We start from the raw sequence: 57,671 nt of genomic DNA, 5'->3' as shown, positions 1-57,671 counted from the left end.
TGATTCGGAACATGCAGGAACAGGGCATGTACTTTGCATCGCTGGCGCATATCGATGCCTACGAACAGCAAAATGGCAGTACGCCGGAAATCCAGCGTTTGCGCGCCGATGCATTGCGTGAAACCAGGCAAAGCGCTGCTGCGGATGCCGCTTACCGTAAATTATTGAACTCGTCCGAAGCCAGCGCCGCCTGGCACGGCCTGGGTCTGATGGCGGCACAAAGTGGCGACTACAAAGGAGCCGCCACATCGTTGCGGGAAGCGGCAAAACGCGAGCCGACCAATCCCGTGACGTTGAGCGATCTCGGCTATGCGATGTTACGTAACGGCGATATTGCTGCTGCCCGCGTGCCATTGGCGCAAGCTGCGGAACTGGCGCCGGACAACCGCAAGATGATAGGCAATCTGGCGTTGTTCCTGCTGGTTTCAGGCGATGCCGGCAAGGCGCGCGCCGTGATGGACAAGGCGAACCTGTCGGCGGAGGGCCGTGCCGCCGTGTATCGATTGGCCGCGGAAATCGGCCAACAACAAGCTGTAGTGGTTGCGCCCCAGGATTCTGCCGGCGCTGCAAAGACCATCGTGAAAGGTTCCGCCGCCACAGCCGGTAAAAATGCAGATTCGCTGCTGTCGCCTGCTACGCCCTTCCAGTCGATGCTGGACCGGTTCGGTAACGGTGGCTGAATGTCATGCAATTAAATTTTTGCTCAAGAGGTATGCAATGAAAGCGCAAGGAATTTTCGGTCTATGCATTCTGTTCGGCGGCTCCGTATTACTGGCGGCAGCCGGGATCCCGGATGCGTGCGCACAGGCCATGTCGCCACTCAAGGGAAAGCTGCTGCAAGAACCGGCAGCCGCCACGACAAATGCATCTGTAGCGACGCCTGCAACCGTCGCCGCACCTTCCGCTTCACGGACGACTACCGCCGCGCCTGTAGCGATGCCGGAACCGCCTGTCCCGGCGGAGCGGGAGGCAAGAATACGTGTCGGTGACGTCACGCATACCTTATTACAGGCGCAAGCCGACGGCCGTGTCGCCGGTCCTCGGTTGCCGATGTTGGGCGCGACGGCCGACGCCAGCTGGCAGCGTTATCTGGATAGCTTCAAACGTCCGTTGCCGGAATTTTATGAAAATAAGGTATCGAAGAACATCTCAAACTAATCATTTTGAATGCGGATAAAGATATCAAAGCGGCGCCAACTAGCATGAACTTACTTTCGAACACCCATGGCGAACAACCTTCAGCCGCGCGCCAGCAACGGTGTGAGGCTGGCTGCCAACGCGGTTCGATTGCGATCATGGCTGCGATTTGCTTGTCCATCATGGTCATCTTGTTGTCGTCAATTGATATCGGATACCTGTTCTACATGAAGCGCGATTTGCAGAAAGTGGCGGATCTTGCGGCGCTGGCTGGCGCACAGCAGCTTGTCAGTACGCCGTTAACGGGCAATCCTACAGCTTGTGTGGCGACCGACGCGCCGGTGTTGGCCGCTATCGGCAACGCACAAACTAACGGCTTTTCAACTGCCGCACCCAATAAGATGGCAAATGTAATTGCCGTAACTTGTGGTCTCTGGGATCCAGTCGCCAATCTGGCTTTGGCGCCCAATTATTTTTCTGCTCCTCCGGCGGGAACGCAGCTGAATGCAGTGAAGGTGGTTGTGACGCAGACCGTGCCGGCATTTTTTGGTTTGGGAGGGCGCACCCTCAATGCCCAGGCGATCGCTTCAGGTAGTAGTCCTACTGCCGCGTTCTCTCTTGGAACAGGATTGCTTACCCTCTGCAGTGGTAGCGGTTCGTTGTCGGCGCTTTTGGTCAATAGCCTTCTAGGCAGCAATGTTTGCCTGAATGCAGTCTCCTATAGCGGATTGCTTGGAGCGCAAGTGTCGTTGTTGCAAGTTCTAACTAATCTGAACGCGAATATCGGTAGCATCAGTGCGGTAGCGGACACCCAAATAACGTTGGCGCAACTGATCAATGCATCTATCAAGGGGCTGTCACCGGTACAGGTGGCGAACATAAATACCGACCTGGTCAACTTGACCACAGGGGCGTTGGGCGGCACCTTGTTGAAAATTGGCGATATTTTGGACCTGAGCGCTGCCAATGGAGTTGCCGCGTTGGATACGCAAATCAATATCCTGGATTTGTTAAATGTTGGCGCTTTGCAGGTCGCGAATAAAAATAATTTTCTGAGTTCCAATATAAATATCAACCTCGGGGTGTTGGGGCAAGTAGTCCTGCAATTGAGTTTAATTGACGCACCGAAGATGGCGGTGGGAGGGCCAGGTGCAACAGCAACTTCAGCCCAGTTGCGGCTGGCAATTAATGTTCAGGCATTGACGTTATTCCCGGGATATTCTGCCGTTCAGCTTCCGGTCTACGTTTATCTTGCCGCGGGTTCAGCCAGACTCAACAGTTTGCAATGTAATGCACCGCAAAGCGCTAATTTCGATATAAAGACAAGTACGGCGGGAATTTGCGTGGCAAAGGGACAAACCTTGTCTAGTTCGCCATCGTCCTGCCCCAGTGACATGGCGACGAACCCATCGAGTCGGTTTGATGCGATTGCCGGAGTACTTAATCTCGGTATCAACGTTTCGCCGATTACTACCTATCCATCCGTTACCTTGTATCCTCCTCCATCTACTTCTAATAGCATAACTGTGGGCTCTTCATTGCAAGATATTTTAGGTGGGGTCATTCAGCCGCAGAAATTCTGGGTTGGTCTGGACGCGGATCCTTTGGGACTGCTAAGTGGGTTACTGACTACTTTATTGGGGACTCTGGGTACACTATTAAACCCGCTTTTGTCTGGCGTTGGCGCATTGCTTGACCAATTGACGTCGCTGCTAGGGGTGAACCTCGGACTAAGTACTCTCAATCTGTATTCAATTAGTTGCGGCAACGTGAAACTGGTCTATTGAGCCATGTGATGAGATTACTGTGATAACAAAAAACGGCGTACGCGAAATCGTCCAACCCGTGCGGTTTTGAGCGACGGAGATTGAAAAGAAATGGCCATGCAAAACAAACCTTTGCAAGAAAGTCTCGACATATACGTATGGGAAGGCAGTTCGGATATTGCCGACCGGATTTCGCAATGTCTGGCGAGTTTCGATATTGAAGTGATTCGTGCCGACGGCTTGCCGGTGACGCGTGATCAGGTATCGTCGCGGCCCTCGCTGGCGGTGATTTCGGTGACGGTGATCGAGCATGCCGAATTTTCTGTCGACGCCTGGCAGAAATCGCATGGCATGCCGGTGATCTGGGTGGCCGAAGTCGGACGCACTGCCAATCCGCGCGTGTATCCGGTCGAATATTCGCACATCCTGATGCTCGATTTTACCTGCGCCGAACTGCGCAAGCTGGTGTTCCGCCTGGCCTCAGAGCTGCATGCCAGCGCCAGCGCGGATCGCGCGCCGCAGCCGCTGATTGCGCAATCGGAATCCATGCAGATGCTGGTGGCCGAGGCTGAAGCCTTCGCCGATTGCGAATCCAGTGTGCTGATCGTCGGCGAGACCGGCGTCGGCAAGGAACGCATCGCGCAGCTTTTGCATCAGCGGCACGGCCGTTATCGCCGCGGGCCGTTTGTCGCCGTCAACTGCGGCGCCATTCCGGACGGCTTGTTCGAGTCGCTGTTTTTCGGGCACGCCAAAGGCGCGTTCACCGGTGCCTTGCTGGCGCACAAAGGTTATTTCGAACAGGCCGACGGCGGCACCTTGTTCCTCGACGAGATCGGCGATCTGCCTTTGTACCAGCAGGTCAAGCTATTACGCGTGCTGGAGCAAAGCACGGTCACCAGGCTCGGTTCGCAAACGGAGGTCAAGCTGGATTTCCGCCTGGTGGCGGCGACCAACCGGAATTTGCGCGAGCAGGTCCAGCAAGACATGTTTCGCGCCGACTTGTATTATCGGCTGGCAGTAATCGAGCTGCGGGTTCCTAATCTGGAAGAGCGCGGCAGAATCGACAAGATCGCGATTTTCAACACGCTGCTGGCGCAGACCTACGACCAGATCCCGCAGCCGCCGGACTGGCTGCTGGAGCAGGTGGCTGCGGCGACGTTTGCGGGTAACGTGCGCGAGCTGCGCAATGTGGCCGAGCGGGTCGGCATCATCTATCGCCAATTAGGCGTCTGGGACCGTGTCCGCATCGATCGCGTGTTCGACAAGCTGGGCACCATGGAACGGGTGAACGACGGCAGCGACCTGACCGCGGTCCGGAAAAAATGGGATCTGGCCGAACGCGCCAGGATTCTTTCCATGCTGGATGCCAACGGCTGGCGGCGCCAGGATACCGCGCACGCATTGGGCATCAGCCGTAAGGTGTTGTGGGAAAAAATGCGTAAATTCCAGATTGCGGACACCGAAGCCGTCGGCGAGGCCGAATGATCGCCTATGATGGAGTAATGAAATGACAACGGCAATGGTTTAAATAAAAACAGTGCCCAGCAACAACAGGATTGCAGATAAAATCGAAGGCGTGCTGTAATTCACACCGACAAAACTAATGTTAGCGAAGGATTCAGGGGATGAAAGTAAATGCATGCAAAGCAGTCCGCGGTTTAGGACTAGGAATGCTCATTGCAGGTTTGTCGGTCAACGCACTGGCGCAAACGTCTACAGCAAGCCCTGCGCCGACAACTGCTTCAACTACCCCGACAGCTGCAGCCGCTAAGCCTGCGAATGGCGGCAGCAACAGCGCCAACAGCACCATCAGCGAGCTGCAGCAATTGATGCAGAGCCAGGGTGTGAGCGAATTGCGTACTACCTACAATGGCAACTACGGCGCCAGCCAGTTGTTCAAACCGGACAGCCGCACTTATTATGTCGCATTGTTCCAGCAAAAGAATTTCTGGCGCGTCGTAAAAACCATGTCGGAAACGCAGGCCGAGCAGGTCTACAAGAATTTCGTCCGCCAGACCGAGAAGCTGGCTGAGGTAGATATCCGCCGCATCAAGCTGGAAGCGGATAAACAATACACCGAGCAGCTGATCGCGGCCCAGGAAACCAGGCTGAACGCCTTGCAAAACGATCTGGTGGTTCAGCAACAGCAAGAGCAGAACGTCTCGGTCCAACAGGATCAGGCGCGTCAGCAAGCACAGCTGCTGAGCAGCAAGCAGCAAGCGGCAAGCAGCGAGTTGCAGGGCTTGCAGAACCGTATTCGTACACTGGAAGCACAGCAAACCGTACTGGATAGCAGCAATTTTGGCGGCGCCAAGACTATCAAGAAATAACGCTGGCACGCCGGCGATATCGCGCCAGGCAATTGGTTTTGGCGCTTGGCCAGCAAACGGATCGGGATGCGTACTTTGGACGCATCCCGATTTTTTTTGCGAACATCGATTTCAGCTAAAGCCAAGCGATCAAATAATTAACGACCAGCGGTAGCAATTCAATCGGCCGACACGCGGATGTCTTTAACCGCCTGAAGCTAGCGATTCGCACTTCATCATATTAAGCTGATGGCGCTTTGGGGCATTCAGAACGGGTAAATCCGCAAGGAAGAAATTGCCAGGGCAATCCGGGACAACGAGGGAGGTGCGGCGCAGTATTGCTGAAGGAAATTGCTGCTACTTATTCTTCGCTGCAAATGAAAAACGCCCCTGTGCAGGAGCGTATTCATTTTGGTGCCGAGAGCCGGAATCGAACCGGCACGCTGTCTCCAGCGCGGGATTTTGAGTCCCGTGCGTCTACCTATTCCGCCATCTCGGCAACGCGTCCGCTATTATGACTGATTTCTGCGGAGCGATCAATAGCCTTTCTGTATGAATCTATTTTCCCTGAATATATTGGCGACTGTCATCGCCATCTTGCCAGATGGGGCTAATAGATCGGACTATTAGATTGGATTAATGGCGGAGATTAATTACTGATCCGCCGATACAGGCGGAAACGTTCATCGCGATCCGAGGGCCGGCGGCCGGTCCACAGCAGTTGCCAGTTGCCTTTGAATTCGCGCCAGATCGCATCGTCGGATTTGACCGAGATGTTGTCTTGATACAGCAGGAAATCGCAGTGCGGCTGGCCATATTCGCCAAACGGGATGCCGCCGAAATAAGCAAACGATGCGCGCTGCGCCGGGCCGACGTTGGTATCCACGCACTGCTTGACCGCAGGCAGGTGCTGATCGATTTGTGCGGCTACGCCCGCATAGCTCTTGCTGTAATTGATCCACGGCAGCCATAAGGTGGTCAGCAACAGCCAGCAGAGAATCACGCCGCCCGAGGACAGCACCACGGCGCGCCACAAGACCGCCGGCCGGCGCGACAGGCGCCAGTTCACCAGCAAAATCCAGAATATCGAGCCGAGCAGGGCGATCACCAGCGCGATCAGATTGAACTCGGGTTTAAAGCCTGGCGCCAGTTTGTAGACATTCTTGGCAATCTGCGCCGGCCAGCCGCTTTCCTTGGCGATCCAGGCCAGCCAGATGAATGCGGCGCAAGCGGTCAGGGTCATCACCGAGAACCAGTCTACCGCGTTGATGGCGCCTCGCTTCATGGTCGGCAAGCCGAATGCGGCCAGAATCACGAGTGGCGGCAACAGGGGCAGCAAAATGGCTTCGTCCGGATGCGGATTCAGCAACAGTATGATCGTCAGGCTGATGAAAAATGCCAGCGGCAGCGCGATATGCAAGGTCGAACGTTGCTGGCGCCAGGCATATACCGCCCAGCCGGCGAACGGCCATGCCGGCCATGCAAACCAGATACCGTATTTAAAGTAATACGATAATGCGTTCCAGCTCGGCCAGCCCAATTGTTGCAGATTGAATCTTTCCCAGACAACGAAACGATTCAAGCTGTCGGGTAACAGCGCAAAGGTAGTTGCAAACCATATTGCCGGAATTACCAGCGTCAAGGGTAAGGTCACCAGCAGCAAATCCCTGGCGATGGCTCTTTCTCGCATCAACGCTAGTGTCAGCAAGCCGCACAGCAACGCCAGCGGCAGCAGCCAGCCGCGGGTCAGGATCAGCAGCCCGAAGCTGAGGCCGAGCACTGCCGCGCTACGCAGGCCGCGTGCTTCAAACAGGCGGACCGCGATATAGAGGGAAAAAGCCACCAGTGAAACTTGCAGGCTTTTAGCGGTAGGTTCGTGGCTTGGCAATAGCAGGCCGAGACTGCCGAGATAAATCAGGAATGCGCCGTCGGCCAGGGTGCGGCCAAAATCCCTGGGTTCCGGCTGGCCGCCGAAGGCTAGCCTCAGCGGTTGTGCTTCGCTACGCCGCCCCAGTAAATAGGTGGCGTACCAGACTGACAGCGAGCCGACCAGGAAAAACCCGACCGCCGGCAAGCGGCCTGCGAGCGGATCGCCCAGCAGCCAGCCGAATAACTTGATGCAAATTGCGCCTATCCAATAAGTCAGCGGGCTTTCGCCGGACATGGGCAGGCCGACGATGTTCGGCGCCAGCCAGTCGGCGATACCGCCGTGGGCCATGGTCCAGGCGATACCGAAGCTGGATGCATCTTCATTTTTCCAAGGATCGCGCCCGATCAGGCCGGGCAAAATATAGAGCAATCCCAGCGCCCACAGGCCCCAGCGTGGCAGTGCGCTGGTGGCGGAGGCGGGAAGGCGGACGGGCTTCATCACAATGGCGTCTGATCAATGTTGAGTTGCTGGGTATTGTGCCGGATAGCGGGGTACTTCGCTATTGCTGAGCGTAATTTTTGTTCTTGATATTCTCAAGGAAACCAGTAGTTCTTTACGATTTATCAAAGAGCTAGCTGCGATGCGTTGCCGGATCTTGGATTTCACCCATGCTGCCAACCCCGATAAAAAAAAGGCAGCCGCAGCTGCCTTTTTAAACATGCGACCGAATTAAGTATTTGCGATCGAAGTCTTGGAACCGACACTGCCGAATTTCTTACGGAACTTGTCAACGCGACCAGCGGTGTCGACGATTTTGTGTTGACCGGTGTAGAACGGATGCGATTCCGACGAAACTTCAATCTTCACCAAAGGATATTCTTTACCTTCGTGGGTGATGTTTTCGCGAGTCTGGATAGTCGAACGGGTCACGAACTTGAAATCGTTCGAAACGTCGTGGAACAGAACTTCGCGGTAATTTGGGTGAATGCCGTCTTTCATAATTGCCTCTATTGAGTGGTAGCCAATCAATCACTTCGTCGGTCGTCTTGCTTCTTGACCCGATTGTCGATCACTTGCCGGGGGTGGAAAACCGCGAATTATACAATAAAACCGGATAAATCCCGATAAATCCGGTTGTGAGTCGGAAAAAACGAATGAAATCAGTGCCTTGGGGATATTTTAGGGCGGCTTTGCCATATTGCTAGTTTAATATTTGCCTGGGCGAGCAGCGGATTCACCCAGGCTGCATCTGGCTTTATGCTGGCACTGTTCTTTGATTGCCGCTTCTGCGGTACAAATATAATGTTGCAATTAAGCCACATACCGCCGCGGCAGTCATCCACATGCCGGGTGCGCCCTTATCGCCGGTGTATTCAATCAGGCCGGTCGCGATGGCTGGCGTAAAGCCGCCAAAAATCGCAGTTGCCAGGCTGTAAGCGAGGGAAAAACCCACAGTGCGCACTTCGACCGGCATGACTTCAGTCAAGGCCACCACCATGGCGCCGTTATAACTGGCATACAGGAATGACAGCCAGAGTTCGACCATCAACATCTTTTGGAAGGTCGGGTCAGCCACCAGCCACGACAAGGCGGGATAGGCGGTCAGGATGGTGAGTATGGTAAATGTCAGCAGCAGCGGCTTGCGGCCGATGCGGTCCGACAGGGCGCCCATCACCGGCAGCCAGATGAAGTTCGATACGCCGACGCAGAAGGTAACCACCAGTGCGTCGATGGTGCTGAGTTTCAATACGCTCTTGCCGAAAGTCGGCGTGTAGACGGTGATCAGGTAGAACGAGACGGTAGTCATCGATACCAGCATCATGCCGGCTGCCACCAGGCCCCAGTTAGCTACCATGGAGCGCAGGATTTCGCGCACCGCCGGCTTGTGCTTGCGCGCCATGAACTCCTCGGTTTCCTGCAGGGAGCGGCGGATCATGAACAGCACCGGCACAATCATGCAGCCGATAAAGAACGGCACGCGCCAGCCCCAGTCCGCGATTTGCGCAGGCTGCAGCCACACTTGCAAGCCGAAACCGAGCGCCGCGGCGACGATGATCGCCACTTGCTGGCTGGCCGACTGCCAACTGACATAGAAACCCTTGTTGCCGGTCGTGGCCATTTCCGACAGATAGACCGAGACGCCGCCCAGTTCAACCCCTGCCGAAAATCCTTGCAGCAAGCGGCCGATCAATACCAGCAGCGGCGCGGCATAGCCGATGGTGGCATAACCGGGTACGAAAGCGATCAGCATGGTGCCGACTGCCATCAGCGCCAGGGTAGTGATCAGGCCCTGGCGGCGGCCGACGCGGTCGACATAGGCGCCGAGGATGATGGCGCCCAGGGGACGCATCAGAAAGCCCGCGCCGAAAGTCATGAAAGTCAGCATCAGCGAAGCAAATTCATCGCCGGCCGGGAAAAACGTTTTTGAAATGTAGGTCGCGTAAAAGCCGAACAGGAAGAAATCGAACATCTCCATGAAGTTACCGCTGGTAACCCGTAGCACGGTGCTGAATTTCGATGGGCTGGATTGAGTCGTCGCCATGGCGTGTTGTCGCGAAAAATTGAGGTTCGAAAGGATAGCATTTAACAGGTGAATCTGCTCAGCCTACACCTTGTCATTCGACCTCCCGTCCTCGCTGCAAATCACGATCTTCCGCAGCCGGGTTTGCGCCGCTGCAGATATCTGCAAAAAAGTCTGACGTGCTTGCGCAGGTCAGACTTTTTTTGTTTTCGGTTGAGATGGATTTCAACCGACACGAGCGATGCCGAAGCCGATCAGCCGCCGCGCCGCATCATGTCAAAGAATTCAGCGTTATTCTTGGTCGATTTCATCTTGTCGAGGATGAACTCCATCGCTTCGATCTCATCCATGCTATACAGCAGCTTGCGCAGCACCCAGATTTTTTGCAGCTGGTCAGGCTTGATCAGCAATTCTTCGCGGCGGGTGCCGGACTTGTTCAGGTTGATGGCCGGATAAACGCGCTTCTCGGCGAGGCGGCGTTCCAGATGCACTTCCATGTTGCCGGTACCCTTGAATTCTTCGTAGATCACGTCATCCATGCGGCTGCCGGTTTCGATCAGGGCGGTAGCAATGATGGTCAGCGAACCGCCTTCTTCGATGTTACGGGCGGCGCCGAAGAAACGTTTCGGACGTTGCAGCGCGTTGGCGTCGACACCACCGGTCAGCACCTTGCCGGAAGCAGGGATCACGGTGTTGTAGGCACGTGCCAGGCGGGTGATCGAATCAAGCAGGATCACCACGTCTTTTTTCATTTCCACCAGGCGCTTGGCTTTTTCCAGCACCATTTCGGCGACTTGCACGTGACGCGTGGCCGGTTCGTCGAAAGTGGATGCAACCACTTCGCCGCGCACCGAGCGCTGCATCTCCGTCACTTCTTCCGGACGTTCGTCGATCAGCAGGACGATCATCACGGTGTCGGGATGGTTGGTCGTGATGGCATGCGCAATGTGTTGCAGCATGACCGATTTACCCGATTTCGGCGATGCCACCAGCAGGCCGCGCTGGCCTTTGCCGATAGGCGCGATCATGTCGATGATACGGCCGGTGATGTTTTCTTCGCCGCGCATGTCGCGTTCCAGCGGCAGCGGTTTGTTCGGGTGCAGAGGCGTCAGGTTTTCAAACAGGATGCGGTGTTTCGACGCTTCCGGCGATTCGCCGTTGACCTTGTCGACCTTGACCAGTGCGAAATAGCGTTCGCCGTCTTTCGGCGTACGCACTTCGCCTTCGATCGAATCGCCGGTATGCAGGTTGAAGCGGCGGATTTGCGAAGGCGAAATATAAATGTCGTCGGTGGACGCCATGTAGCTGGCGTCGGGCGAGCGCAGAAAGCCAAAGCCGTCAGGCAGGACTTCCAGGGCGCCATCGCCAAAAATCTGTTCTCCTGATTTCGCGCGCTTTTTCAGGATCGCGAACATCAGTTCTTGTTTGCGCAAACGCGCTGCGTTATCGATGTCCAGGCCGATTGCCATTTCTAGCAGGGCGGAGACGTGTAACGCCTTTAATTCAGATAAATGCATAGGTATGAGTGTCCCGGGATGGGAAGTATTGGGTGGGGGAGGGAACTGCGTGGTGTCGTTAGTAAAACACAAGCGGCGATGCGGGCGCACCGCCGCGGTTGCTATTATAGGTTCGAATCAATGAATGCGGTCAGCTGGCCTTTGGCCAGCGCGCCGACTTTTTGTGCCGCAGGTACGCCGTTCTTGAACAGGATCAAGGTCGGAATGCCGCGAATGCCATGCTTGGCAGGCACTGCCTGGTTGGCATCAACGTCCAGCTTGACGATCTGCAGCTTGTCGCCGTATTCCTTGGCAACTTCTTCCAGGATGGGGGCAATCATCTTGCAAGGACCGCACCACTCAGCCCAGAAATCGACCAGGACCGGTTTGTCTGATTTAAGTACATCTGCGTCAAAGGATGCGTCGGAAGTATGTTTAATGTGTTCGCTCATGGTTTCCTCAATGTGAGGGAAAAAGAATCAATGTGTGCCAAGACTACTTACCATTCCAGCTTGGTGGTTGCCATCGGCGTTCCCTATTCTATTGAATAAGTGGGGATGCCGTGCGCGAATTCAAGTTTTTGTGGGTGTGGTAAGAGGTGTTGCGGCGGGATATTCACTAAATCATAACCGATTTTAATAAAAAGTGTGGGTGATGTATTTATTTTGAGCTTATTTTTTCAGGGCCTCGCATAAAATGAAGCTAATTGTTGCAAAAATGCGAGGGCGTAAGTTCCCGTAGCAGAGCGGCCGGTCCCGTCCTTCCAGTGAGCCACATGCCTCCAGAATCCATAAAACTTGTGCCTTCTGCCAATTTCTGGCCGGCTGCGGCACGTGCATTGCTGGCCGCCTGCCACCAGGACAGCGGCGCAGGCGGCCAGCGCGATTTCGCCCGCTGGCGCGTGGTGCTGCCGACTTTCGCTCATGCGCAGCCGTTGAAAGCGGCAATCGCTGCAGAATTAGGCGGGACTTTCGTGCCGCCGCAATTCTTTACCCTGTCCGGCTGGCTGATGACGTTAGCGCCGTTGCCGAACGTGCTGCCCGCCAGCGAACGGCTGATGCGCTTGTATGCTGAATTGCGCCAGCACGGCTGGCTGAAGAAATTATTTACAGCGCGTCGCAATACCGATTTGCTGCCGCTGGCACAAACGCTGTTAGCGCTATCAGACGAATTGACCCAGGCTTTACTGCCCGGGCTGCACGCCGATGCTGCCAGCGATCCGGAACAGCGCTGGCAGAGCGCGCTGGAACAATTGTCGCCGGATGCGCGCAAATTATTGTCGGATGAAACGCAGCTGGTGTGGTCGATCTGGAAAAGCCAGCTGGATGCCGACGATGCGATAGCGGCACGTTTCGCGCAAATGCTGCAAATAGCAGAAAGCGCAAGCCAGCCGCTGATCTGGATCAGTTCGGTAGCGCCGGAACCTTTGGAACAAGCTTTTCTCGACGCCTATGCCAGGCGTCAGCGGGTGGTGACGATGACGCTCGACTGGCGTGCGCCGGCGATACTGCCGACTTATGCAGCGGCCTGGCCGGAGCTGGTGGAGGCGGTGGCAGCCGTAACCGGCGAAGAGCGGGCCGATATCGCTGTCAGCGATCATGCGCAGCCGGCCGAGCTGCTGTTGTGCGCGGCCGGAAGTGTCGAAGACGAAGCGGTGCAGGGCGCGCAAATGGTGATCGACTGGCTGCAGTCGGGCAAAACCAATCTGGCGATTGTGGCGCAGGACCGGGTAGTGGCAAGGCGGATTCGCGCCTTGCTGGAACGTGCGCAGATTCATGTGGCCGATGAAACCGGCTGGAAGTTGTCGACCACGCGCGCAGCCTCCGCCATTGCCGCCTGGTTCGATGTCGTCGCTGCACGCGGCGAAACCACCGCCTTGCTGGATTTGCTGAAGTCGCCGTTTGTATTGAACGAAGCGCCCAGGGATTTACTGCATGAGGCGCAGGACAGCATCGCCAACAAGTCGGCGCTGGTGATGAAAATAGAATTGCTGCTGCGGCGCGCCAACGTGCTCGGCGAGTGGCGCACGGTGATCAGTGCGCTGAATGCGGCGCCGGCCGAGCAAAAGGCGGTAGCCTTGCTGGCGCAGCAGGCGGCGTTGTTCAGCGGCCGCAAGAATTTGCGCGACTGGATTGCCGCCACCGCTTCGGCACTGGAGTGTTTAGGCATCGCATCGGCGCTCAGTGCGGATGCGGCCGGCCAGCAGATCTTGCAGTTGTTGCAGAATATTGCGCCGCCGGCCAATGATTTTGCTGCGCTATTCTCCTTTCCGGAATGGCGCGCACTGGTCAATCTGCAGCTCGACGATACCAGTTTCATCAGCGCCATCAATGACCGCCGGGTAGTGATGCTGCCGTTGAACGGCGCCCGCTTGCGCACCTTCGATGCGGTGCTGATGGTGGGAGCAGATGCCGACCACCTGCCATCGCAACCGCAAGAGACGTTGTTCTTCGCCAATACCGTCAGGCGTGAACTGGGTCTGGCGACACGCGAGAGCCGGCAGCGCCAGCAACTGCGCGACGTGGTCGAATTGCTGGCGATGAATCCGCAGGTAGTGCTTTCCTGGCAGGCGCATAAGGATGGCGAACCGAATCCGGTCAGCCCCTGGATCGAGCGCCTGCAACTCACCTTGGCGCGCCATGGCGCGCCTGCGCTGGCTGCAAGACGGGCGAAGATTGCGGCGCAGAGCTTGCAGGCTACGCCGCCAGTCATGCCGGCGCCGGCGGCGCCGCAGCTGACGCCAAGCCGCCTGTCAGCCAGTGCCTACAACAGCTTTATCCAGTGCCCATATCAATTTTTTGCGCGCCGCATGTTGGGCCTGGCATCGCTGGATGAGCTGTCCGATCTGCCGGAAAAGCGCGACTACGGCGGCTGGCTGCATGAAATCCTGGAGACTTACCACGAAAGCCTGCGCGATCAGCCATGTCCTGCAGAGCAGCGCGAAGCGTTGCTGGCGGATATTTCAAAAAAATTATTCGACAACGTCATCGCCAAAAATGCCGCAGCCCTTGGTTACTACTCACGCTGGCAAAAGGTGATTTCGGCTTATGTCGTCTGGGCCAATGAGCAAGAAGCGAAGGGTTGGCGTTTCGTATTCGGCGAGCAGGCGTATGAAAAGCCGATGCAGCTGGCGGATCGCGATCTGACTCTGCATGGCCGGATTGACCGGATCGACGAGAACGATGCCGGTGAACGCGCGGTGCTTGATTACAAGACCAACAACCTGCTCGTGCTGAATAAGAAACTGAAAGACCATGAAGATCATCAACTGGCGTTCTACGGTTTGCTCTCGGACCGACCGGTTGCGGCGGCGCACTACGTCGCGCTGGAAACTACCAAAGACAAGGTCGGCGATGTGAGCGCACCCGATTACGACGAAGCGCAACGCGCCTTGGCTGCGCAGATTTCGGTCAACGTACAGGCGATTGCACACGGCGTCGGTCTGCCTGCCAACGGTGTCGCCTCGGTTTGCCAGTATTGTGATGTACGCGGCCTGTGCCGCAAGGGAGCGTGGGAATGAACGAAGCTGCGCACAGCGCGCTGCCGAGCGCCTATCGGATGAATGGCGAAGTGGTCGACGCCCAGAGTTTTACCAATGCCGCTTGCGATCCTCAGCACTCGGTGGTGGTGGAAGCGTGTGCCGGCAGCGGTAAAACCTGGTTGCTGGTGGCGCGCATGTTGCGTCTGTTGCTGGCCGGCGCCGCACCGTCCGAACTGCTGGCGATCACCTTTACCCGCAAGGCCGCGCAGGAAATGCGCGAACGTTTACTGGAGCTGCTGCACGATCTGGCCCTGCAGCCGGATGCCAAAGTGCGCAACTTGCTGTTGGAACGCGGCATCGCGCCACAAGCCATGGCCCAAGTATTGCCTGCTGCGCGCAATCTGTATGAGCGCGTGCTGGCCAGTCCGCAAAGTTTATCTATCGATACTTTCCATAGCTGGTTCGCGCGCCTGTTGAAAATTGCGCCGCTGGCTTCGGGTGTGCCGCATGGCTACGCCTTGATAGAGAAAACCGGCGAATTGCAGGCCGACGCCTATCTGCGTTTCATGCAATCGCTGAACGACGAAGAGAATAGCCAGGTCAAGCAGGATTTGCTGATGCTGTATCAGCTGGCCGGTGATTTCAGCACAAGAAAATTATTGAACGCTTTCATCGATAAGCGCGCCGAGTGGTGGGCGGTGATACAGCAGGGCGTGGATGCGCCGCTGGAATGGCTGCGCGAAATGTGCGGCGAAGATGCGGAAGCCGACGCCCGCCTGTCCTTGTGGGACGACGAGAAATTATTAACACAAGTGAAGCAGATTGCCTGGCTGCTGGGACAGGGGTCGGCGACCAACCAGAAACGCGCGACCGCGATCGAGATGGCGCTGACGGCGGGTGCGGCAGTCGTCAATTTCGACGCCCTCTGCCATCAGTTTTTTGACGACGCAGGCAAGCCGCGTAGTAACGGCAAAACCAAGGATTTGCTGAAAGCATTGGAAAACAGCCTGGGCGGCAATGCCCTCGATGCCTTCGACGCGCAATTTATTACGACCGGGGAAGCGCTCAAAGCGCTGCGCAAGCGCAGTTACGAACGCACAGTACTCAGTTTGAACCAGCATCTGTTCAGCGTCGGCAATGCCTATCTGGAATGCTATCAGGCGCTCAAGGCAGAGCAGCGTGTGTTCGATTTCGCCGATCTGGAGTGGCAGGCCTATCGCTTGCTGACCAATCCGGACAGCGCGGCCTATCTGCAAAGCCGGCTCGACAGCCGTTACAAGCATATTCTGCTGGACGAGTTTCAAGACACCAATCCGCTTCAATGGAGCATTGTGCGCGCCTGGCTGAGCGCCTATGGTGAAGATGCCGGCCAGCCGAGCGTGTTTGTGGTCGGCGATCCCAAACAATCGATCTATCGTTTTCGCCGCGCCGAGCCGCGCGTGTTCGAAGCCGCGCGCACATTATTGCAAGAACAAGGCGCCACGGTGTTGCAGGCCAATCAGACCAGGCGCAACGCCAGCGCGATTGTGGATGTGTTGAACGCCAGCTTCTACGCCAATCCCCTGTTTTCTGCGCAAACCACGCTGGGCGAAGTCGGCGGCGAGGTGTGGCGTTTGCCCTTGATCCGGCAAGCCGGCGATGAGGTGGAGGAAGCGCCGCAGGGCCTGCGTAATCCGCTGACGACCGCACGCGAAGAATCGGAAGATGCGCGCCGCCGCGACGAGGGCCGGCAGCTGGCGCAGGCTTTATGGCGCGCCAGGCAAGAACTGGTAGTGCGTCAAGAACAGGGCAGCCGCACAATTCAGTGGTCGGATGTGATGTTGCTGGTTAAAAAACGCAGTCATCTCGGCGCCTACGAGAGCGCGCTGCGCGAAGCCGGCATACCGTTCATGTCCGACAAGCGCGGCGGCCTGCTGGAGTCGCTGGAAATTTCCGATCTGATTGCCTTGCTGACTTTCCTGATCACGCCCGACGATGCGCGGGCGTTGGGGCATGTATTGAAATCGCCCATCTTCGGCGCCAGCGACGATGATCTGATCGGCCTGGCGCAACGCGCCGAACGCGGCTGGTGGGCGCGGCTGCGGGCTGCCGCGCTGGAGCATGACGCCGCACCGGCGCTGCGACGCGCCAGCGCTTTGCTGGAAGAGTGGTTGCAAGCAGCACCGCGTTTGCCGGTGCACGATCTGCTCGATGTGATCCTGCATCAGGGCCAATTGCTGGCCCGCTATGCGCAAGCCGCGACGCCTCTGTCGCGCAGCCAGGCCATCGGCAACATCGAAACTTTCGTCGAACTTGCCTTGAACATGGACGCGGGCCGCTATCCCAGCTTGCCGAAATTTATCGACGCCCTGCGCAGCCTGCAGAACGCCGCCGGCGGCGATGCTCCCGACGAAGCCAGTATCGACGCCGCCACCGACGCAGTGCGGATCCTGACGGTACACAGCGCCAAGGGCCTGGAAGCGCCGGTCGTGGTGCTGTTGGACGCCAACCACAGCAAGCCTGCGCGCGACGACTACGGCATCCTATGCGACTGGCCGCAAGACGCGGAAGCGCCGCAGCACTTTTCCGCGTTCGGCAGCAGCGCCGAGCGTGGCGCTGCGCGCGATCCTTTGTTTGCGGCAGAAGAAGGTTTCAAGACGCAGGAAGACTGGAACCTGTTGTACGTCGCTACCACCCGCGCCAAGCAGTTGCTGATCATTAGCGGTGTCGCCGGCAGAAGCGGCGGTGTGACGGACGACAGCTGGTATGCACGGCTCGAACAGGTACCTGAAGCCAGTTTCGATGCAGTCGCAGAGCTTGCCGCCGTGGTCGACGGCGCACAAAGATTTGAGCAGGAAATATTCGATCCTCCGCAAATGCCGCCGCCGCTGGTAGCGGCTGCCGCCGCTTTCGATAACCAGGCGATCGCTGAAGGCATCGCCTTGCACGGCTTGCTGGAAAGAGTCACCCAGCACGGCCAATGGCCGGTGGTGCTGCCGGATGCCGAGACGATTGCGCGCTGGCTACCGTGCCCGCTGCTGTTGGCCAAGCTGGTCAGGCGCCAGGCCCAGACCATTCTGGAGCAGGTCGATCTGGCGCATTTCTTTAATCCGGCCTTGCACCTGCATGCGCGCAATGAAATGGAAATCATCGCCGATGACGTCGTGCTGCGTTTCGACCGGGTGGTGATCTTTGACGAGGAGGTGTGGATCCTGGACTACAAACGCAATCTGCTCGACAGCGAACTTGCGGCGTATACGACTCAGTTGCGCACTTATCGGCAAGCGGCGCAGGCAGTGTTTACGGACAAGCGCTTGCGCACGGCGTTGCTGACAGTAGACGGGCGCTTGTCGGAAATCGACTAGCAACTGGTAACCGGCTATGCGTTAAAAAGCCCTTATTTCCTGAATGAAAATAAGGGCTTTTCGAGCATGGCTACAGCTGGCCTGGAATCAACGGTGATGCGGCGCCGCGTATTTCTTTTCCAGCCGGCCAACCAGCATCGCCAGGCACATGGTCATGGCGAAATAGACTACGGAAATCGTGATGTACGGCTCCCAATAACGCGAATAGGCGCCCGCTACGGTCCTTGCTGCGTAAGCCAGCTCTGCCAGGCCGATGGCCGACACCAGCGATGAATCCTTGAGCAGGGTGATCGCTTCATTGCCGAGCGGCGGCAGCATGCGGCGAAACGCTTGCGGCAGCACCACATAACGCATGGTCAGTTTGTAACCCATGCCAAGGCTGGATGCGGCATAGGTCTGGCCGCGGTCAATCGACTGGATGCCGGCGCGGAAAATCTCGGAAATGTACGCACCCGCATTCAATGACAAGGCCACGACGCCGGAGATGAAGGCGCCGTAATCCTGTTTGATGGTGCGCGCCAGCTCGCCGGAGATCAGCAGGCCGTTGTCTTGATGGATCAGCACCGGCATCACTGCAAAGTGGATCAGCAGGATCTGCACGAACAGCGGGGTGCCGCGAAAGAAGGCGACATAGAAGCTGGCCAGCCCTTTCAAGCCGCGGAGCGGCCATTTCCATGGCCCGTGCTTGACATCCGCCAGACGCAGCATGCCCAGCAATAAGCCCAGGATGGTGCCGACGATGATACTGATCACGGCGACCTGCAGCGTCATGAAGAAGCCTTTGACGAATAGCGGCGCGTAGCCTTGTATGATGCTCCAGCGAAAATCCATAAGTGTTATTGAGACGAAACGGTGTGACGGGCTGAGTGGACGCGTAATCCGGCTGGTTGGCGATCCGGGCTATGCAGGAAGATACTAAAAATTAGCGCGAAATTATACCGTAGTTGCCGCAGACAGCCAAAAACAGGCGGTCTGCGGGGGATTTCCAACTATTCGCAACTGATTACTTGCTGCTGCTGCCAAAGTACTTTTCATTGATTTTGTCAAAGCTGCCGTCAGCTTTGACATCGGCCAGGCCTTGATTGATCTTGGCCAGCAGCGCGGTATTCCCCTTGCGCACCGCAATGCCATAGTACTCTTTCGGAAAGCCGGCATCGGTCACCACCCGGAAGCTGGCGGACGGATTGTTGGTAATGTAGTTTCTCACCACCGGATCGTCAGCCACCACGGCGTCGACGCCGCCGCTTTCCAGCTCTTTCAAGGCCAGCGTGGTGGAATCGAAGCGCTTGATGCTGGGATTGTTCTTGCCGACCAGGTTTTGCACCACTTCATCGCCGGTGGTGGCGCTTTGCACGCCGATTTTCATGGTCTTCAGGTCATTGAACTGCTTGACCGAGGTATTAGCTTGCGGGACGGCGATCAACTGGCTGGCTTCAAAATAGGGTGTCGAAAAATCCACGGTCTGTTTGCGCTCATCGGTAATCGTGATGGCTGAAATCAGCAGGTCGCGGTCGCCTTGAGCGAGGAAGTTGAAGATGCCTTCGAACGGCGTCGGGACGAATTTCACTTCGATGCCGATTTTCGCCGCGATCGCTTTCATCAAATCGATGTCGAAACCGACCACTTCCTTCTTTTCGTTTTCAGCGGAAAACGGCGCATAAGCCGATTCAACCCCGACCACGTACAGGCTTTGTTTGGCAGCGGCAGCCGGTGCTTCTTCCTTTTTACTGCAGGCGCCCACTGCAAGCAGGCTCATGCCCAGAGCGCATAGCGGCAGGTAACGGCGTAACATTTTTTTCATGGTGCTCTCGCAAAAATAAGTCGGATTCTCAGCTGGATTCACAGCTGAATTCATAGCCGGATTTATAGTTTCTCGTCCGCGAAATATTTCTTGTATATCCGGTCCTGGGTGCCGTCGGCCTTGATCTGTTCCAGCGCATGGTTGAGTTTGGCCAGCAGTGCGGCATTACCCTTCTTGACCGCGATGCCGTAATACTCCTTGGGGAAAGCCGGATCGTTGACGATGCGGAAATTCTTGCCTGGATTGTTCTTCACGAAATTGGTGACGACGCCGTTGTCGCCGACCACGGCATCGACGCCACCGCCTTCCAGCTCTTGAAACGCCAGCGGCATCGATTCGAAGCGCTTGACGCTAGGACTGTTTTTACCGACCAGGTTTTGTGCCGCTTCGTCAGCGGTAGTAGCGCTCTGGACACCGATCTTCAAGGATTTCAGATCGTCGAATTTGGCCACCGTGGAATTCGCCGGCAGCACGATCAGCTGCTTGGCCACAAAGTAGGGTTCCGAGAAATCCATGGTTTGGCGGCGCTGGTCGTTGATCGTGATGGTGGAAATCAGGATGTCGCGGTCGCCCTGGGCCAGCGCATTGAACAGGCCGTCGAACGGCGTATTGACGATCCTGATCTTGATGCCGGCCTTGTCGGCCACGGCTTGCATGATCTCGACATCGAAGCCGACCAGTTCTTTTTGTTCATTCTCGGAAGCGAACGGCGCGTAAGCGCCATCGGCGCCAACCACATATTCAGTGTTGCCCGCGGTCGCCGCAGAGTTGCCGTCCTGCTTGCCGCAACCTGCCAGAACGGCAAGAGAACACAGCAGCGCCAGAGTCAGGGCCGGCAGATATCGTTGTTTCATGTTTTCTCCCGTTTTTATGTTTCTTATTTGGCTGTCTCGGCAAAGTACTTGGCGTAGATCTTGTCGTAAGTGCCATCGGCCTTGATTGCCGCCAGTCCCTTGTTGACCTTGGCCAGCAGCTCGGCGTTGCCCTTCTTGACCGCGATGCCGTAGTACTCTTTAGGGAAGGCCGGATCGGCGATAAAGCGGAAGCCTTCGGATGGATTGTTCTTGATGTAGTTCTTGATCACGCCGTTGTCGGATACGACTGCTTCAACGCCGCCGCCTTCCAGCTCTTTCATTACCAGGGTCGCCGATTCCAGGCGCTTGATGTTGGGATTACTCTTGCCCAATTCCTTTTGCACGATTTCATCGCCGGTGGTGGCGCTTTGCACGCCAACCTTCATGCTTTTCAGGTCGGCAAATTTCGTGACTGTGGAATTTTTCGGCACCACGATCAATTGATTGGCTTCGAAGTAGGGCTCGGAAAAATCGACTGTCTGCTTGCGTTCGTCGGTAATCGTGATCGCCGATGCCAGCAGATCGCGGTCGCCTTGCGCCAGGAAATTGAAGATGCCTTCGAACGGCGTGTTGACGAACTTGATCTTGAAACCGCCCTTGTCGGCGATTGCATTCATTACATCGACATCAAAGCCGACGATTTCCTTTTGTTCATTCTGGTACTCGAACGGCGCAAAAGTCGCTTCGGCGCCGACCAGGTATTCAGTCGGCGCAGGCGCTGCCGCCGTTTTCGGTTCCTGCTTGCCGCAAGCCGCCAACGACAGCGCGAGTACGCACAGGCCCAGATTGAAAATGCGTTTCATTGAGTATCTCCTGTAAAGATCGGTAAAGTGTTTCGGTTCACATCGGCGACGAAAACCGGCTTTCAAGAGTGGCCGCTACGCGCAGCCTTCTCGTCCGGGTTGGTCGTTGCTGTTTAATCAATATGGTGTGGAATCAGCCGCTATTTTAGATTCATCTATGCAAATAACAATGATTTATATAGATGCGTTGCAGATAAATGCCGCTTGCAGGGCTCCGCGACACCATCCGACCAATGCATGGGCCGCAGCTGCGACTTTAATGCAGGCCCCTGAACGCTTCCGGCAGCGACAAAATCTCGCCGGTGGCGCTGCCATCGTAGCCGCTGATCTGGTCGACAATTGCGCGAAACGAGCTTGATTGCAAGATGCCGATCACTTGCTGCATCAGCGGATCGTTCAAGGCGCTGCTTGATACAGCAAAGAAATAGCGCTCCCGCACCAGCGGGATGAAATCCAGGCCGAAGCGCTGAGCCGCAGTTTGCACGCCGAAACCGACGTCGGCCATGCCGCTGGCGATAAAAGCGGCAATTGCGGAGTGGGTGAATTCGGCAGTTTCGAAACCGTCGATGGCGGCGGTTGACAGCGTTTGCCTGGACAGCATCAGTTCCAGCAGCATGCGGGTGCCGGAACCCGGCTGGCGGTTGACAAAAAGTACGCCTGGACGGCTCAGGTCGGATAAGCCGACGATGTGTTTCGGATTCCCCGGCGCCACCATCAAGCCTTGGTTGCGTACCGCCAGGTGAATCAGGCAATGTTTGTTTTTATCCAGCCACTGGCTATAGCCGGCCACCGATGCTTCTTCGAATTCGCCCAAAGGTACGTGAAAGCCGGCCAGGTCGCATTCCTGCCGCGCCAGCGCCGCCACCGCATCGGCGCTATTGCGATAACGCAGTTCCACCGGCAGCTGCTGTTCATTCAGCTGATTCAGCAATGCGGCGACGGCAAAGCCGTGGCTGGCGTTCAGGCGGATCATCGGCGGCCGGCAACTTACCGTTTTGCTCAGCTCGCCTTCCAGCTCGGAAGCCAAGGTTTCCAGCGTCGGCGACAAGCGCGCCGCGATGCGGCGATCGGCCCAGATCAGTTTTTCTGCCAGCGGCAACAGGCGGCTGCCGCGGCCGCGCCCGGTTTCTACCAGTGGATGGCCGAACATGCGTTCGGCATCGCGCAGCATGCCCCAGGCGTGACGGTAAGAGCCGCCGGTCTGTTTGGCGGCGTTGGCAATCGAGCCGGTTTCCTGGATTGCCGCGAGCAATGTCAATAAAACAGCGGTATCCAGCGGCGACTCTGCATCGCGCGAGATTTCCCAATGCGGTTTGATTTTGACTCTATACATTATGCAAAATATAGCCTATTGAGCAGGCCGCTTACTAGTGATATTTTGCATATCTATAGGAGATATACAGGAAGAACATAAGGAAGAAAAATATTTCTCAAATAAAACTATATGTAAGCAATTACCTATGGTACATATAAGCTTTTTTATTTCCAGGGGGGAATGTGGGATTTTTAGATAAAGAACGGACCATTGCCGGTCCAGGCTTCAACCGTTGGCTGGTGCCGCCGGCAGCGTTGGCAATCCACCTGTGTATTGGCATGGCTTACGGTTTTTCCGTGTTCTGGCTGCCGCTGTCGAAAGCGGTAGGGATCAAGGAATCGGTCGTCTGCGCAAAGGAGTTGAGTTTCTTTGCTGAAATATTCGCAAGTAATTGCGACTGGAAGATTTCAATGCTGGGCTGGATCTTCACCATGTTCTTCGTTTTGCTCGGAACGTCGGCGGCAATCTGGGGCGGCTGGCTGGAACACGTCGGTCCGCGCAAGGCTGGTTTTGTGGCTGCCGTGTGCTGGTGCGGCGGCTTGCTGATTTCGGCGCTCGGGGTGTATGAACACCAGATATGGCTGATCTGGCTGGGATCGGGATTGATTGGCGGGATCGGCCTCGGGCTGGGTTATATCTCGCCCGTATCGACGCTGATCAAATGGTTTCCGGACCGCCGCGGTATGGCGACCGGCATGGCGATCATGGGTTTCGGCGGCGGTGCGCTGATCGGCAGTCCGCTGGCAGACAAGCTGATGAAGCATTTCGCTAGCGACGTCTCGGTCGGCGTCTGGCAGACTTTTGTGGTGATGGCCTTGATCTACTTTGTATTCATGATGGCCGGCGCTTTCGGTTACCGGATTCCGCCTGGCGGCTGGAAACCGGCCGGATGGACCCCGCCTGCCGCCAGTGGCAACGCCATGATTACCCAGCATCACGTGCATGTCAGCAAGGTCTGGGGCATCCCACAGTTCTGGCTGGTATGGCTGGTGTTGTGCCTGAACGTCTCGGCCGGCATCGGCGTGATCGGCATGGCGTCGCCCATGTTGCAAGAAATGTTCGGCGGCCATTTGCTGGGGGTGAGCGCCAAGTTTACGGAATTGTCGGTTGAGCAAAAAAGTGCGATAGCAGCGATTGCCGCCGGTTTTACCGGTTTGATCAGCTTGTTCAACATTGGCGGCCGTTTCGCCTGGGCCACTTGCTCCGACTATATCGGACGCAAGATGACTTACGTCGTGTTCTTTGTCCTCGGCTTTGTGCTGTATGTGAGCTTGCCTTGGTCCGGTGCGGCCGGCAGCGTGGCGCTGTTCGTAGCCGCAGTGTGCCTGATCCTGTCGATGTATGGCGGCGGCTTTGCGACGGTGCCAGCCTATCTGGCCGATTTGTTCGGCACCCAGATGGTAGGCGCGATCCATGGCCGTCTGCTGACTGCCTGGGCGACTGCCGGGATTCTCGGGCCGGTGGTAGTGAACTACATGCGCGAGTATCAGCTTTCGCTTGGGATCCCGCGTGAAGCGGTCTACAACACCACGATGTATATCCTGGCCGGCATGCTGGTGGTCGGCCTGCTGTGCAACCTGATGATCAGGCCGGTCGCCGAAAAGTACTTCATGACGCCGGAAGAACTGGCACGCGAGAAACAACTGGCGCATGAGCAGGCTGCCGCCGGCGGCGAAACGGTGCTGGCGCCTGAAGTGATGGCGCGCATCGGCAACGGCGGTAACCCGGCGGTGCTGTGGGCCTCGTGGGCGGCGGTGATCATTCCTCTGGTTTGGGGGATTTCGATCACTCTGCAGAAATCTGCAGTATTGTTTAAGTAGTAGAGTAGGGTAGTGAAGCAGGGTGGGCGCCCATGCCCACCCTGCGACTGATCAGTGTGGTACAGAATTCAAGACGCACCGTTGTGCGCCGATCAAGGTGCATCGAGTTATAACAAGAACATCCATTCTGCGCACCTTTTGTAGTACCGGATACCGGTAGGAGACTGTCGTGAAGATGCAAATCGAGCAAAGCTCTCAAGTTTCGCCAGCGTCACAAATTGTACCGTCGGACCCATCTGTTGATCTGGACCAGGTCAAATCCATTATTCAAAAATACCAGGCCATGCCCGGCGCCATGCTGCCGGTCTTGCATGCGATCCAGGATGCGCTCGGCTACATACCGCCGTCGGTAGTGCCGTTGATCGCCGACCAGTTGAATCTGTCGCGCGCTGAAGTGCATGGCGTGATCAGCTTCTACCACCATTTCCGCCAGCAACCCGCAGGGCGCCATATAGTCCAGCTATGCCGTGCCGAAGCCTGCCAGGCGGTTGGCGCAGACGCGCTGGCAGCGCACGTCAAGGCGGCCCTGGGCTGCGATTTCCATGGCACCAGCAGCGACGGCGAGTTCACGCTGGAACCGGTGTATTGCCTGGGCCAATGCGCCTGCGGTCCGAATATGCAGATTGACGACGATCTGTATGCGCGCGTCAGCAACGACAAATTCAACAAGCTGGTGCGTGCCAAGCGAGGTGCGCAATGAGTACCGCCATGGGCACTGCCGGTAGCACCGGTATCACCGTTTACTTGCCGCGCGACTCTACCGCGCTCGCCCTGGGAGCGAACGAGCTCGCTGCGGCAATCGTCGCCGAAGCGGATAAGCGCGGCCAGCAAATCACCTTGGTACGCAACGGTTCGCGCGGCATGTTCTGGCTGGAGCCGCTGGTGGAAGTGGCGACCGCCGCCGGACGCATCGGTTACGGGCCGGTCGAGCCGGACGATGTGGCGGGACTGTTCGATGCCGATTTCCTGGCTGGCGGCCAGCATCGCCTGGCGCTGGGGCTGGTCGAAGAAATTCCCTATTTGAAGAAGCAAGAGCGCCTGACCTTCGCGCGGGTCGGCATCACCGATCCGCTGTCGCTGGACGATTATCTTGCGCATGAAGGCTACGCCGGTTTGCGGCGGGCCTTGACCCTGTCCAGCGCAGACGTGGTGCAGGAAGTGCTGGAGTCCGGCCTGCGCGGCCGCGGCGGCGCAGCTTTCCCGACCGGCATCAAATGGAAAACGGTGGCCAATACCCAGGCTGGGCAAAAATACATCGTCTGCAACGCCGATGAAGGCGATTCCGGTACGTTTTCGGACCGCATGGTGATGGAAGACGATCCGTTCATGCTGATCGAAGGCATGACGATTGCAGCGCTGGCGGTTGGCGCGACCCGGGGCTACATCTATGTCCGTTCGGAGTATCCGCATGCGATCGCGGCGCTGAACCAGGCCATCGTCACGGCAAACGGCCGGAATTATCTGGGCGAGAATATTCTCGGTTCGCCCCATTCCTTCCATCTGGAGGTTCGCAAAGGCGCCGGCGCTTACATCTGCGGCGAAGAAACCGCCTTGCTCGAAAGCCTGGAAGGCAAACGCGGCGTGGTGCGCGCCAAGCCGCCGCTGCCGGCCATCGAAGGTTTGTTCGGCAAGCCGACCGTGATCAACAACGTGATCTCGCTGGCTTCGGTGCCTATCATCCTGGCGCGCGGCGCGGCCTTTTATAAAAATTACGGCATGGGACGTTCGCTCGGCACCTTGCCGATGCAGCTGGCCGGCAATATCCGCTATGGCGGCCTGGTGGAGAAAGCGTTCGGCGTCACCTTGCGTGAACTGCTGTTCGACTTTGGCGGCGGCACTGCCAGCGGCAAGCCGATACGCGCAGTGCAAGTCGGCGGTCCGCTGGGACCGTATTTGCCGGAGTCGCTGTTCGATACCAAGCTCGATTACGAAGCCTTCGCCGCAGTCGGCGGCATGCTGGGACATGGCGGCATCGTGGTGTTCGACGATAGCGTCGACATGGCCAAACAAGCGCGATACGCGATGCAATTCTGTGCGATTGAATCCTGTGGAAAATGTACGCCTTGCCGCATCGGCTCCACCCGCGGCGTCGAGGTGCTCGACAAGATTGTCGCCGGCCAGGTGCATGAAATACATCTGCTACGGGATCTGTGCGACACCATGATCAACGGCTCCTTATGCGCGATGGGCAGCATGACGCCGCTGCCGGTGCTGTCGGCCCTCGATCATTTTCCCGAAGATTTTGCTCACGGCGCCGCCGGCAAGGCCGCCTGACAGTCTGCACGACTAACGCCACCCACGTTCCATTGGAACCAGGAGTATGTGATGAATCAGCTGAATGAACTTGACTACGGCACACCGGCCAAGCAATCCGAGAAATCAGTCGTACTGGAAATCGACGGCGTCAGCGTCGAGGTGGCGGCCGGCACTTCGGTCATGCGTGCTGCGGCGGAAGCCGGCATCAACGTGCCAAAATTGTGCGCTACGGATAGCCTGGAGCCGTTTGGTTCTTGCCGTTTGTGCCTGGTGGAAATCGACGGCAAGAAAGGTTACCCGGCATCTTGCACCACACCGTGCGAGTCTGGCATGAAGGTCAAGACCCAGACCCCGAAGCTGGCCGATATCCGGCGCGGCGTGATGGAGTTGTATATCTCCGACCACCCGCTCGATTGCCTGACTTGTCCCACCAACGGCAATTGCGAATTGCAGGATATGGCGGGCGTGACCGGTTTGCGCGAGGTGCGCTACGGCTACGACGGCGAGAACCACCTGAAGATGAAGAAGGATGAATCGAATCCTTACTTTACCTACGATCCGTCCAAATGCATCGTCTGCAACCGTTGCGTGCGCGCTTGCGAAGAAACCCAGGGCACATTTGCACTGACAATCGACGGCCGCGGTTTCGAATCGCGTGTGTCGGCCGGACAGATGGATAGTTTCATGGAGTCGGAATGCGTGTCTTGCGGCGCTTGCGTGCAAGCTTGCCCGACGGCGACGCTGACTGAAAAGACCGTGATCATGATGGGGCAGGCCGAGCACAGCAAGATCACTACCTGTGCGTATTGCGGCGTCGGCTGTTCGCTCAAGGCCGAGATGAAGGGCAATGAAGTGGTGCGCATGGTGCCGCACAAGAATGGCCAAGCCAACCACGGTCACGCTTGCGTCAAAGGCCGCTTTGCCTGGGGTTACGCGACCCACAAGGACCGCATCACCAAGCCGATGATACGCAGCAAGATCACCGATCCATGGCGCGAAGTGTCGTGGGACGAAGCATTGACCTATGCGGCCAGCGAGTTCCGTCGCATCCAGGCCAAGCATGGCAAGGATTCCATCGGCGGCATCACGTCCTCACGCTGCACCAATGAAGAAACCTATCTGGTGCAAAAGCTGGTGCGCGCCGCTTTCGGCAACAACAACGTCGATACCTGCGCCCGTGTCTGCCATTCGCCTACCGGTTACGGCTTGAAGCAAACGCTGGGCGAATCGGCCGGCACCCAGACTTTCGATTCGGTGATGAAGTCGGATGTGATCATGGTCATCGGCGCCAATCCGGTTGCCGCCCATCCGGTGTTTGCTTCGCAAATGAAACGCCGCCTGCGCCAGGGCGCGAAGCTGATCGTGATCGATCCTCGGACTACCGAAATGGTGAAATCGCCGCATGTGCAGGCCGATTACCATCTCAAACTGCGGCCCGGCACCAACGTCGCCTTGATCACCGCGCTGGCGCATGTGATCCTGGCGGAAGGTTTGCAGAAAGAAGATTTCGTCGCCGAACGATGCGATCAGAAATCCTATGCCGACTGGAAGGAATTCGTATTGCGGCCGGAGAATTCGCCGGAAATGATGGCCGATATCATCGGCGTTCCCGCAGATCAGCTGCGCGGCGCGGCGCGCTTGTTTGCCACCGCCGGCAATGGCGCCATCTACTACGGCCTCGGCGTGACCGAGCATGCGCAAGGTTCGACCATGGTGATCGGTATCGCCAACCTGGCGATGGCGACCGGCAATGTCGGCCGCGAAGGTGTCGGCGTCAATCCGCTGCGCGGCCAGAACAATGTCCAGGGTTCCTGCGACATGGGCTCGTTCCCGCACGAATTACCAGGCTACCGGCATGTTTCGGACAGCACCGTGCGTGGCGCGTTCGAACAAGCCTGGGGCGTCACCCTGAGCCCCGAACCGGGCCTGCGGATTCCGAACATGTTCGATGCCGCCATGGATGGCAGCTTCATGGGCCTGTATTGCGAAGGCGAGGATATCGTGCAGTCGGATCCGAACACGCAGCACGTCACCGCTGCGCTGGCAGCGATGGAATGCATCGTGGTCCAGGATCTGTTTCTCAACGAGACCGCAAAATATGCGCACGTGTTCTTGCCCGGATCGTCGTTCCTGGAAAAAGACGGCACTTTCACCAATGCCGAGCGGCGTATCTCGCGCGTACGCAAAGTGATGCCGGCCAAGGGCGGCAAGTCGGATTGGGAAGTCACGGTCGCCTTGTCGGAGGCTCTCGGCTATCCGATGAATTACCAGCATCCTTCTCAAATCATGGACGAGATCGCCGCGCTGACGCCGACTTTCCGCGGCGTCAGCTATGCCAAGCTGGAAAAGCTGGGCAGCATCCAATGGCCTTGCAATGACGCCGCGCCGGATGGCACGCCGATCATGCATGTCCATCAATTCGTGCGCGGCAAGGGCAAGTTCATCAATACCCAATATTTCGCTACCGATGAAAAGGTGACGCCGAAATTCCCTTTGATCCTGACTACCGGCCGGATCTTGTCGCAATATAATGTCGGCGCCCAGACCCGGCGTACCGAGAACGTCGAGTGGCATAGCGAGGATAGGCTGGAGATCCATCCGCACGATGCCGAAGACAGGGGTATCAAGGAAGACGATTGGGTCGGCATCGAATCGCGCGCAGGACAAACCGTGCTGCGCGCTACTGTGACTGAAAGAGTGCAGCCGGGCGTGGTGTACACCACTTTCCATTTCCCTGAATCCGGCGCTAACGTCATCACCACCGATAACTCCGACTGGGCCACCAATTGCCCGGAATATAAAGTCACGGCAGTGCAGGTCATGCCGGTCAGCCAGCCGTCCGCATGGCAGAAGCAGTTCAGCCGTTTCACCGAACAACAGTTGAAGCTGCTGCAAGGGCAGGCCGGGCATGCGGCTGAAGCTGCAGTTACCAAATAATAGCGTAGAGGAACAGCATGGTCACACCCGAATACGCCAGCAGCACTGAAGTCGAGGTCGAGAGGTGGAGTAACGGCGCCGTCAGCAAGCGCCGCGACGTGGTCGCGGAAGAAGTGCCGGTGGCGCTGGAATACAACGGTATCTCGCATGCAGTGATGATGGCGTCGCCTGCCGATCTGGAAGATTTTGCGCTGGGTTTTTCCTTGACCGAGGGAATCTTGCAGGATCGCAGCGAGTTGTTCGATTGCGAGATCGTCACTGCAGCGGACGGGATTCAGGTGCAGATGCAGATTGCCACCGAGCGTTTTGTCGCGCTCAAGGAGAAGCGGCGCAACCTGACCGGCCGTACCGGCTGCGGCTTGTGCGGCGCAGAAACCCTGCCGCAGGCGGTACGTAAGCCGGCGCCGGTAACTTCCCATGCCCAGTTCTCAGCGGCAGACATATACGCGGCAATGGCCGAGATGCAGAAGCAGCAGCATTTGCAGCAGGTAACCGGCGCTACCCACGCCGCCGCATGGCTACAGGCTGACGGCAAGCTTGCGTGTGTGCGGGAAGATGTCGGGCGTCACAATGCGCTCGATAAATTGATAGGCGCCTTGGCGCAAAAAAATCCCAAACAGGATTTTTCCAGCGGCGCTGTGCTGATCACCAGCCGCGCCAGTTATGAAATGGTGCAAAAGGCGGCGAGCACAGGATGCGGTTTTATCGTCGCGGTATCGGCGCCGACCGCGCTGGCGATTCGTCTGGCGGAGCAGGCCAATGTCACCTTGCTTGGTTTCGTGCGGCAAGCCGGCCATGTGGCGTATGCCCATCCGCAGCGATTGCTGCCATGATCCCCGCCAACACCGACCTGCAGCAGAAAGGGTAGCGCAATGAATGTAGAACACCTGGTGAAGATGGCGAATCAGATCGGGTCATTTTTCGAGAGCATGCCCGACCACCAGCAAGCCATGACAGATCTCACCAGCCACCTGACGCGCAACTGGGAGCCGCGCATGCGGCGCGAATTGCTGGCGTATATCGAAGAACGGGGCGGCGCAGGCCTCAAGCCTTTCGTGCTGGAGGCGATTCAACGGCATCCGGGCGAGCTGCAGTAATTTGCAGTAGTTTGCAGTAAGTAAGCCTCAGCGTAAGAACACCATCTGCGAAGGGCTGCCCAGCCCGGTATACCTGTCGATAAATTCCAGCTTGCCGCTATGCTTGTCGATGGCGAACTGGGTGATATTGTCGCTGCGCTGGTTCAGCGCATAGATATAACGCCCTTGCGGCTCAATCACGATGCTGCGCGGATAGTCGCCGCGGGTCCAGGTTTCCTCTACCCAACTGAGCTTGCCTTGCGCGCCGATGGCGAACTGGACAATGCTGTTGCGCAGGCGGTTCGCCACATACAGAAAGCGGCCGTCGTGGCTCAAGGCAAGGCCGGCGGCAAAACTGGTGCCCTGATAATTTTTCGGCAGGCTTGAGACGGTTTGCTGTTCTTGCAAAGTCCCTGCGGCCTGGTCGAAGTGATAGAGCGTCAGCGTTGAAGATTCTTCATTGATCAGGTAGACATATTTGCCGTTGGGATGAAACACGAAATGGCGCGGGCCGGCGCCGGCCGACGATGCCTTGATGAAGGGCGGCGTATTCGGCGTCAAGCTGCCGCTGCTCTGGTCGAAGCGCCATTGATATATGCGATCCAGCCCAAGGTCGGTGGAAAATGCAAACTTGCCGCTGGGATCGCTGGCGATCATGTGCGCATGCGGACTGTCATGGCCGCTGACGGCAAAGCTGCCGATGGCGGCTGCTTCGGGCCGCGCAGCGCCGGCGGGGCCGGTGCTTTGCCGGACCGACACGGCTGCTAGCAAACTGCCGTCTTCAGCCAGCGGAAAGGAGGCCACTGAACCACTGCCGTAATTCGCGGCGAGCAGATAATTCTGCTTTGGCGTCAGCGCCACATGCACCGGATTCTTGCCTTGCGCATCCTGTTGATTCAATAGCGTCAGCGAGCCATCCGTCCGGTTCACCGCATACGCCGCCAGCACGCCATGCTGGCTATCGTTGTAATTACCTACTTCACTTGCGACATACAGTGTTTTGCCGCCAGCATCGAGATCGAGCTGGGCTGCATTCGGCAGTGTGCTGACGACCTTCACCCGGCTCAGTGCGCCTGACTGGCTATCCACCTTAAACAGGTAGACGCCTGCACCGTTGGGGTGATACGTTCCTACATAGGCAAATAGAGCGGGGGCAGGGGGCGGCGGCGTTTCGGCTTTGAGCGGCATGCTGGTCATGGTGAGTAGGGCAAGGGATAGCGCCATCCTTCTGGAGCGGCGGAAGATAGCTGATGGAATCTGCATATTTTCTCCGGTAGCCGAGCCGGCTGCTTCGGCGTTTCTTTCCAGATTGTTGGCCGGATCGTTGCGACGAATGAATATAGGGTGATCCAAACCGATTGGCAATATGTAAATTCACAGCCGCCATGGATGTACCTTCACCGGAGGCCCGTGTCACGGAGTAAGGTACTGAATTCTCGGGGCAACCATGTTCTCGGCTAAAATGGCGCTCGCACCGAAATTCTAAAGGCCAGGATGGACTTTCAATTCATTAGCCCCAGAAAAAATGCCCTGGTTTACCTGGTCAAGATCGTGACGGGCGTGTTGATCACCTGGTACGGATTGCGCGCCCTGGGTTTGCAGGAGCCGTATTGGGCCTTGATTTCCCTGATCATTGTGACCGAGCCGGATGTCAACCTGGCCAAGGCAAACTTCCGGGCCCGTTTGATCAATACCCTGAACGGCTGCGTGGTTGCATGTCTGGCGCTGGTTGTTCTCGGTCCGGGATTCCTGTCCTTGCTGGTCGCCTTGGCAACATCGGTGCTGGTGGCCATGCTGTTGCAGAACTATCCTGCCAACTGGCGTCTGGGTCCGGCGACCGTGGTTATTTTGATGTCGGCTGCGATCGGCGGCAAAGGCCTGCATCAGGAGCTGCAATATGCTTTGCTACGGGTCGGGGAGGTTATCGCTGGCAGTACCGTGGCATTATTGCAATCATTGGCGTATTCCTATGCACTCAAGCGCCTGGCACCACCCCCAAATTGATGACCAGCCGCCAGGTTCATTGATCGAATCTATTGACGTAATTTCCTTAGCGACACTATAGTGACAAAATGATTTCAGAATTCCATCAATTATCAGAAAAAATCGGCCAACTGGCCGAGCTGACGCACGCCTTGCGTCGCGAAAATGCCGAACTACGCCTGCGCGTGACCGGTTTGCAGAGTGAAAACGAAGAGTTGAAGCAACGCATCGGGGAAGCGCACCAGCGGGTAGCCGCCTTACTCGATAAATTTCCGGCATTGCCGCAAGAACTTTCGCAAAAATCGTTGCAAGATCAGGAGCTTACATGAGCCAGTTAAATGTCAGCATCATGGGCCAGGCATATACCCTGGCTTGCAAAGAAGGCGAAGAGAGGGCGCTGCAGGAAGCCGTCACTTACCTGGATGGCAAAATGACTGCCATCCGCGATGCCGGGAAAATTCGCGGCAATGATCGCATCGCCGTCATTGCCGCGCTTGGCATCGCCGCCGAATTATTGGGAAGCAAAGCCCCCGCAGGTCCGTTGTCCGATCTCACCATGTCGGAAGTAAAGCAGAATATCACTGCGATGCATGCGGTCCTGGACGAAGCCCTGGCTGCACAGGAAGACTTGTTTTAATCGTTGTGGCTAGGGCGCGACGCCTGCCGGCCAGCCATGTATTTGGCCGCTTCGCTGACTGCCTCGCACCAAAAATTTCGCCAAAAAGGGGTTTGACATGGATATCGTTTGGAGTAGACTAACGTCTCCTGCCGTGTTCGCGATTGTCATAAAATCCTTGAACCATTTATACGCAACGGCTGCGGAATTTTGTTCGATAGGTGTGAGCGTCGCTAGTCCGATGAGCCCGAAGTTGAACTAACTGCGGCCAACTTGAATCGCTTTGGTTCAGGATGCCGACAAAGCGGCACAGGCGGGACTTGATTCTAAAGCGGTTGCACATGTGCAGCCGCTTTTTTTATTTCCGACCGCATTTTCCAGTCGAATTTTCCAATTTCATCTTCGATACCAGCTTAGGGACCAAATGAGTTATTGGCTAATGAAATCCGAGCCGGACGACGCCAGTATCGACGACGTATTGGCCATGTCCAAACAAACCATCGCCTGGTACGGCGTGCGCAATTATCAAGCGCGCAATTTCATGCGCGATGCCATGCAGGTCGGCGACGGCGTGCTGTTCTATCATTCCGGTTGCGCCGTGCCTGGCATAGCCGGCCTGGCTGAGGTGGCGAGCACGCCTTATCCGGACGACACCCAGTTTGATCCCAAGAGTAAATATTTCGATCCCAAGGCCGAGCGCGAGAATCCGCGCTGGATGCTGGTCGATGTGCGCGCCCTGAAGAAAACGCGCCTCATCGCCTTGCCGGAATTGCGGCAGCAGGAAGCGCTGGCCGAGATGCAGATCCTGCGCCGCGGCAACCGGCTTTCCATCACGCCGGTCAGCGCTGCAGAATGGCGCTACATCACGACCAAGCTCATGAAGGGGTGAGGCCGCGCGTACCATTTACGTTGTATAACGCTCGCGCAGCACATTTTTTTGTACTTTCCCCATGGTGTTGCGCGGCAGTTCCTCGGCAAAGAACACTTGCTTGGGCACCTTGAAATTGGCAATAGTCGTTTTCATCAGGGCGATTACATCTGCCGTCGTCAGCTTGGCTCCCGGCCGTTTCACGATCACTGCAGTCACCGCTTCACCGAAATCGATATGCGGAATGCCGATCACCGCGGATTCCAGCACGCCATCGATTTCATCTATCACGCTTTCGATTTCCTTCGGATAGACGTTATAACCGCCCGAAATAATCAGATCCTTGCTGCGGCCGACGATTGCCAGGTAGCCCTCGCTATCGATTTTGCCGACGTCGCCGGTCTTGAAATAGCCGTCGGCAGTGAATTCCTCCGCAGTCTTTTCCGGCATGCGCCAGTAACCACGGAATACATTCGGTCCCTTGACCTGGATGTCGCCGATTTCATCGGTAGCGCAGGCCAGGCTGGCGCCATTGCTGTCGGTCGTCATCAAGCGCAACGAGACCCCCGGCAGAGGCAGGCCGACGGTGCCGCCACGCCGCTGCCGGGCGTACGGATTGGAGGTCAGCATGGCGGTCTCGCTCATGCCGTAGCGTTCCAGTATGGTGTGGCCGGTGCGTGCGATAAATTCGGCAAAGGTATCGGCCAGCAAAGGCGCCGAGCCGGACACGAACAAGCGGATGTTGCGGCAAGTGCCGCGCTCGAATCCGCTGTGCGCCAGCAGCCGCACATAATAGGTCGGCACGCCCATGAAAACGGTGCTGCGGGGCAGTTGGCGGCAGACTTCCGCGGCGTCGAATTTCGGCAGGAAAATCATCTTGCTGCCGTTCAGCAGCGCGCCGTTGGCCGCGACCAGCAAGCCATGGATGTGAAACAGCGGCAGCGCATGCAGCAAGACGTCATCCGCTTGCCAATGCCAGTATTGCTGCAACACCAGGGCGTTCGAGCCGATATTGCCGTGCGAAAGCATGGCTCCCTTGCTGCGGCCGGTGGTGCCCGAGGTGTACAGGATCACGGCCAGGTCGTCGGCCTGCTTGTCAACCGTTTCAAATCGGTCCGGATGATGCATGGCGCGCGCCAGCAGCGATCCGGAGTTCCTGCGGCTGTGGCCACCTTCATCCAGCGTAAACAGATGTTGGGTACCGGCTTTGAATGCGATCTGTGCTATCCAACCGAAATTTTGCGGTGAGCAGACGAATACCGCGGGTTCTGCATCGCCGATGAAATAGGCGATTTCGGCGGCGCGGTAAGCTGTGTTCAGCGGCAGGTAGACGAAACCGGCGCGTAATGTCGCCAGATAAAGTATCAATGCCTCGGCTGATTTTTCCACCTGCACGGCGATCCGCGCGCCGCTCGGCAGACCCAGGCTGCTGAGCAAGTTGGCGATCCTGGCGGAGGCGCGCTCGATGTCGCCCCAGGTGTAATACTGGCCATCATGGGTTTCGATGCAGCAAGCGGTTTTGTCGGCAGGAAAGCGCGACGCAAAAAGGGCGTAAAGATTGGCTGTCATGGTCAAAGCGGAAAAGGGGGGCGGGAAGCGTTCGCCCGGCCGCCGTCAGGTGGCAAGGTGAACGCCCGCACTTTGGTTCAGGGTGTCGATTTGCCTGTCAGGGCTTTGGCTGGCGGCGCATCGCCGGCGCCGGCGTACCGGCGCGGATTCCTGTAGGCGATGATCAGCAATACGATGCCCAATACGATCATCGGCGCCGACAGCATCTGGCCGGCGGAAATCGTGATGCCGCCAAACGTCACGTTATAGTCCGGCACGCGGAAATATTCGGTGAAGAAACGGGCGCAGCCGTACAGCAGCGAGAACATGCCGGCCACCGCCATGCGCGGCCGCGGTTTGCGCGAGAACAGCCAGAGGATGATGAACAGCAAAATGCCGTCTACCAGCATCTGGTAAATCGGCGAAGGATGGCGCGGCAGGCTGTCCACATTCGGCCAGATCATGGCCCACGGCAGCGACGGATCGGATACGACCCGGCCCGGCAATTCACCGTTGATGAAGTTGCCGAGGCGGCCGGCGGCATAGCCGAGCGGCACCATGGGCGCGATGAAATCCATGATATCCATCAGTTTGCGGCCGGACTTGCGGCCCCACCACGCCATGGCAATCATGACGCCGATAAAGCCGCCGTGGAACGACATGCCGCCCTTCCAGACCGCGATGATTTCGGCCGGATGGGAAAAATAATAGGCTGGATCATAAAAGAATACCTGCCCCAGGCGGCCGCCGATCACTACCCCCAGCACGCCATAAAACAGCATGTCGTCGATATCTTCCTTTTTCCAGCCGGCGGCGGCAATATGCGGCTGCTTGATCCTGATGCGGCCGACCCAGATGAACTGGATGAACGCCAGCAGATACATCAGGCCGTACCAGCGAACATGGAGCGGTCCCAAAGAGAAGGCGATCGGATCGGGCAAGGGATGAATCAGCATATTTTCTATTTCTTTCTCAAAAAGGGTCCCACAAAGCCTGCTGCGCGGCTCAATCTCTGGCCTGTGATGCTCGCTGTACATCCGTACAGCTGCGCTTCTCGACCAGACTACTTGAACCAAGTCAGCGTAGCTGAGGCTACGGCTTTGAGCGACCCCAGAGTTGTAAAAAGGCTTGCAGCACCGGTGAAACATTATCACGGCGCCAGGCCAGGCCGGTTTCCACCAGCGGCGTCTGATCCTGCAATTCGCGATAGTCGACCCCCGGGCGTTGCAGGTTCGACACCGATTGTGGCACAAGCGCGATCCCCATGCCAGCCGATACCAGGCCGACGATGGTTTGCATCTGGATCGCTTCCTGGCCGATATGCGGGGTGACGCCGGCGGACCGGAAGCAGCCCAGGATGGTGTCGTGAAACCCCGGCGAGATGCGGCGCGGGAAAATGATCAAGGGCATATCTGCGAGGGAGCTCAATGCGATCTTGCCCTTGCTGCGCAAAACCTTGAGGCCGCTGGGCGCCGCCAGGATCAGCGGCTCCGATAAAACCGGCTGGTAATCCAGCGCCAGCTTGGCCTTGTCGGGTAAAGGCGGAATCAGCAGGCCGGCATCGATCCTGCCTTCCATCAACTGCGCCAGCTGGAGATCGCTGGTGGCTTCCTGCAAGTCGATTTGCACTTGCGGATAGGCTTCGCGGAAGGCGCGCAGCAGCGGCGGCAAGATGCTGTAATCGGCAGTGGAGACGAACGACAACGTGAGCAAACCGGATTCGCCGGAAGCCGCACGCCGCACCAGATCGGGCAGGGTGGCAGCCTGCTGCAACAGGCGTTGCGCCTCAGGCAGCAGCGCCAGCCCGGCCGGCGTCAGGGCAACGCTGCGTTTGGTGCGTGCAAACAGCGGCGTGCCAAGATTGGCTTCCAGCGCCTGGATGGCTTGCGATAACGGCGGCTGCGTCATGTGCAGCCGCAGTGCGGCGCGGCCGAAATGCTTTTCTTCGGCAACCGCCACGAAATAGCGCAGTTGTCGCAGCTCGATATTCATAAATTCATCATCAATTCGTAAACAGCCCGCATCTAATAAAAAAGCCGGAGAAGCGCCGGCTTTTGGTGTTGCGGTTCCTGCGAATGTCAGCGGCCACGGCCCTTATGATTCTCAAAGGTTTTCTTGACCCGGTCCCGCCTGGTCTTTTCGATTTCTTCGTGCGCTTTTCGCTTGTCCAGGCCGAGCATCCGCTCCAGGAATTCAAACCAGATAAAGGCAATCGCCATCAGGCCAGCGATCCACCACCAGGACATGCCGGCAAACGGACCAATCTCGAAGTATTTTAACGCTATTAACGAAACGATAATAATAATCAGTGGCATGGCTTTCCCTTTTCTTTGCGGAAAGGATAGGGCGAAAGATGCCTGTGGTCAACGGATGTTGATCTGATATGTTGAATTTCTGATGCATGTGGGTGTTTCTGGGATATGAGACAATGCGGGCGGGCAGGTAAAATGGTGTCACATTTTTTTTGACGGAGATAAGAATGAAACGTTTGTTGATCTGTGCCTTGCTTGGCGCAATGGCCTCAGGTTCCGCTCTGGCGGATGCCGGTCTGGATCTGGCGAAAGCCAAGAACTGTCTGGCTTGCCACGCGGTGGCTAACAAGGTGGTCGGTCCTGCATACAAGGACGTTGCAGTGAAATTCGCCGGTCAAAAAGGCGCTGAAGACATGCTGGTGCAGAAAGTCTTGAAGGGCAGCACAGGCACCTGGGGCGCGATCCCGATGCCGGCCAATCCGCAAGTGAGCGAAGCCGAAGCGCATACGCTGGTGAAATGGATTTTGTCGCAGAAATAATGGCGCAGGCCATGCCGCAAACAGGGCGCTCAGGTGAGCGCCTTTTTTTACGGCTGGAAGTTTGAACAAAGGCGTTCAACAAAAGCGATAAAAAAAAAGCGTCCCGGCAACCGGAACGCTCTTCGGCTGGCACTCGAAAACGAGAACAGTTGAACCGTTATTTAGTCACTGCAAGCTGGGTACGCTGGCCATTCCTGTAGGTATACAAAGTGATCGTGCCGTCCTTGATGTCGCCCTTGGCGTCAAACGAGATCATGCCGGTTACGCCCTTGTGGTGAATCTTGGCCAGTTCCGGCAGGTATTTTTTCGGATCGGCCGACTTGGCTTTTTGCATGGCGTCTGCCATGGCCATCAAGGCATCGTAGGTGTACGGCGCATAGATCACGACGTCCTTGCCGTATTTTTGCTTGTAAGCTGTCTTGAAATCGTCCAGGCCTTTTCTGGCGGACTCTTCCACGCCGCCGGCTTCGGCGCAAATCACTTGATCGTTGCCGATGCCGTCACCTGCCAGTTTTGGCAGGTCGGAAGTGCAGATGGCGTCGCCACCCATGAATTTTGCCGTGATGGCCAGTTGCTTCATCTGGCGCAGCATAGGGCCGCCGCCGGCATCCAGTCCGCCGAAGAACACGACATCAGGCTTCTTGGCCTTGAACGAGGTCAGGATCGCATTGAAGTCGGTCGCCTTGTCGTTGGTGTATTGGGTCGCCACAATGGTTATGCCGGCCGCTTTGGCTGCCTTGGTGAATTCTTCCGCCAGGCCTTGGCCATAGGCGGTACGGTCGTCGATCACGGCTGCGGTTTTGGCATGCAGCGTCTTGGCGGCATAACGGCCTAGGGCGCTGCCCAACTGGCTATCGCTAGCCACTACGCGGAAGGTGGTGTTGAAATTTTGCTGGGTATACTTTGCGCTGGTAGTCGAAGGCGAAATTTGCGGGATGCCGGCGTCGTAGTAAATTTTCGATGCAGGAATCGACGTGCCCGAATTGACGTGGCCAATGACGCCGGCAACTTTGGCGTCGACCAGTTTTTGCGCTACTGCAGTGGCTTGTTTCGGATCGGATGCATCATCTTCCGCCATCAATACGAATTTGGCTTTCTTGCCATCCAATATGATGCCTTTCGCGTTCAACTCTTCGATCGCCATCTTGGCGCCGTTTTCATTGTCCTTGCCGATGTGAGCGATGGGGCCGGTGATGGGGCCGACGTGGGCGATCTTGACCACTTGTTCCTGCGCATGAGCGCTCGCAGACAGGGCCAATGCGATGGCAGCGGCCAATGGAATCATTTTCATTTTGTGCACCAGATTTCCTCCTAAGGATTTGCGGCGAAATTAATAAATTAATAAATTAATGAATTAATGGTAAAAAATTTTTAGACAGTCGACTTCAATCGCTAGTTCGGTTTGTCCGGGGTGTTAAACGGTACAACATAAGAATAGCTTCGCAAAGCGCTTTTATATGTTTTTTTATCAATTCTGCAGAATGATATGTGTAATCCGCGGAGCGGCGAGAGCGCAAAATAAAAAAACGCCCCTAACGTTAAGCCAGGGACGCTTCCAGAAACGGCAGGTGAATGTTACTTAGTGACGGCCAGCAAGGTGCGCTTGCCATCCTTGTAGGTGTACAAGGTCAGCGTGCCGTCCTTGATATCGCCCTTGGCGTCGAAGGCGACCATGCCGGTCACGCCCTTGTGATGGATCTTCTCCAGTTCCGGCAGATATTTTTTCGGATCGGCGGAGTTGGCTTTTTGCATGGCTTCCACCATGGTCATCACCGAGTCGTACGAGTAGGGCGCATACAGTTTGACTTCAGTGTTGTATTTTTTCTGGAAGGCTGTCTTGAAATCGTCCAGGCCTTTTTTACCCGAATCTTCGACGCCGCCGGCTTCCGCGCACACCACCTGATCGTTGATCACGCCATCGCCTCCCAATTTACCCAGTTCGGCAGTACACATGCCGTCGCCGCCCATGAACTTGGCCTTGATGCCGAGTTGTTTCATCTGGCGCAGCATCGGGCCGGCAACTGCATCCATGCCGCCGAAGAAAATCACATCCGGATTCTTGGCCTTGATTGAAGTCAGGATGGCGTTGAAGTCGGTCGCCTTGTCGTTGGTGAACTGGGTTGCGACGATATTGACGCCGGCGCTTTTGGCGCCCTTGGCGAATTCCTGCGCTACCCCTTGGCCGTAAGCGGTGCGATCGTCGATCACGGCGATATTCTTGGCCTTCAGCGTGTTGGCCGCATAACGTCCCAGCGTGCCGCCCAGCTGGCCGTCGTTGGCGACGACGCGGAATACGCTGTTAAAACCTTGCTGGGTGTATTTCGGGCTGGTGGCGGCCGGCGAGATTTGCGGGATGCCGGCATCGTAGTAGATCTTGGAAGCAGGAATCGTGGTGCCTGAATTCAGGTGGCCGATGACGCCGTCGATCTTGGCATCCACCAGTTTCTGCGCTGCGGCCGTGCCCTGCTTGGGATCGGATGCATCATCTTCTGTCAGCAGTACGAATTTGATTTTCTTGCCGCCCAGGGTAACGCCCTTGGCGTTCAATTCTTCGATCGCCATCTTGGCGCCGTTTTCCATGTCTTTGCCGAGGTGGGCCGAAGGGCCGGTCACCGGACCGACATGGCCGATCTTGACGATTTGTTCCTCGGCGCAGGCCGAGCCGGCAGCGCCCAGGGCCATCGCGATTGCTGCAGCCAACGGCAACATTTTGTTCTTCATCTGCACGTGTTTTCTCCTAAGGATTAAGTAAGCAAAGATTTTCCCGCCATTTGTTCAGCGGAACATGTAAACATTACAACAGAAAAAAATCTTCGCATAGGGTTTTCCTGTGTTTTTGACAACGCCATCACGGCTAAGGTGGGGGAATGCAGCTTGGGATAAAGAGGATATTTGGCGCGAAGCGGCGCTGGCGGGGAGATAAGCGGCAGCCGCTTCTTGCGTAACTGCCGGCAAATTCTTTGATGCGTGCAAATGCGTAATATTGCGCAATAAAAAAAACGCCCCGTCAGACGGGGCGTTTTTGGATGCTGCGCGAGACGATTATTTTGTCACGGTCAGCAAAGTGCGCTTGCCATCCTTGTAGGTATACAAAGTCAGCGAACCGTCCTTGATGTCGCCCTTAGGATCGAACGAGATCACGCCCGTCACGCCCTGGTGGTGAATCTTGGCCAGTTCCGGCAGGTATTTTTTCGGATCAGACGATTTGGCTTTTTGCATGGCGTCAACCATGGTCATCAGCGCGTCGTATTCATACGGTGCGTAGATCACGACTTCCTGGTTGAATCGCTTTTGGTAAGCCACCTTGAAGGCGTCCAGCGCTGCCTTGCCGGCATCTGGCACACCGCCAGCTTCGGCGCAGACTACCTGGTCGTCTTTCAAGCCTGCACCGGCCAGCTTGGCCAGTTCAGTGGTGCACAGGCCGTCGCCGCCCATGTATTTGGCTTTGATGCCGAGCTGGTCCATCTGACGCAGCATCGGGCCGCCGACCGCATCCATGCCGCCGAAGAAGATCAGGTCAGGATTCTTGGCCTTGATGGAGGTCAGGATCGCATTGAAGTCGGTCGCCTTGTCGGTCGTGAACTGGGTAGCGACGATAGTACCGCCGGCCTTCTTGGCGCTCTTGGCGAACTCTTCCGCAACCCCTTGGCCGTACGCGGTACGGTCATCGATCACGGCAATGTTCTTGGCCTTCAGCGTATTGATGGCGTAGCGACCCAGGGTGCCGCCCAGCTGGCCGTCGTTGGCCACCACGCGGAACGCGGTGTTGAAGCCTTGCTGGGTGTACTTGGGATTGGTGGCGGATGGCGAGATTTGCGGAATGCCTGCATCGTAATAAATCTTCGATGCCGGGATGGTGGTGCCGGAATTCATGTGGCCGATAACACCCTTGACCTTGGCGTCCACCAGCTTCTGCGCAACTGCAGTCCCTTGTTTCGGATCGGAGGCGTCATCCTCGGAAGCCAATACGAAGGTAACTTTTTTACCGCCGATCATGGTGCCCTTGGCGTTCAGTTCTTCGATCGCCATCGTAGCGCCGTTTTCATTGTCCTTGCCGATGTGGGCGTTAGGACCCGTAAGCGGGCTGACTTGACCGATAGTGACGACTTCTTGAGCTGAAACAGGGCCGGCAAAGGCGAAAGCCATTGCAATTGCGCCAGCCAACGGAATCATTTTGATCTTGTTCTGCATGAATATCCTCCTGAGGATTTAAAATAAAACAATCTAATTACAGTTTCACCATCCGCTGCTTATCTATTATTTATCCAGACTTATCCGAATAAAGCAACGTTACAACATAAAAAACGCTTCGCATAGCGGTTTTTGCGAATTCTTAAAACAGCTGACGCAGCCCTTAATCCCCTTGGCATGAGCAAACATCACACCCTAGACAAAGTCGATCGTAAACTGCTGAACTTGCTGCAGCGCGACAATCAGATGCCGACCCGCACCCTGGCCGATAAAGCGCACATTTCCCAGCCAACCTGCCTGCGCCGCTTGCGTGACTTGCGCGAAGCCGGCATCATCAGCGCCGATGTCTCCCTGGTCGATCCGTTCGCACTCGGTTACGGCATGCTGGCGTTTCTTGAGATCTCGCTGAATCACCAGTCGGACGAGCACATGCAGGAATTCGAGCTGCGCATGAACAAGGAAGCCGAAGTCATGCAATGCTATTTCGTGTCCGGCGATTACGATTATTTCCTAGTCGTGCATGTGATCGATATGGATGCCTATTATCAGTTTGTGCGCCGGGTCATTTCTGGTTCCGGCAATGTCCGCCATTTCCAATCTCGCTTCCCTATGAAGCGCGCCAAGTTCGTCACACGGGTCGCCTTCGACGAGAAGCCGGCAACGGTCGAGGTGCGCATCGCCAAGTGATGCACTTGAACAGTGCGCCTTAACAACAAAAATAGCGGCGCAACTGATTCACGCAGACACATACGCAAAAACCGCGCCATGTCGCAACGGATCGCAACAGTTGAAGAAAGCAGATAAAAAAAAGACCGATGCTGGCGCCAGCATCGGTCTTTTTCATTGCCTTGCTACAGCAGGCGTAACAGCATTCATGCCTGCACAGGGCGCGGCAAAATCAATGGTTGCGGCGCCTGCCGCGGCATGCCGGTAAAGGCAAAATCTACCTCCGGCCGGCGGCCCGAGACGATCTCGGCGATGGCGCGGCCGGAACCGCAGCCCATGGTCCAGCCGAGCGTGCCATGGCCGGTATTGAGGAACAGGTTGCCGATTTTGGTTTTGCCGATATACGGCACGTTGGATGGCGTCATCGGGCGCAGGCCGGTCCAGTAAACCGGATTGTCGTAGTCGCAGCCGTCCGGGAACAGCTCGCGGGTACGGCGTGTGATCGCTTCGCAACGGGTGGTGTTGAGTTCGCGCGTGTAGCCGTTCAGTTCGCAGGTGCCGGCCACCCGCAGGCGATCGCCCAGGCGCGACACCACCAGTTTGTAGCCGTCGTCGGTCAGCGAGACGCTTGGCGCGGCTTCGGAATTGGTAATCTGATAGGTGGCGGAATAACCTTTGCCCGGATAAATCATCAGTTCGATACCCAGCGGTTTCAGCAACGGTGTCGAGAAGCTGCCCATGGCAACCACGAAAGCGTCGGCATGCAGCACTTCGTGACGGCCGTCGGCATTGATGACTTCGACGCCGGTGATCTTGGCGCCGGCGCCGCTGCCTTCGGTAATCAGGCGGGTGACGCTGGTGTTGTACTGGAAATTCACGCCGGCTGCGGCGGCTTTATCGGCCAGCCCTGAGGTGAATTTGTAGACGTCGCCGGATTCATCGGTGGCGGTAAAATCGCCGCCGACGATCTTGTCGCGGATACGGGCCAGGGCCGGTTCGATCTTCACCACTTCGTCGGCGCTGATCGAGTCGCGCGGGCAGCCCAGGTCGCGCATCAGTTGCGCGGCAGGCAGCGAGATATCGAATTCTTTTTGTTCGGTGTAGAAATGCAGGATGCCGCGTGTCAGGCAATCATAGTCGACGCCGGTCTCGGCGCGCACCGCTTGCAAGGTCTGACGGCTATATTCGCAGATGGCGACGATTTGGCGGATATTGTCGTTGGTGCGGGCTGGCGTGCATTCGCGCAGGAAATTCAGCGCCCATTTCCATTGCAGCCATTCCGGACGGAAGCGATACAGCAACGGCGCATCTTCCTGCCCCAGCCATTTCAACACCTTCAACGGCGCTTGCGGATTGGCCCAAGGCTCGGCATGCGATACCGAAATCTGGCAGCCGTTGGCAAAACTGGTCTCTTGCGCCGCACCCGGCTGGCGTTCGATCACTGTCACATCGTGACCTTCCTTGTTCAGGAACCAGGCAGAGCTAGTGCCGATAACGCCGGCGCCCAATACAATTACTTTCATCTCATCTCCAAAAACCACCGTTTTTAAACAAAATTACCGCTTTTCAATAGCGCTATTGTAAGAAAACTTAGATTTTTTAGGCGATCAAAATGAGATCTATTTTTTTTACTTTTATCTACGGCACTGAAAATAGTGATTGGAAATCAAAAAAAATACGCTAAATATTTGTTTTTTTTAATTTGATTAATTCCAGGCTTACTGCTCGGCAAATCACCTCGTCCAGGGTCTGATGCAAGCCGCTTCTGATTTGCGCCGCCATGCCTTCCACCGCGGTCTGCAACACGTCCGCCAAGCCATCACGGACGCGCTGTTCGATGACAAAATCGATGCGGTCCTGCAGTTGCTGCAATACTTTTTCCCTTACCTCAGCCTCGAGCCGCTCCCAGTCATACTGGCTCAGCGTGATCTCCGGCTGTGCCGAGGGCAACTCGACACTGTCTTCGTCATCGATTGCCGATGCTGCGGCGCTGACAATAGCCGCCGGCGGCGTCTCTATAATGTCGGTCAAAGTCGGTAGCGGAACAATGACCTCGGTCAATAAAGGGATATTGGCGTCATGTTTACCGTTGGTCATTGCAAAATCCTCATACGTTGTCAGCAACAAAATGGGTCAGCGGATAACCGCGTTGCTGGTAAAAACGATAGCGCTCGCGCCCGCCGGCCTTGTCGTCTTCGGCCAGCGAGATGATTTCGAACATTCTTTCGAAGCGGGCGAAATGCTGTGGCGTTCTGCCGGACAGATTGACCAGGATCTGGTGATGCGGCCACTCGGTTTCTTCATCGGCGGCCAGAATCACCGGGGTTTGTGCCGCCAGCGGATCGCCGGCTCTGACGTGCGGCAAGAAGTCGTGCTCGGAAAATGTCCAGAGCGCTTGGTCAAGCATCGCCAGATCCTCGGCATTACTGCCCAATATGACGATCTGGCGTTGCGCCATGCGGGCTTTGCGCACCAGTCGGCAGGTGTACAGAAATTTGTCCGAAATATTGGTGTGAAAGTCGATTTGCGTCATGAGTGATGATAGTGGGGCGGCAAGATCTTAAAAGCGGAAACCGGGAGGCGCGTTACCTGCCGCCGGCAGGGCGTCGCCGTTATTGGGGCTGCTGCTGGTGTTGGTGGCCGGCGCCGCGGATTTATTCGGCGAGGCGGCGCCAGGCGCGGCGGCTACCGGCGCGGCATTGCGATAGGTTTTTGGCAAACGATTGCTTTCCGGGTAGCCGGCCGCAGTCAGCGCGGTGCCCCAGGCGGCTGCCGAGAAGCCGCTTTCCTTGCTGCCGCCAACGGTCAGCACGGGCAACTGGTCTTCCTTCGTATTCTTGCGTAATGCAGCAATGTCTTCATTGCTCTTCACGGTTTTTTCGCTGAACGGGATGCCGCGTTCGTTCAGCATTTTGCGGCCATCGTCGCAGGGGATGCATTTTTCCGAGCTATACAGGGTGACAGGATGGTTCTTGACCGCCAGCGCCAGTTCATACGGCAGGCCGTCGCCGCTGTTGCTGCTGTCGCCGGCGCCGGTTTTCTGTGGCATCACCTTGCCGGCGGCCGGCGGCGTATCGCTATAAGTGACCTTGCCATCCGGGCCGGTGGATTTATACAGTTGCGCCTGTACGCTCGCGGCCGACATCAGCAAAAAAAACATTGCAGCGGATTTTATTCCAACCTTCATTCTCTTCCCCTTGTTATAAAAATCGCCGGCCTGCGGCGAAGATTTGCCTGTGTTGGTACTGCTATGCCGCCATGCCGCTATGCCGCAGCAGGGCGTCGATGCTTGGTTCGCGTCCGCGAAACGCCTTGAACGATTCCAGCGCCGGACGTGAGCCGCCGACGGCCAGGATTTCGTCGTGGAATTTCTTGCCGGTCTCAGCCGACACCACATTCCCGCCGCGCGCGGCCGCTTCTTCAAACGCGCTATACGCATCGGCCGACAATACCTCAGCCCATTTGTAGCTGTAATAGCCGGCAGCATAGCCGCCGGCGAAAATGTGGCCGAAAGAATGCTGGAAGCGATTGAACGGCGGCGGGTTGATGACTGCGATCTTGGCTCGCACCTGGTTGATTAGGTCTTGCACGCTTTGGCTGCCATACGGATCGTAATCGTCATGCAAGCGCATATCGAACAAGGAAAACTCAACCTGGCGCAGGGCTTGCAGGCCGGACTGGAAATTCTTGGCGGCGATCATCTTGTCGTACAGCGCGCGCGGCAAGGGCTGGCCGCTTTCCGTCTCGGACGTCATGTGCTGCAATACTTCCCATTCCCAGCAAAAGTTTTCCATGAACTGCGAAGGCAATTCGACCGCATCCCACTCGACGCCGGAAATGCCGGATACGCCGATCTCGTCAACCCGGGTCAGCATGTGATGCAAGCCGTGGCCGAATTCGTGGAACAGGGTGATCACCTCGTCATGCGTAAACAAAGCCGGTTTGGCGACGCCGTCAACCACTGCCGGCGCGGTGAAATTACAGGTCAGGTAGGCAATCGGGGTTTGTATTTCACTGCCGAGGCGGCGCCGGGCGCGTGCATCGTCCATCCATGCGCCGCCGCGCTTGCCGTTGCGGGCATACAGGTCGAGATAGAACTGGCCGATCAGCTTGCCGTCTTTTTGAATCCGGAAAAACTTGACGTCCGGGTGCCACACCGTGGCCTGGTCGGCGCTGATGTCGACCGAAAACAATTGCTGCACCAGCTGGAACAAGCCTGCGACCACGACCGGTTCCGGGAAATATTGTTTTACTTCTTGTTCCGAAAAAGCATAGCGCTGCTCGCGCAGTTTTTCGGCGGCATAGGCCAGATCCCAGGCTTCCAGCGAGGCCAGGCCCAGTTGTTCTGCGGCGAAGGTGCGCAGCTCGGCCAGATCTTGCTCGGCGAACGGGCGCGCGCGCTGGCCCAGGTCTTCCAGGAAATGCATCACTTCGACAGGCGTTTTTGCCATCTTAGGCACCAGCGACAGCTCGGCGTAATTCTTGAAGCCCAGCAGTTTTGCTTCTTCATTGCGCAAACGCAGGATCTCGACAATGTTGGCGCTGTTGTCCCATTCCGGTTTTTCGCCCAGCTCGGATGCCTTGGTGGCATTGGCGCGATACATTTTTTCACGCAAGGCGCGGTCGTCCGCATATTGCAAGACCGGGAAATAAGACGGGAAGTGCAGCGTGAATTTATAACCGGGCCTGCCATCCTGCTCGGCTGCGGCGCGCGCGGCCTGGCGCACGTCGTCCGGCAATCCTGCCAATTCGGCCTCGTCGTTGACAAACAAGCCGTAGGCGTTAGTGGCGTCGAGAATGTTTTCCGAGAACCGGGTGGTCAGCGCCGCGTGCTTTTCCTGGATTTCGGCGAAACGGGTCTTCTGGGCCGGCGGCAGTTCTGCTCCACCGAGCCTGAAATCGCGCAGCGCGTTGTTGACTATCTTGCGCCGCGGCGCCGACAGATCGGCGAAATCGAGGTTGTTCCTGATGGCCTTGTACTTATCGAACAAGGCCAGGTTTTGCGCCAGCGCGGTCCGGAACTCGATCAGTTTCGGCTGGTTCTCGTTATACGCGGCACGCAATTCCGGCGTATCCGCTACCGCATTCAAATGGCTGACAATGCCCCAGGCGCGGCTCAATTTTTCGGTCACGTGTTCCAGCGGGACGACGAAATTGTCCCAGGTGACCGCATCGGTCGACGTTTCCAGCAGGGCGACGACGGTATGCGCCTGCTTCAGCAGCGCGGCAATCGCCGGCGTGATGTCGGCCGGCGTGATTTCGTCAAACCTGGCCAGGCCGGTGAAGTCGAGCAGGGGATTGCTGGCGTTGGTAGCGGTAGATGTCATTGCAATTACATTCTTTCTGCGGCTTCGATGGTGTTGACCAACAACATGGTGATGGTCATCGGGCCGACGCCGCCCGGCACCGGGGTGATGTAGCCGGCGACTTCCTTGGCGTTGGCAAAGTCGACGTCGCCGCACAGCTTGCCGTGATCGTCGCGGTTCATGCCGACGTCGATCACGGCAGCGCCCGGCTTGACCATGTCGGCGGTAACGATATTGCGTTTGCCGGTAGCCACCACCAGGATATCGGCCATGCGGGTATGCAGCCCGAGATCGCGCGTCTTGGAATTACAGATGGTGACAGTGGCGCCGGCTTGCAAGAGCAGCATGGCTTGCGGCTTGCCGACGATATTCGAGGCGCCGACGACCACGGCATGGGCGCCGCGCACCGGGAAGTTGACCGATTCCAGCATTTTCATCACGCCGTAAGGAGTACACGGGCGGAACAGCGGCTGGCCAGTCATCAACAGGCCGGCGTTGCTGACATGGAAGCCGTCGACGTCTTTTTCTGCAGCGATGGCTTCGATCACTTTGTGGGCATCGATATGCGCCGGCAACGGCAGTTGCACCAGGATGCCGTTGATCTTCGGGTCATGATTCAAGGCGGCTATACGCGCCAGCAGGGCCGCTTCGGTCAGGTCTGCATCGTATTTCTCCAGCACTGAATGCAAGCCGTTGTCTTCGCAAGCCTTGACCTTGTTGCGCACATACACCTGCGAAGCCGGGCTGTCGCCGACCAGGATCACCGCCAGGCCGGGCTGCTTGCCCTGTGCGGTCAGTACGGCGGCGCGCTTGGCGACATCGGCGCGTAGTTGTTTGGAAAGGAGGTTTCCGTCAATCAGTTGAGCTGGCATAGTGGTGGCGTGAAAATTGAAAGCAAAGCAGGATTATAAGGGGTGCGCCCCTCATAAGTTTGCACCAGCAGCGAGTTCCTTGCGGATTCTTGTAAATTTGCTGAAGATTGCCTATTTGATAAAGCACGCTGTCGGCCAGCGCGATTTTCACCTGTCGATTGCGCTCTGGCCGACATCCAACGCGTTCTTTCATTTTCGGCTATTCTCGCCTTCTACGACCCGAGTTACGGGCAGCAATAACGTCGCGACATCAAAAAATCACGAAATCATGAAATCATGAAATCACCAAAGGCCAACCAGCCCAAGATGATGGATTTGAACGCAAAGGATGCTGAATTGACTGATCATTACACTCGCCGGCTGGCGCTGCTAGGGCAAGAGCAGCATCGCGGCTTGCTAGGCCAGGGCTTGCGCGGCATCGAGAGAGAAACCTTACGGGTTGACGGCAACGGCCGGCTGGCCCTGACGCCGCATCCGCGCGCGCTGGGCTCGGCGCTGACGCAGCCGCAGATCACGACCGATTATTCGGAATCGCTGCTGGAATTCATTACTCCGGCGGAGCACGACATAGGAACGGCGCTGACCGAGCTGGATGCGATCCATCGTTTCGTCTATTCGAAGCTGGGTGACGAATTGCTCTGGAGCCAGTCGATGCCGGCCCATTTGCCGGCGGAAGAGCAGATTCCGATCGCCTGGTACGGCACATCGCACATGGGCATGCTGAAGCACGTCTACCGGCGCGGCCTGGCGCTGCGCTATGGCAAGCGCATGCAATGCATCGCCGGCATCCATTACAACTATTCGCTGGCGGAAGGACTGTGGCAGGTCTTGCAGGAAGCTGAAGGAGCCGACGGCACGGCGATGCATTTTCAGTCGGAAAGTTATATCGCGACGGTGCGCAATTTCCGCCGCTACAGCTGGCTGCTGATGTATCTGTTCGGCGCATCGCCGGCCCTGTCGACCTGTTTTCTCGACGGCCGCCAGCATCGCCTGGAACAGCTGGACAAGGACACCTTGTACCTGCCTTACGCCACCAGCCTGCGCATGAGCGACCTTGGCTACACCAGCGCAGCCCAGGCGCGCCTGACGCCGCAGTTCAACAGCCTCGACAGCTACGTCAAGAGCCTGGCACGGGCGGTCAGCCAGCCTTACCCGCCCTATGAAACAATCGGCACCCATCGCGACGGCGAGTGGGTGCAAATCAATACCAATATCCTGCAAATCGAAAACGAGTACTACTCGACGATCCGGCCGAAACGCGTGATCAATTCGGGCGAGCGGCCGATCCAGGCGCTCTCTGCGCGCGGCGTGCAATACATCGAAGTGCGCTGCATGGACATCGATCCGTTCGAGCCGATGGGCATCAGCCTGGAAACTTCGCGCTTCCTCGACGCCTTCCTGCTGTTCTGCGCGCTGGACGACAGCCCCTTGACCAGCGATGAGGAAAGCCTGGAAAACACCGAGAATTTCTCGCGTGCGGTGAAAGAAGGGCGGCGTCCCGGATTGCAATTGCGGCGCGACGGTAATCCGGTCGGCTTGCAAACCTGGGGCAAGGAATTGCTGGAGCGGATCGGCAAGGCTGCGGCTTTGCTCGACGCTCAGCGCAGCGACGGCGTCCATGCGGCATCGCTGGCAAAACAAAGCCTCAAGCTGGACCAGGTCGAACTGACGCCGTCGGCGCAGGTATTGTCTATTCTGCAGCAGAACAAGGAATCGTTTGCCAGTTTTGCGCTGCGTCAAAGCAAGGCGCATGCGGCTTATTTCCTGGCGCATCCTCCCAGCCCGGAAGAACGCAATTATTTCGAAACTCTGGCCGCCGCCTCACTGTCCGAACAGGAGAGCCTGGAGCGTAGCCAGACTGGCGATTTCGATACCTTCGTCGCGGCTTATCGCGCCAGCACCTTGGGCAATATGAGCGTTTAAGCGGGTGTTTAAGCCAAGTCGCCGGGCATAGTGAATGGCAATCCCGGCGATAGTTTTAAATGCAAACTAGATTGCTTGCAATTTAATTTTGAACTATGTAATATTCAAGCCATGGAAACCAGCAAACAGCCAAGCGCAAGCATCCCGTCCGAGTTATTCGGGCCGGAAAGCCTGTTGCTGGATAATCAGTTGTGCTTCGCGTTGTATTCGGCATCGCTGACCATGACCAAGATTTACAAGCCGCTGTTGCAGAAACTGGGCCTGACTTATCCGCAGTACCTGGTGTTGCTGACCTTGTGGGAGCGCGATGAACTTACCGTGTCGGCCTTGGGCGAGCGTCTGTATCTGGATTCCGGCACACTGACGCCGCTGCTCAAGCGCCTGGAAAGCAGCGGATTTTTACGCCGCCAGCGTGCGTCCCACGATGAGCGCCAGGTGATCGTCAGCCTGACTGCCGCGGGTAAAAATCTGCGCCAGCAGGCAAGGGCGATACCGCAGCAGGTGAGCTGCAGTGTCGAATGCTCGCTGGATGAATTGCATGCCCTGACCAAGGAGCTGCAGCGGTTGCGTGCTGCGATGGCCGGCAATCTTGCTTGAAGATGGACGGCTCGGTTGTCTATTCGTTATAAATTGTGAGCAATATAATTGTGTGATTTTGTAGTGCTTTTATGTGGCGCTTTTATGTGAGTTTCATTCTTGCGTCATGTTGATGTTGTATCTTTTGATCCGGATCGTCAGTACGGCCGACTGGTTTGATCCAAAGGATTTCCCGAACGGCCAATAAAGGAAACAATCATGTCAGTTGAAAATATCTTGTATACAGCGCAAGCCACAGCAACCGGCGGCCGTGACGGCCGTGCTGTCTCGTCCGACAATGTGCTGGACGTCAAATTGACGACGCCGAAAGAATTGGGCGGCGCCGGCGGTGTCGGCACCAATCCTGAACAATTGTTTGCCGCCGGCTATTCTGCATGCTTCATCGGCGCAATGAAATTCGTCGCCGCGCAAGAAAAAATCACCTTGCCTGCCGACGTGGCGATTACCGGCCTGGTTGGCATCGGCGTGATTCCTGGCGGTTTTGGCATTGCAGTAGAGTTGCAAATCTCCTTGCCTGGCATGGATGCCGGCGCAGCTGAAGCGTTGGTCGACAAGGCGCACAAGGTTTGCCCATATTCCAACGCCACGCGCGGCAACGTCGACGTTACCCTGACTTTGGTGTAATTCCGACATAACACTTCTGATGCAGCGATAGAGGCGGAAGGCATGCCTCAGTTCCCCAGCCTGGCTTGCCAGGCTTTTTTGTCATCATATTTAGAAGTAGGGTGAGCTCCCATGCCCACCTTACCTGCTGAGCTTGAAAACAGCGGCGGTCTGCGCTAGTTGGGCCGCCTGGTCCTGCAGACTTTGAGCCGCCGCTGCAGCTTGTTCGACCAACGCGGCATTTTGCTGGGTAATATCGTCAATGTGCCCCATGGCCCGGTTGATCTCTTCGATGCCGCTGCTTTGTTCTCTTGTCGCGGCGGTAATTTCATGCATGATGTCAGCCACTCGCTTGACTGCGGCGACTATGCCCTGCATGGTCTGACCTGCCGCATCCGCGAGCTTGCCGCCGGCATCAACCTGTTCCACCGATGCGCTGATCAAGCCTTTGATTTCCCTGGCGGCAGCGGCCGAGCGCTGGGCCAGGTTACGCACTTCCGCCGCAACTACGGCAAAACCGCGGCCTTGTTCACCAGCCCGTGCGGCTTCGACTGCGGCATTGAGCGCCAGAATATTGGTCTGGAAGGCGATACCGTCAATCACGCCGATGATGTCGTGGATTTTGGCCGAGCTATCCTTGATTGCGCTCATGGTGGCCACCACCTGGCCGACAGCCTGGCCGCCCTCAAGCGCCTGTCCCGATGCAGTGATGACCAGCTGGTTGGCGTGCTGGGCACTGTCGGCGCTATGCTTTACCGCAGCCGTGAGTTGTTCCAGCGAGCTGCCGGTTTGCTCCAGCGAACTGGCTTGCGATTCGGTGCGGGCCGACAGATTGGCATTGCCCTCAGCGATTTCTTGCGAGGCGCGCGCCATCTCGCCGGTGCCTCGCCGGACATTGCCGATGACGCCGGTCAAGCCCTGGCTGATGCCGTTGATAGCTTGTTCCAGCTGACCGATTTCGTCGCCCCGATCGCTTGATAATATGACGGACAGATCACCCGTCGCCAGCAGTTGCGCAGCCTGCTTGACTCTTTCCAGCGGCTGGCTGATGTTGATACGGATCAGCCAATATAGCGCCGCGATCATGATCAATACTGCAGCCAGTCCGAATACTGCGTTGCGATTGCGTAGTGTAGTGATCTCCCGAGTTAATTCGGTGGTGTCTTCATTACCGACAATCAGCCAGTTCCAGTTCTTGTACAAGGCGAAGGCAGCGACTTTTTCCGAACCCTTGACCGCACCTTCCTGCAAGGTGTAGCGCGTGCTACCTTCCTTGCGTTCCAGGATTTCCCTGATAAATTCGCGGCCGTCGGCATCCTTGAGCGCCAGTATGTTTTTATCTTCGTCGACCGGCGCAATCAGCAGCTTGCCCAGGTCTTTGCCCTGATTGGCGTTGAGTACGTAGAAATAACCGGTATCGCCCAATTTGACCGAGCGGATGCGTGCTTTCAGAGTTTCTATATCGCTGCCGATATCCACTCCGACAAACAGCGCGCCGACGATATTGCCGGCTTCATCCTTAACCGGGTTGTAGGCCGTCATGTACTCCTTGCCGAACAAAGTAGCGCGGCCGATATACGACAGACCGCTTTGCAGGCGCGCGTATCCGGGATGGCCATGGTCGAGTACGGTGCCGATGGCGCGCTCGCCGTTTTCCTTCTTGAGAGAGGTCGAGATCCGGATGAAGTCGTCGCCGTTTTTAATAAAAACCGTCGCTACCGCCCCGCTCGCAGCGGTAAAGCTGTCGGCGATGGAAAAATTCATGTTGATGATGTTGTTGCCGTTCTTCAGCACCAGTATCGACTTGCGCGCGACGTCGACAGTCTTGCCATTGTCGATCGAAAACTTTTCGGGAAAATAACTCGCCAGCAAAAGTGAGAAACGATCGGCTTCGCTTTTATGGCTGGCATCGAATGTGTCCAGCATCTGGATCATGGTGCTGGTCCTGCCGGAAATATCGCGCGCCCCGCGCTGCTCCAGCAGCTCTGAAGCAGAGCGGGCGCTGGCCCAGCCATAGACCAGGAAAATCAAGGCGACCAGTAAAAAGGTAAACAGGCTGAGCTTGATGCCTACATTGAGGTTACTGAAGAATTTGTTACTCATTGACTATCCTTTTTATTTTTAGATGAATTGGCAGTTTTTGTGCTGATCCGATTAACACCAACCGTGACAGAGCCGGTTGGTTACGGCTGGGCGACCAGCGCACAGCATCCGGTCAAATTCCTGGAAATCAAAGTTAATAACGACAACTATTGCTAAAGCTGAAGGGGCTAGCCGTAGTGCGACGGATAAGTGGCCAAGCGGTCGAAGCGAAACTGCGATTTCTTTAACCCTTAAGAAACGGCGATGACTGCCGTTAACACGATCAGGAAAGCGAATATGAAGTCTGAATGTGGCGTCCGGATATGAGGCGTGAACATGCTGCTGGAATCCCGAATCTCTGGCGAATTCAAGTCCTGCCTTGCCGACCGTGTCCCAAATGTTCTTGCGTGTAATCGAAACCCCCATCTGAAAAGAAAATCATGACCTGGTTCTATAACTTGAAAATTGCAACCAAACTTCTGCTGTCGTTCGCTTTGATACTGATGCTGACCCTGGTGCTGGGCGTGACCTCCATTGCACAGCTTGGGCAGGTCAACGCCACTACCATCGACATCAATACCAATTGGCTGCCGAGCGTGCGGGTGCTGCTCACCATAAAGAGCAAGCTGGCGCTGCTGCGCAATATCGAGATGCAGCACGTGATGTCGAACGATGTGGCGGATATGGACAAGAGCGCCCAGTTCATCAGCGATATCAAAGGCGAGCTGCAAAAGAACATGAGCGAATACGCGCCCATGGTGACGGAGCAGGAGCGTGCTGTGTACGATCAGTTAAAAGAAAAAATCCCGGCGTATCTGGAGATCGACAAGAAGATCGTCGAAGTCTCGCGTGCGTTCAGAAAAGATGATGCGATAAAAGAGATACGCGGCGATTCCCTGGCCGCCATCGTAGAGCTGGATAAGCAGGTTGAGCAATTGGTAAAAATCAATACCGATGGCAGCGCCAGCGCTGCAAAAAATGGTGAAGCCATCTATAACAAAGCCAGGATCTGGACGGTCGGCCTGATGATAGGCATGGTGGTGCTGGGCTTTGCGTTGGCGCTATGGATTGCACGAATAGTTGCGCAACCCCTGGGTTTTGCCGTCGAAGTGGCGCGCCGCGTTGCTGCTGGCGATCTGACGGCCGACATCGAAGTCAGGTCGAAGGATGAGACCGGGCAGCTGATGCAAGCACTGAAAGACATGAACGACGGCTTGCAAAAGATCGTTGGCGAAGTACGCAGCGGTACCGACACGATTGCAACGGCTTCCAGCCAGATTGCAGCGGGCAATCAAAACCTGTCGCAGCGCACTGAAGAGCAAGCCAGTTCGCTCGAAGAAACCGCTGCTTCGATGGAGCAGCTGACCTCGACCGTCAAGCAAAATGCCGACAACGCCAGCCAGGCCAACCAACTGGCGGTGTCCGCGTCGGAAGTGGCGATCCATGGCGGCACGGTAGTGACGCAGGTGGTCAGCACCATGGGCGCCATCAATACCTCATCGAAGAAGATCGTCGACATTATCGGCGTGATCGACGGCATCGCATTTCAAACCAATATCCTGGCCTTGAACGCCGCTGTCGAGGCTGCAAGGGCCGGCGAGCAAGGCCGCGGCTTTGCGGTGGTAGCCGCAGAGGTACGCAATCTGGCGCAACGTTCGGCCGCCGCCGCCAAGGAAATCAAATCCCTGATCGACGATTCGGTGGAAAAAGTCGGCATCGGCTCGCGTCTGGTGGATCAAGCCGGCAGCACCATGGATGAAATCGTCGCCAGCGTCCGTCGCGTGACCGACATCATGGGTGAGATCACCGCCGCCAGCCAGGAACAGACCGCAGGTATCGACCAGATCAACCAGGCCATCAGCCAGATGGACCAGGTGACCCAGCAAAACGCCGCCTTGGTGGAAGAAGCGGCTGCAGCTGCAGCCAGCTTGCAAGACCAGGCCGGCGCGCTGGCTGAAGTAGTAGGCGGCTTCAAGCTGGAGCGGGCGCAGATCGCGGCGCAAACAAAGAGAGTGATCGATATCACCCCCCAAACGCAAATGTTGCGCCGGGCAGCTGCGTAGCCGTAGATGACGTTTTTGTGCGGCATGCGCTCATGGCTGGAGAAAACGGTGTTTCGGGTCGTTGTTCGCCGCATCGCCATGCTGCCGTCGTGCTTATAGTGCAATACGGGCCCATGCACCGTTTTCAGCCGATGACGACTGGCAGATATTTTAACCATCCGTCTCATAAATGTTACATGTTAAGGCTTATTGAATGACCATCAAGCAGACAGCCCGTCAGATTGCTACCCCAGCACGGGATTTTTTGCTGACCGATAGCGATTTCTCCCGCGTGCGCGCGTTGATTCACCAGCGCGCCGGCATTGCATTGGGGGAGCAGAAGCGTGAGATGGTCTACAGCCGCCTGTCGCGCCGCCTGCGTGAACTCGGCATGAGCGACTTCACCTCGTATCTGGCCTTGCTGGAATCAGAGAAAGACAGCGCCGAATGGCAATCCTTCACCAATGCCTTGACGACTAATCTGACGGCTTTTTTTCGCGAGGCGCATCATTTCCCGTTGCTGGCCGAGCATATGAAAAATTGCACAACACCGGTGACAGTCTGGTGTTCTGCCGCTTCCACCGGGGAAGAACCGTACTCGATCGCGATGACCCTGATCGAAGCGCTGGGCAGTCGCGCCAGTGGCGCCAGCATCATCGCGACCGACATCGATACCCAGGTCCTGGAAAAAGCCGCGACCGGTGTCTACACCATGGAACAGGTCAGCAAACTGCCGCTGGAACGCCTCAAGCGTTTCTTCCTGAAGGGCAGCGGCGCCCGTGCCGGGCAGGTGCGGA

49 protein-coding genes, 1 tRNA gene and 1 other RNA gene (2 of these 51 cut by a window edge) are annotated in these 57,671 nt (G+C 56.9%); 25 read left to right on the top strand and 26 right to left on the bottom strand.

The features are described from left to right. The 5 genes from BLV81_RS05185 to BLV81_RS05165 form a co-directional block, all read left to right on the top strand. Positions 1-680: the 3' portion of a tetratricopeptide repeat protein gene (locus BLV81_RS05185; RefSeq protein WP_176992756.1), read on the top strand. The gene continues 223 nt to the left of window position 1, outside the view; 680 of the gene's 903 nt are visible here — the last part of the coding sequence; the start codon falls outside the window, past its left edge; the stop codon is at positions 678-680. Positions 681-717: 37 nt separating this feature from the next. Further along, positions 718-1,158: a DUF3613 domain-containing protein gene (locus BLV81_RS24155; RefSeq protein ID WP_176992755.1), complete on the top strand. Its 441-nt coding sequence runs from the start codon at positions 718-720 to the stop codon at positions 1,156-1,158. Positions 1,159-1,202: 44 nt separating this feature from the next. Further along, on the top strand, positions 1,203-2,924 hold the full coding sequence (locus tag BLV81_RS05175) for a pilus assembly protein TadG-related protein (RefSeq protein WP_143036283.1): 1,722 nt from the start codon (positions 1,203-1,205) through the stop codon (positions 2,922-2,924). Between the two features lie 96 nt (positions 2,925-3,020). After that, positions 3,021-4,388 (top strand): sigma 54-interacting transcriptional regulator, encoded by a 1,368-nt coding sequence (locus tag BLV81_RS05170; protein WP_092353403.1) that lies wholly within the window; start codon positions 3,021-3,023, stop codon positions 4,386-4,388. A 185-nt stretch (positions 4,389-4,573) separates the two neighbouring features. Beyond that, entirely contained in the window at positions 4,574-5,233 is a 660-nt protein-coding gene (locus tag BLV81_RS05165) for a DUF2968 domain-containing protein (protein ID WP_255364970.1), read from the top strand. Positions 5,234-5,624: 391 nt separating this feature from the next. On the opposite strand, the gene BLV81_RS05160 is transcribed toward BLV81_RS05165, so the two are convergent. The 6 genes from BLV81_RS05160 to trxA all read right to left on the bottom strand — a co-directional run bounded on the left by BLV81_RS05160 (position 5,625) and on the right by trxA (position 11,551). After that, positions 5,625-5,711: transfer RNA gene (locus BLV81_RS05160), tRNA-Leu, on the bottom strand. A gap of 150 nt (positions 5,712-5,861) precedes the next feature. Continuing rightward, complete coding sequence (locus BLV81_RS05155; RefSeq protein WP_092353113.1) at positions 5,862-7,580, bottom strand: ArnT family glycosyltransferase; 1,719 nt, start codon at positions 7,578-7,580, stop codon at positions 5,862-5,864. A gap of 231 nt (positions 7,581-7,811) precedes the next feature. Next, positions 7,812-8,081: a type B 50S ribosomal protein L31 gene (locus tag BLV81_RS05150; RefSeq protein WP_092353111.1), complete on the bottom strand. Its 270-nt coding sequence runs from the start codon at positions 8,079-8,081 to the stop codon at positions 7,812-7,814. A 256-nt stretch (positions 8,082-8,337) separates the two neighbouring features. After that, a complete protein-coding gene (locus tag BLV81_RS05145) occupies positions 8,338-9,624 on the bottom strand; it encodes an MFS transporter (RefSeq protein ID WP_092353109.1) in 1,287 nt (428 codons plus the stop codon). Between the two features lie 233 nt (positions 9,625-9,857). Continuing rightward, positions 9,858-11,120 carry a transcription termination factor Rho gene (gene rho / locus BLV81_RS05140; RefSeq protein WP_061532391.1) on the bottom strand — a complete coding sequence of 421 codons (1,263 nt, stop codon included), beginning with the start codon at positions 11,118-11,120 and terminating at the stop codon, positions 9,858-9,860. Positions 11,121-11,224: 104 nt separating this feature from the next. After that, a complete protein-coding gene (gene trxA / locus BLV81_RS05135; protein ID WP_092353107.1) occupies positions 11,225-11,551 on the bottom strand; it encodes a thioredoxin TrxA in 327 nt (108 codons plus the stop codon). Positions 11,552-11,874: 323 nt separating this feature from the next. Here trxA and BLV81_RS05130 point away from each other — a divergent pair, with 323 nt between their 5' ends. Both BLV81_RS05130 and BLV81_RS05125 read left to right on the top strand, forming a co-directional pair. Then, a complete protein-coding gene (locus BLV81_RS05130; protein ID WP_092353105.1) occupies positions 11,875-14,619 on the top strand; it encodes a PD-(D/E)XK nuclease family protein in 2,745 nt (914 codons plus the stop codon). Beyond that, positions 14,616-17,924, top strand: coding sequence for a UvrD-helicase domain-containing protein (locus BLV81_RS05125; protein WP_176992754.1), 3,309 nt, complete (start codon positions 14,616-14,618; stop codon positions 17,922-17,924). Before BLV81_RS05130 ends, BLV81_RS05125 begins: the two co-directional genes overlap by 4 nt. A gap of 87 nt (positions 17,925-18,011) precedes the next feature. Here the strand turns inward: BLV81_RS05125 and BLV81_RS05120 are convergent, their stop codons facing one another. The 5 genes from BLV81_RS05120 to BLV81_RS05100 form a co-directional block, all read right to left on the bottom strand. Then, a complete protein-coding gene (locus tag BLV81_RS05120) occupies positions 18,012-18,755 on the bottom strand; it encodes an amino acid ABC transporter permease (protein WP_092353101.1) in 744 nt (247 codons plus the stop codon). Positions 18,756-18,927: 172 nt separating this feature from the next. Further along, complete coding sequence (locus BLV81_RS05115) at positions 18,928-19,725, bottom strand: basic amino acid ABC transporter substrate-binding protein (protein WP_092353099.1); 798 nt, start codon at positions 19,723-19,725, stop codon at positions 18,928-18,930. A 62-nt stretch (positions 19,726-19,787) separates the two neighbouring features. Further along, on the bottom strand, positions 19,788-20,579 hold the full coding sequence (locus BLV81_RS05110) for a basic amino acid ABC transporter substrate-binding protein (protein ID WP_092353097.1): 792 nt from the start codon (positions 20,577-20,579) through the stop codon (positions 19,788-19,790). A gap of 23 nt (positions 20,580-20,602) precedes the next feature. Continuing rightward, positions 20,603-21,382 (bottom strand): basic amino acid ABC transporter substrate-binding protein, encoded by a 780-nt coding sequence (locus tag BLV81_RS05105; RefSeq protein WP_092353095.1) that lies wholly within the window; start codon positions 21,380-21,382, stop codon positions 20,603-20,605. 256 nt (positions 21,383-21,638) lie between these two features. Continuing rightward, the gene (locus tag BLV81_RS05100; protein ID WP_092353093.1) at positions 21,639-22,715 is read right to left on the bottom strand and encodes a substrate-binding domain-containing protein; all 1,077 of its coding nucleotides are present in this window, start codon (positions 22,713-22,715) and stop codon (positions 21,639-21,641) included. 164 nt (positions 22,716-22,879) lie between these two features. On the opposite strand from BLV81_RS05100, the gene BLV81_RS05095 reads away from it, so the two are divergent. The 6 genes from BLV81_RS05095 (at position 22,880) to BLV81_RS05070 (ending at position 30,807) form a co-directional block, all read left to right on the top strand. Further along, a complete protein-coding gene (locus tag BLV81_RS05095; protein ID WP_092353091.1) occupies positions 22,880-24,517 on the top strand; it encodes an OFA family MFS transporter in 1,638 nt (545 codons plus the stop codon). A gap of 169 nt (positions 24,518-24,686) precedes the next feature. After that, positions 24,687-25,217 (top strand): formate dehydrogenase subunit gamma, encoded by a 531-nt coding sequence (locus BLV81_RS05090; RefSeq protein ID WP_255364968.1) that lies wholly within the window; start codon positions 24,687-24,689, stop codon positions 25,215-25,217. Further along, entirely contained in the window at positions 25,214-26,791 is a 1,578-nt protein-coding gene (locus BLV81_RS05085; RefSeq protein ID WP_255364967.1) for a formate dehydrogenase beta subunit, read from the top strand. Before BLV81_RS05090 ends, BLV81_RS05085 begins: the two co-directional genes overlap by 4 nt. A 51-nt stretch (positions 26,792-26,842) precedes the next feature. Next, entirely contained in the window at positions 26,843-29,710 is a 2,868-nt protein-coding gene (gene fdhF, locus BLV81_RS05080; RefSeq protein ID WP_092353086.1) for a formate dehydrogenase subunit alpha, read from the top strand. A gap of 17 nt (positions 29,711-29,727) precedes the next feature. Beyond that, positions 29,728-30,543 carry a formate dehydrogenase accessory sulfurtransferase FdhD gene (gene fdhD, locus BLV81_RS05075; protein WP_092353085.1) on the top strand — a complete coding sequence of 272 codons (816 nt, stop codon included), beginning with the start codon at positions 29,728-29,730 and terminating at the stop codon, positions 30,541-30,543. 39 nt (positions 30,544-30,582) lie between these two features. Further along, complete coding sequence (locus tag BLV81_RS05070; RefSeq protein ID WP_092353083.1) at positions 30,583-30,807, top strand: formate dehydrogenase subunit delta; 225 nt, start codon at positions 30,583-30,585, stop codon at positions 30,805-30,807. Between the two features lie 27 nt (positions 30,808-30,834). On the opposite strand, the gene BLV81_RS05065 is transcribed toward BLV81_RS05070, so the two are convergent. Continuing rightward, positions 30,835-32,139 carry a lactonase family protein gene (locus BLV81_RS05065; RefSeq protein WP_255364966.1) on the bottom strand — a complete coding sequence of 435 codons (1,305 nt, stop codon included), beginning with the start codon at positions 32,137-32,139 and terminating at the stop codon, positions 30,835-30,837. Positions 32,140-32,280: 141 nt separating this feature from the next. On the opposite strand from BLV81_RS05065, the gene BLV81_RS05060 reads away from it, so the two are divergent. The 5 genes from BLV81_RS05060 to BLV81_RS05040 all read left to right on the top strand — a co-directional run bounded on the left by BLV81_RS05060 (position 32,281) and on the right by BLV81_RS05040 (position 34,274). Continuing rightward, positions 32,281-32,790 carry an FUSC family protein gene (locus BLV81_RS05060; protein ID WP_092353081.1) on the top strand — a complete coding sequence of 170 codons (510 nt, stop codon included), beginning with the start codon at positions 32,281-32,283 and terminating at the stop codon, positions 32,788-32,790. A 68-nt stretch (positions 32,791-32,858) separates the two neighbouring features. Next, entirely contained in the window at positions 32,859-33,098 is a 240-nt protein-coding gene (locus BLV81_RS05055; protein ID WP_092353079.1) for a coiled-coil domain-containing protein, read from the top strand. Then, positions 33,095-33,406, top strand: a complete 312-nt coding sequence (locus tag BLV81_RS05050; protein ID WP_092353077.1) for a cell division protein ZapA — start codon at positions 33,095-33,097, stop codon at positions 33,404-33,406. Before BLV81_RS05055 ends, BLV81_RS05050 begins: the two co-directional genes overlap by 4 nt. Before the next feature lie 122 nt (positions 33,407-33,528). Continuing rightward, positions 33,529-33,709, top strand: a non-coding RNA gene (ssrS, locus tag BLV81_RS05045) — 6S RNA. A 100-nt stretch (positions 33,710-33,809) separates the two neighbouring features. After that, complete coding sequence (locus tag BLV81_RS05040; RefSeq protein ID WP_092353075.1) at positions 33,810-34,274, top strand: EVE domain-containing protein; 465 nt, start codon at positions 33,810-33,812, stop codon at positions 34,272-34,274. A gap of 15 nt (positions 34,275-34,289) precedes the next feature. Here the strand turns inward: BLV81_RS05040 and BLV81_RS05035 are convergent, their stop codons facing one another. The 4 genes from BLV81_RS05035 to BLV81_RS05020 all read right to left on the bottom strand — a co-directional run bounded on the left by BLV81_RS05035 (position 34,290) and on the right by BLV81_RS05020 (position 38,116). After that, positions 34,290-35,822, bottom strand: a complete 1,533-nt coding sequence (locus BLV81_RS05035; RefSeq protein ID WP_092353073.1) for a malonate--CoA ligase — start codon at positions 35,820-35,822, stop codon at positions 34,290-34,292. Between the two features lie 77 nt (positions 35,823-35,899). Then, on the bottom strand, positions 35,900-36,757 hold the full coding sequence (gene lgt, locus BLV81_RS05030; RefSeq protein WP_092353071.1) for a prolipoprotein diacylglyceryl transferase: 858 nt from the start codon (positions 36,755-36,757) through the stop codon (positions 35,900-35,902). Positions 36,758-36,893: 136 nt separating this feature from the next. Next, the gene (locus BLV81_RS05025; RefSeq protein WP_092353069.1) at positions 36,894-37,793 is read right to left on the bottom strand and encodes a LysR family transcriptional regulator; all 900 of its coding nucleotides are present in this window, start codon (positions 37,791-37,793) and stop codon (positions 36,894-36,896) included. Positions 37,794-37,879: 86 nt separating this feature from the next. Next, a complete protein-coding gene (locus BLV81_RS05020; protein ID WP_092353067.1) occupies positions 37,880-38,116 on the bottom strand; it encodes a TIGR04438 family Trp-rich protein in 237 nt (78 codons plus the stop codon). A gap of 164 nt (positions 38,117-38,280) precedes the next feature. On the opposite strand from BLV81_RS05020, the gene BLV81_RS05015 reads away from it, so the two are divergent. Continuing rightward, positions 38,281-38,592, top strand: coding sequence for a c-type cytochrome (locus BLV81_RS05015; protein WP_092353065.1), 312 nt, complete (start codon positions 38,281-38,283; stop codon positions 38,590-38,592). A 157-nt stretch (positions 38,593-38,749) separates the two neighbouring features. Here BLV81_RS05015 and BLV81_RS05010 read toward each other — a convergent pair whose 3' ends face one another. The 3 genes from BLV81_RS05010 to BLV81_RS05000 form a co-directional block, all read right to left on the bottom strand. After that, positions 38,750-39,877, bottom strand: coding sequence for a branched-chain amino acid ABC transporter substrate-binding protein (locus tag BLV81_RS05010; protein ID WP_092353399.1), 1,128 nt, complete (start codon positions 39,875-39,877; stop codon positions 38,750-38,752). Between the two features lie 290 nt (positions 39,878-40,167). Next, complete coding sequence (locus BLV81_RS05005; protein WP_369823806.1) at positions 40,168-41,313, bottom strand: branched-chain amino acid ABC transporter substrate-binding protein; 1,146 nt, start codon at positions 41,311-41,313, stop codon at positions 40,168-40,170. A gap of 321 nt (positions 41,314-41,634) precedes the next feature. Then, on the bottom strand, positions 41,635-42,783 hold the full coding sequence (locus tag BLV81_RS05000) for a branched-chain amino acid ABC transporter substrate-binding protein (RefSeq protein WP_092353061.1): 1,149 nt from the start codon (positions 42,781-42,783) through the stop codon (positions 41,635-41,637). A 177-nt stretch (positions 42,784-42,960) separates the two neighbouring features. Between BLV81_RS05000 and BLV81_RS04995 the strand changes: the two genes are divergently transcribed. Then, positions 42,961-43,470, top strand: coding sequence for an Lrp/AsnC family transcriptional regulator (locus tag BLV81_RS04995; RefSeq protein WP_061539076.1), 510 nt, complete (start codon positions 42,961-42,963; stop codon positions 43,468-43,470). A gap of 185 nt (positions 43,471-43,655) precedes the next feature. On the opposite strand, the gene BLV81_RS04990 is transcribed toward BLV81_RS04995, so the two are convergent. The 6 genes from BLV81_RS04990 to folD all read right to left on the bottom strand — a co-directional run bounded on the left by BLV81_RS04990 (position 43,656) and on the right by folD (position 49,627). Next, the gene (locus BLV81_RS04990) at positions 43,656-44,972 is read right to left on the bottom strand and encodes a D-amino acid dehydrogenase (protein WP_092353059.1); all 1,317 of its coding nucleotides are present in this window, start codon (positions 44,970-44,972) and stop codon (positions 43,656-43,658) included. 157 nt (positions 44,973-45,129) lie between these two features. After that, complete coding sequence (locus BLV81_RS04985; protein ID WP_143036282.1) at positions 45,130-45,576, bottom strand: hypothetical protein; 447 nt, start codon at positions 45,574-45,576, stop codon at positions 45,130-45,132. Continuing rightward, positions 45,557-45,982 (bottom strand): DNA polymerase III subunit chi, encoded by a 426-nt coding sequence (locus tag BLV81_RS04980; protein ID WP_092353055.1) that lies wholly within the window; start codon positions 45,980-45,982, stop codon positions 45,557-45,559. The genes BLV81_RS04985 and BLV81_RS04980 overlap by 20 nt, the downstream gene beginning before the upstream one ends. Positions 45,983-46,009: 27 nt before the next feature. Continuing rightward, the gene (locus BLV81_RS04975) at positions 46,010-46,636 is read right to left on the bottom strand and encodes a glutaredoxin family protein (RefSeq protein WP_092353053.1); all 627 of its coding nucleotides are present in this window, start codon (positions 46,634-46,636) and stop codon (positions 46,010-46,012) included. Positions 46,637-46,697: 61 nt separating this feature from the next. Then, on the bottom strand, positions 46,698-48,776 hold the full coding sequence (locus tag BLV81_RS04970; RefSeq protein WP_092353051.1) for a M3 family metallopeptidase: 2,079 nt from the start codon (positions 48,774-48,776) through the stop codon (positions 46,698-46,700). Between the two features lie 5 nt (positions 48,777-48,781). Then, complete coding sequence (gene folD, locus BLV81_RS04965; protein ID WP_092353050.1) at positions 48,782-49,627, bottom strand: bifunctional methylenetetrahydrofolate dehydrogenase/methenyltetrahydrofolate cyclohydrolase FolD; 846 nt, start codon at positions 49,625-49,627, stop codon at positions 48,782-48,784. A 336-nt stretch (positions 49,628-49,963) separates the two neighbouring features. Here folD and gshA point away from each other — a divergent pair, with 336 nt between their 5' ends. The 3 genes from gshA (at position 49,964) to BLV81_RS04950 (ending at position 52,771) form a co-directional block, all read left to right on the top strand. Further along, positions 49,964-51,550 carry a glutamate--cysteine ligase gene (gene gshA / locus BLV81_RS04960; RefSeq protein ID WP_092353398.1) on the top strand — a complete coding sequence of 529 codons (1,587 nt, stop codon included), beginning with the start codon at positions 49,964-49,966 and terminating at the stop codon, positions 51,548-51,550. Positions 51,551-51,661: 111 nt separating this feature from the next. After that, positions 51,662-52,147, top strand: coding sequence for a MarR family winged helix-turn-helix transcriptional regulator (locus BLV81_RS04955; protein ID WP_092353048.1), 486 nt, complete (start codon positions 51,662-51,664; stop codon positions 52,145-52,147). Positions 52,148-52,345: 198 nt separating this feature from the next. Beyond that, positions 52,346-52,771, top strand: coding sequence for an organic hydroperoxide resistance protein (locus tag BLV81_RS04950; RefSeq protein WP_092353046.1), 426 nt, complete (start codon positions 52,346-52,348; stop codon positions 52,769-52,771). A gap of 120 nt (positions 52,772-52,891) precedes the next feature. On the opposite strand, the gene BLV81_RS04945 is transcribed toward BLV81_RS04950, so the two are convergent. Continuing rightward, complete coding sequence (locus BLV81_RS04945) at positions 52,892-54,853, bottom strand: methyl-accepting chemotaxis protein (protein ID WP_092353044.1); 1,962 nt, start codon at positions 54,851-54,853, stop codon at positions 52,892-52,894. Between the two features lie 419 nt (positions 54,854-55,272). On the opposite strand from BLV81_RS04945, the gene BLV81_RS04940 reads away from it, so the two are divergent. Then, entirely contained in the window at positions 55,273-56,895 is a 1,623-nt protein-coding gene (locus tag BLV81_RS04940) for a methyl-accepting chemotaxis protein (protein ID WP_092353042.1), read from the top strand. Positions 56,896-57,088: 193 nt separating this feature from the next. Then, a protein-coding gene (locus BLV81_RS04935) for a CheR family methyltransferase (RefSeq protein WP_092353040.1) crosses the window boundary here: on the top strand, positions 57,089-57,671 show its 5' portion. The gene runs 287 nt beyond the window's last position; the window shows 583 of its 870 coding nt (coding positions 1-583); its start codon is at positions 57,089-57,091; its stop codon lies off the right edge, out of view.

This window comes from Collimonas sp. OK242 (genome assembly GCF_900107095.1).
Lineage (GTDB): Bacteria > Pseudomonadota > Gammaproteobacteria > Burkholderiales > Burkholderiaceae_D > Collimonas.
This window is presented reverse-complemented; position numbering and strand designations above follow the sequence as displayed.

Excerpts from the sequence above, each read along its gene's own strand:
- BLV81_RS05175 (WP_143036283.1), top strand. The coding sequence starts at position 1,203 with ATGAACTTACTTTCGAACACCCATGGCGAACAACCTTCAGCCGCGCGC.
- BLV81_RS04940 (WP_092353042.1), top strand. The coding sequence starts at position 55,273 with ATGACCTGGTTCTATAACTTGAAAATTGCAACCAAACTTCTGCTGTCG.
- BLV81_RS05055 (WP_092353079.1), top strand. The coding sequence starts at position 32,859 with ATGATTTCAGAATTCCATCAATTATCAGAAAAAATCGGCCAACTGGCC.
- folD (WP_092353050.1), bottom strand. The coding sequence starts at position 49,627 with ATGCCAGCTCAACTGATTGACGGAAACCTCCTTTCCAAACAACTACGC.
- BLV81_RS05005 (WP_369823806.1), bottom strand. The coding sequence starts at position 41,313 with ATGAAGAACAAAATGTTGCCGTTGGCTGCAGCAATCGCGATGGCCCTG.
- BLV81_RS04955 (WP_092353048.1), top strand. The coding sequence starts at position 51,662 with ATGGAAACCAGCAAACAGCCAAGCGCAAGCATCCCGTCCGAGTTATTC.
- BLV81_RS05070 (WP_092353083.1), top strand. The coding sequence starts at position 30,583 with ATGAATGTAGAACACCTGGTGAAGATGGCGAATCAGATCGGGTCATTT.
- BLV81_RS05060 (WP_092353081.1), top strand. The coding sequence starts at position 32,281 with ATGGACTTTCAATTCATTAGCCCCAGAAAAAATGCCCTGGTTTACCTG.
- BLV81_RS05025 (WP_092353069.1), bottom strand. The coding sequence starts at position 37,793 with ATGAATATCGAGCTGCGACAACTGCGCTATTTCGTGGCGGTTGCCGAA.
- BLV81_RS05085 (WP_255364967.1), top strand. The coding sequence starts at position 25,214 with ATGAGTACCGCCATGGGCACTGCCGGTAGCACCGGTATCACCGTTTAC.
- rho (WP_061532391.1), bottom strand. The coding sequence starts at position 11,120 with ATGCATTTATCTGAATTAAAGGCGTTACACGTCTCCGCCCTGCTAGAA.
- BLV81_RS05050 (WP_092353077.1), top strand. The coding sequence starts at position 33,095 with ATGAGCCAGTTAAATGTCAGCATCATGGGCCAGGCATATACCCTGGCT.
- lgt (WP_092353071.1), bottom strand. The coding sequence starts at position 36,757 with ATGCTGATTCATCCCTTGCCCGATCCGATCGCCTTCTCTTTGGGACCG.
- BLV81_RS04980 (WP_092353055.1), bottom strand. The coding sequence starts at position 45,982 with ATGACGCAAATCGACTTTCACACCAATATTTCGGACAAATTTCTGTAC.
- fdhD (WP_092353085.1), top strand. The coding sequence starts at position 29,728 with ATGGTCACACCCGAATACGCCAGCAGCACTGAAGTCGAGGTCGAGAGG.
- BLV81_RS05105 (WP_092353095.1), bottom strand. The coding sequence starts at position 21,382 with ATGAAACGCATTTTCAATCTGGGCCTGTGCGTACTCGCGCTGTCGTTG.
- trxA (WP_092353107.1), bottom strand. The coding sequence starts at position 11,551 with ATGAGCGAACACATTAAACATACTTCCGACGCATCCTTTGACGCAGAT.
- BLV81_RS05000 (WP_092353061.1), bottom strand. The coding sequence starts at position 42,783 with ATGCAGAACAAGATCAAAATGATTCCGTTGGCTGGCGCAATTGCAATG.
- BLV81_RS05115 (WP_092353099.1), bottom strand. The coding sequence starts at position 19,725 with ATGAAAAAAATGTTACGCCGTTACCTGCCGCTATGCGCTCTGGGCATG.
- BLV81_RS04990 (WP_092353059.1), bottom strand. The coding sequence starts at position 44,972 with ATGAAAGTAATTGTATTGGGCGCCGGCGTTATCGGCACTAGCTCTGCC.
- BLV81_RS05035 (WP_092353073.1), bottom strand. The coding sequence starts at position 35,822 with ATGACAGCCAATCTTTACGCCCTTTTTGCGTCGCGCTTTCCTGCCGAC.
- BLV81_RS05010 (WP_092353399.1), bottom strand. The coding sequence starts at position 39,877 with ATGATTCCATTGGCCGCTGCCATCGCATTGGCCCTGTCTGCGAGCGCT.
- BLV81_RS05110 (WP_092353097.1), bottom strand. The coding sequence starts at position 20,579 with ATGAAACAACGATATCTGCCGGCCCTGACTCTGGCGCTGCTGTGTTCT.
- BLV81_RS05130 (WP_092353105.1), top strand. The coding sequence starts at position 11,875 with ATGCCTCCAGAATCCATAAAACTTGTGCCTTCTGCCAATTTCTGGCCG.
- BLV81_RS05145 (WP_092353109.1), bottom strand. The coding sequence starts at position 9,624 with ATGGCGACGACTCAATCCAGCCCATCGAAATTCAGCACCGTGCTACGG.
- BLV81_RS04975 (WP_092353053.1), bottom strand. The coding sequence starts at position 46,636 with ATGAAGGTTGGAATAAAATCCGCTGCAATGTTTTTTTTGCTGATGTCG.
- BLV81_RS04995 (WP_061539076.1), top strand. The coding sequence starts at position 42,961 with ATGAGCAAACATCACACCCTAGACAAAGTCGATCGTAAACTGCTGAAC.
- BLV81_RS04945 (WP_092353044.1), bottom strand. The coding sequence starts at position 54,853 with ATGAGTAACAAATTCTTCAGTAACCTCAATGTAGGCATCAAGCTCAGC.
- BLV81_RS05100 (WP_092353093.1), bottom strand. The coding sequence starts at position 22,715 with ATGTATAGAGTCAAAATCAAACCGCATTGGGAAATCTCGCGCGATGCA.
- BLV81_RS05120 (WP_092353101.1), bottom strand. The coding sequence starts at position 18,755 with ATGGATTTTCGCTGGAGCATCATACAAGGCTACGCGCCGCTATTCGTC.
- BLV81_RS04970 (WP_092353051.1), bottom strand. The coding sequence starts at position 48,776 with ATGACATCTACCGCTACCAACGCCAGCAATCCCCTGCTCGACTTCACC.
- fdhF (WP_092353086.1), top strand. The coding sequence starts at position 26,843 with ATGAATCAGCTGAATGAACTTGACTACGGCACACCGGCCAAGCAATCC.
- BLV81_RS05125 (WP_176992754.1), top strand. The coding sequence starts at position 14,616 with ATGAACGAAGCTGCGCACAGCGCGCTGCCGAGCGCCTATCGGATGAAT.
- BLV81_RS05170 (WP_092353403.1), top strand. The coding sequence starts at position 3,021 with ATGCAAAACAAACCTTTGCAAGAAAGTCTCGACATATACGTATGGGAA.
- BLV81_RS05020 (WP_092353067.1), bottom strand. The coding sequence starts at position 38,116 with ATGCCACTGATTATTATTATCGTTTCGTTAATAGCGTTAAAATACTTC.
- BLV81_RS05165 (WP_255364970.1), top strand. The coding sequence starts at position 4,574 with ATGCTCATTGCAGGTTTGTCGGTCAACGCACTGGCGCAAACGTCTACA.
- BLV81_RS05150 (WP_092353111.1), bottom strand. The coding sequence starts at position 8,081 with ATGAAAGACGGCATTCACCCAAATTACCGCGAAGTTCTGTTCCACGAC.
- BLV81_RS04950 (WP_092353046.1), top strand. The coding sequence starts at position 52,346 with ATGTCAGTTGAAAATATCTTGTATACAGCGCAAGCCACAGCAACCGGC.
- BLV81_RS05155 (WP_092353113.1), bottom strand. The coding sequence starts at position 7,580 with ATGAAGCCCGTCCGCCTTCCCGCCTCCGCCACCAGCGCACTGCCACGC.
- BLV81_RS24155 (WP_176992755.1), top strand. The coding sequence starts at position 718 with ATGAAAGCGCAAGGAATTTTCGGTCTATGCATTCTGTTCGGCGGCTCC.
- BLV81_RS05015 (WP_092353065.1), top strand. The coding sequence starts at position 38,281 with ATGAAACGTTTGTTGATCTGTGCCTTGCTTGGCGCAATGGCCTCAGGT.
- BLV81_RS05040 (WP_092353075.1), top strand. The coding sequence starts at position 33,810 with ATGAGTTATTGGCTAATGAAATCCGAGCCGGACGACGCCAGTATCGAC.